Raw genomic sequence first — 57,671 nt, 5'->3', positions numbered from 1 at the left:
CACGATCCGCGCACGTTCCTCTACAGCCATTACGTCTCGCGGGGCATCCGTACTGCCACCGGCGTGATCGGCCTGACGCTGCTCGCGCTGCTGGTGATGGATCTGCAGGGCGCGATGGTGGTGTCGATCGGCGCGCTGTGCACCAGCCTCATGGATTTGCCCAGCCCGCTGCGGCACAAATTCAACGAGATGATGGCGTGCGTGCTGCTGACCACGGCCGTCACGTTCCTCGTGGCGGTCGTGACGCCATACGCGATCCTGCCGGCAGTGATCGTGGTGGTGAGCTTCCTGGCGGGGCTCATGGTGGCGTACGGCAACAAGACGATGCCGCTGCAGTTTGCGGCGCTCTTCGTCATGACGCTGACCTTTACCGAGGAATTCGCCTTCCGCGAAGCCGTGGAGCACACGCTGCAGTTCTTCCTCGGCGCGATCGGCTACATGGCGTTTGCGATGGCGGTGGCGTGGGGCCAGCGCCGCCGCATCAAAGAGCAGGTGCTGGCCGAATGCCTGTACGAACTGGCTGTGTACGTGGAACGCAAGGCCGGCTTCTACGACGCATCCAAGGATTTCGACGAGCAGTTCAATGCGCTCGTGCGCCAGCAGATTTCGGTGGCCGACAAGCAGCAGGTGGCGCGCGATTTCGTCTTCCGCGATAACCGCACCGCCAGCGATGGGCGCCTCGTGCAGATCCACATGCGGATGCTCGATATCTACGAGTACCTGCTGTCGTCCAATACCGATTACCCGCTGCTGCGCCGTGGCTGGCCGACGCCGAGGTGATGCGTCTGCTGCGGGACGTGATCGAACGCATGCGCCTGGACATCGAAGGCGTGGCCTATGCCGTTGGCCGCGACAGGCCGTCGCCCACGCCGATGTCGTATGACCAGGAGATGGCCGCCATTGAAGGCGCGTTGCACGAACTGCAGCACAACCACCATGGCGTGCCCATCGAAGCCATCGCGGCGCTGGAGGAATCGGTGGCCACGGTGCGCGGTGCAATCCGCCTGATGGCGCAGCTGCACGCCGCCACCGCCACACCGGTCGAACTGTCGCAGGTGCTGCTGCGCCCGGACATGACGCCGTTTCTCACGCGGCAGAAATACGAGCTGCGGCTGGTGCTGGAAGAGCTGACGTGGCGTTCGCCGGTGCTGCGCTTTGCGCTGCGCATCTCGATGGCCGTGGCTGCCGGTTTGTGGATTGCCGACCACCTGCCATATGCGTCGCATGGCTACTGGGTGTTGCTGACCATCGTCGTCATCCTCAAGCCGACCTTCAGCATGACGCGCCAGCGCAACTTCGACCGGGTGCTCGGCACGCTGATCGGCTGCGTGATTGCGGCGGTGATTCTGCGCTTCACCCATTCGACGTGGGTCCTGATGGGCGTGCTGTACCTGTCGACGGCGGCAAGCGCGGCCTTCGTCACCGTGCGCTACCGCTACACGGCCATCGCGGCGTGCGTGCAGGTGCTCATCCAGATCAACCTGCTGCTGCCCGGCAGCAAGGACGCCATTGGAGAACGGCTCGTCGATACGCTGATCGGCGCGGCCATCGCCACCGCGTTCAGCTATGTGCTGCCTGCCTGGGAATACCGCAACCTGCCCAAGCTGGTGGACGACGTGCTGCGCACCAACCGCCGCTTTATCGAAGCCGCGCGCGACTTGCTGCTCGGCACGCTCAAGGACGACTTCGCCTATCGCGTGCAGCGCAAGCAGTTCATGGAATCGCTGACCGGGCTCATCGCTGCCTTCGCGCGCATGCTCGACGAGCCCAAGAGCCGGCACCGCGCCGTCGACAACCTGAACCGCTTCATCGTGCAGAACTACCTCGTGGCGGCGCACGTCGCGGCGGTGCGTATTCTTGTGCGGCAACGCGCGCAGGAACTGGATGAGGCCGATACGCGGGCGCTGGTCGAGCAAACGGCAGAAGCCGCGCTCGAAAGCCTGGCGCGCGCCAAGGAGCGCTTCGACCAGGCCGTCCACGAAGGCGGGTGGGGCGTGCGCCCGCGCGACACGCAGGAGCTGGGCGCAGCCGACTTCGCCGATCAGTCGGCACGCTCGCGCATGGTCGACGCTGCGGCCGAATCGGAATCGCTGTCGGCGATGCACCTGCTGGAGCGCCGCCTGCAGGCGCTTCGGGCCGACACGTCCAAGATCGCATTGCGCTGCGGTGCGCTCGGGCGCGCGCTGCGTATTTCGAAGGGCTAGGCGGGGCCGGCGGTTGCCTGGCTTCGCACGGGCGGCGCTCTTCCCCGCGCCAGCGTCGAGCCTTGGACCTTCCACGACGGGGCTCAACGAGCCGACGTCCAGCTACAGACACTCGACTTCCAGTATCCGAGCGTCAAAGGTCAGCGTCAGAGGGCCGAGGTCGAGTCTCGGAGGGCCGACCACGGACCTTGAAGACTCAAACTGGAGTCGGAAAAAAGTCGAATTTGAGCCTCGGAGAGTCGAGCGCGACCCTCAGACAGTCAAAGACGACCTTCAGACCGTGAACGTTGGGCCTCGGAGGGTCAAAGTGTCGGACCTCAGAGAGTCGAAGTCGAATCTCGGAGGCTCGAAGTCGGTCCCCCGGGAGTCAAAGTCGAACCTTGGAGAGCCGACCTCGGCCCTTAGACATTCAACGCCGGCCCTTAGACGGTCAACGCCGGAGCTTGGCGGCTCGTCGATGGAGCTGCATGGCCCGTGCGTTTCAGGCAGCCTGCGGTTTCAGCCAGTCGATGGTCGGTTGGTGCTGCGCCGCCAGCCAATCATTGGCCGTCTTGAAATGCCCGCACCCCAAGAACCCCCGATGCGCGGACAGCGGCGAGGGGTGCGGCGCCTCCAGCACCAGGTGCCCGTCCGGCAGCAGCGCGCGCTTGGCCTGTGCGTGGCTGCCCCACAGCATGAATACGCGCTTGTGGCCGACGCGCGCGAGCTGCTCCAGCAGGCAATCGGTGATGCGTTCCCACCCGCGCTTGGCGTGGCTCGCCGCCTGCCCTTGCTCGACGGTGAGCACCGTGTTCAGCAGCAGCACGCCTTGTTGTGCCCAGCCCTCCAGATTGCCCGAGGTGCCTGGCAGCTTGCAGCCGAATTCCGCTTCGATTTCCTTGTAGATATTGCGCAGGCTTGGCGGCACGCGCACGCCGGCCGGCACCGAAAACGCCAAGCCGTGCGCCTGCGGAATCTCGCGGCCATCGACGGTGCCCGTGCCGTGATACGGATCCTGGCCGAGGATGACGACGCGCACATCGTCCACCGAGGTCAGGTGCAGGGCACGAAAAACGTCCGTCGGAAAGATCGGCTTGCCCGCGGCGCGCTCGCCATCGACAAGGCGCATAGCTCCGGCCAATTGGTCTGCGCGATACACGACGTGAGGATTGCCTTCCAGTCGGCGGGCAGGGCATCGAACTGCTGGGCCAGCGGGGTGAAACCGACGGCGGTCGTGTCCGCTGCGGGTTCGTCGAAAAGAGCGGCTTGCGCCGGATTGGCGCGTCGCGTCACGGCTGGCCCCCAGTGGCTTTCGCGCGCAGCTGGTAGCCGCGTTGCGCCTTGCTGATGTCGAGCGGCGTGAGGCCGGCCACGGCGGCGCGCAGCTTCTGCGTCCAGGCGTGCAGGCGTTCGGCAACTGCGTCTTCGGTGAGCGTGCTGCCCGCGGCGGGCTTCCACTCCAGTTCCAGTTCGTCGATCGGCTCGCGTGCCTGGGTGCCGGGGATGAGGATGGCGCCGGCATCCAGCGCGATCTCGATCTCACCGCCATCCGCTGCGACATGCCACAGGCGGCGCGTGAAGTCGGTGCGGAACAGCGGGGCGAGCGCAGCCGCATGCGGGCGGACATAGTCGGCGGCTTCGGCGGCGTTGTTGGCAGCGAAGGCATCGACGGACAGTGCGTCGTTCTGCAGCGGCACCTCCCATTCGTGGCGGGCGCTCAGACCGGACGTACTCACGGCTGCGGTTTTCAGCGTTTGCAGCCATTGGCTGCCCTGACGACGCACGCGCAACGCGGCGCGGTTGCGTGCCAGCGCCTGGTCGGGTGTGTCGTAGTAGACGTTCGCCAATTCCACCGAGCCGGCCGCCTGCGCATGGGCGTCGAGCCAGCCGACCAGTGCGTCGTGCGTGCCGGCCGAAACGGCCAGCTTCAGTTCAATCTCGCGGGCCATGGTGTGGCGCTCAGGCGAACAGGCGGGCCAGTTCGGCGCCCGGGTCGTCTGCACGCATGAAGGCTTCGCCGACGAGGAACGCGTTGACGGCGGCGGCGCGCATCTTGCGCACGTCGTCCGACGTGAGGATGCCGGATTCCGTGACGACGATGCGATCGTCCGGCATGTGCTTGAGCAGGCCGAGCGTGTTGTCGAGCGACGTCTCGAACGTGCGCAGGTTGCGGTTGTTCACGCCCACCAGCGGCGTTTGCAGACGCAGCGCGCGGTCCAGCTCATGGCCGTCGTGCACTTCCACCAGCACGTCCATGCCGAGTTCCAGCGCGCACGCTTCGAGTTCTTCCATCAAGCCCTGGTCCAGCGCGGCGACGATCAGCAGGATGCAGTCCGCGCCCCACGAGCGGGCTTCGTACACCTGGTACAGATCCACCATGAAGTCCTTGCGCAGCACCGGCAGCGCGCAGGCGGCGCGCGCCTCGCGCAGGTAATCGGCGTGGCCCTGGAAGAATTGCTCGTCGGTCAGGACGGAGAGGCAGGCGGCGCCGTGCTCCGCATAGCTGCGGGCGATGTCGGCGGGCTTGAAGTTCGGGCGCAGCACGCCCTTGGACGGTGACGCCTTTTTCACTTCGGCGATGACCGCCGCGTTGCCGGCGGCGATCTTGTCGCGCATCGCCTTGGCAAAGCCGCGGGTGCCGAGCGTGCTGTCGGTGCGGTTGGCTTCGGCTTCGGCGCGTACGCTGGCGAGGTCGCGGTGCTTGCGGGCGGCGGCCACTTCTTCGGCCTTCACGGCCAGGATTTTCTGCAGGATGTCGGACATATCAGGCTTTGAACTGGTTGGTGACGCGCACGAGTTCGTCAAGCTTGGCACGTGCCGCGCCGGAGGCGATGGCTTCGCGGGCCAGCTTCATGCCGTCGCCGATCGAGCCGGCGATGTTGGCTGCGTACAGTGCAGCACCCGCGTTGAGCGAGACGATCTCGCGCGGCGTGCCGGGCTTGTTCTCGAGGGCGTCGATCAGCATGGCTTTGGATTCGTCGGCGTCGGCCACCTTCAGGCTGCGGTTGGAGACCATCTGCAGCCCGAAGTCTTCCGGGTGGATTTCGTATTCGGTGACGACGCCGTCCTTGAGTTCCCCGACCAGCGTGGCAGCGCCGAGCGACACCTCGTCCATGCCGTCCTTGCCGTAGACGACCACCGCGTGCTTGGCGCCCAGGCGTTGCATCACGCGCACCTGAATGCCGACCAGGTCCGGATGGAACACGCCCATCAAGATGTTCGGCGCGCCGGCCGGGTTGGTCAGCGGCCCCAGGATGTTGAAGATCGTGCGCACGCCCAGTTCCTTGCGGATCGGGGCGACGTTCTTCATGGCCGGGTGGTGGTTGGGCGCGAACATGAAACCGATGCCCGCCGTCTCGATCGATTCGGCCACCTGCTCGGGCGTCAGCATGATGTTCACGCCCAGCGCTTCCAGCACATCGGCGCTGCCGGATTTGGAGCTGACGCCGCGTCCGCCATGCTTGGCGATGCGCGCGCCGGCCGCTGCCGCCACGAACATCGAGGCGGTGGAGATGTTGAAGGTGTTGGCGCCGTCGCCGCCCGTGCCGACGATGTCGACAAAGTGATCGGACACCTCAGCGGGTACATCAACCTTGGTGGCGAATTCGCGCATGACGGTGGCAGCGGCCGCGATTTCGCCGATGGTCTCTTTTTTGACGCGCAGCCCCATGGTGAGGGCGGCTGCCATGACGGGCGACATCTCGCCGCGCATGATGAGCCGCATCAGGTGCAGCATTTCGTCGTGGAAGATTTCCCGATGTTCGATACAGCGGACGAGCGCTTCTTGCGGGTGATGGACATGGTCGTTCCGTATTCAGTTGGGCGCTGCCGGAGCCGCAGCCGGGGTGACCGGCTGTGCGGCGTCGCGCAAGGCGCCGATGCGCTCACGCGAGAGATCGGCCTCGCATGCGGCTTCTGCCAGGTCGGCATCGGGCGCATTGCGGGCCAGGCGGCGTTGCAGGTCGCATTCGGCCTGCCGGTAGAGTTGGTGTGCGCGCACGGTGCGGTCGAATGCCATGGCGGCGCCAGGGTCCGTGCCTTTGTTGGCAGCCATGCGGGCGCGCAGCGCGGTGCGGCGTGTCGATTCGGCCGACGCCAGTTCCGTTTGTGCCGCCTTGCGTGCGGTCTGCACGCATTGGGCGACGTTGCCGGCCTCGGGCTGGGCCGCGCGGCAGGCGTCCAGCGTACCGGCCATCGCCGGCAGGCTCGCCATCATCGCCAGCGCGACCGTGCATGCGCGGCGCATCAGACGCGTTCCTTCAGGAAATTGCCGAGCAGCGCGTGGCCGTGTTCCGACAGGATCGATTCCGGGTGGAACTGCACGCCTTCCACCGGCAGCGTCTTGTGGCGCACGCCCATGATTTCGCCGTCTTCGGTCCAGGCGGTAATTTCCAGGCAGTCGGGCAGCGTTTCGCGCTCAATGGCAAGCGAGTGATAGCGCGTCACCTTGAAATGCCGCGGCAGGTTGGCGAACACGCCCACGCCGGTGTTTTCGATGGTGCTGACCTTGCCGTGCATCACTTTCTGCGCGCGGATCACGCGGCCGCCAAACGCATCGGCAATGGCCTGGTGCCCGAGGCACACACCGAGGATGGGCACGCGCCCCGCAAAGTGCTTGAGCGCCGGAACGAGGATGCCGGCTTCGGTGGGCGTGCATGGGCCAGGCGACAGGCAGATGCGCTCCGGGTTCAGCTTTTCGATCTCTTCGATCGTGATCTCGTCGTTGCGATAGGTGCGCACGTCCTGGCCGAGTTCACCAAAGTACTGGACGATGTTGTAGGTAAAGGAGTCGTAGTTATCGAGCATCAACAGCATGGTGGTCTCCTTAACCTCAGAAATCGGCGTCGAGGCCGTCTTGCACTTGCTCGGCCGCACGCAGGACGGCGCGCGCCTTGTGTTCGGTTTCCCTCCATTCGGCATCCGGGTCCGAATCGGCCACCACGCCGGCGGCGGCCTGCACATAGAGATTGCCGTCCTTGATGATGCCGGTGCGGATGGCAATGGCCAGATCCATCTCGCCCGAGAAGGAGAGATAGCCCACCGCGCCGCCGTAGATGCCGCGCTTGACCGGCTCCAGCTCGTCGATGATCTCCATCGCGCGCACCTTGGGCGCGCCCGACAGCGTGCCCGCCGGGAAGGTTGCGCGCAGCACGTCCATGTTCGTCATGCCCGGTTTCAGGCGGCCCTCGACGGAGCTGACGATGTGCTGCACGTGCGAATACTTCTCGATGACCATCTGGTCCGTCACCTTGACCGAGCCGATCTCGGCAATGCGGCCGATGTCGTTGCGCGCCAGGTCGATCAGCATGACGTGCTCGGCGATTTCCTTCGGGTCGTTGAGCAGCTCGGTGGCGAGTTCAGCGTCGCGCTCGGGCGTGTTGCCGCGCGGGCGCGTGCCGGCCAGCGGGCGGATCGTCACGATGCGGGCGGATTCGTCCGCGCCGTTGCTGCTGTTTTCAGCAGCCGGCACACGGCGCTCTTCCTGGCGCACCAGGATTTCCGGCGACGCCCCGACGATCTGCATGTCGCCGAAGTTGTAGAAGTACATGTACGGCGACGGGTTCAGCGAGCGCAGCGCGCGGTACAGCGACAGCGGCGCATCGCGGAACGGCTTGACCAGGCGCTGGCCGATCTGCACCTGCATCATGTCGCCGGCAGCGATGTATTCCTTGGCCTTGAGCACGGCGGTGATGTAGTCCGCCTTGTCGAACTCGCGGATGGTGTCGGTGCGCACCGACGCCGACGTCACCGGCACATCGACCGGCTGGTGCAGCTTCGTACGCAACGCGCGCAGCCGCTGCTTGGCGCGCGAATAGGCTTCGGGTTTCGACGGGTCGGCGTAGACGATGAGGTAGAGCTTGCCCGACAGGTTGTCGATCACGGCCAGCTCTTCGCAGAGCATGAGCTGGATGTCGGGCAGTTGCAGATCGTCGGGCGGGGCGGTCTCGGCCAGGCGCGGTTCGATGAAGCGCACGGCGTCGTAGCCGAAATAGCCGGCCAGGCCGCCGCAGAATCGCGGCAGGCCCGGGCGCAGCGCCACTTTCTGGCGGCGCTCGAAGGCGGCGATGAAGTCCAGCGGGTTACCTTCGTTCGTCTCCACCACCTTGCCGTCGGTCACCACTTCCGTGCGGTTGCCCTTGGCGCGCAGCAGCGTGTGCGCATGCAGGCCGATAAAGGAGTAACGCCCGAAGCGCTCGCCGCCTACCACCGATTCCAGCAGGAACGTATGCGTGCCGCGATCGTGCGATTGCGCCAGCTTCAGATACAGCGACAGCGGCGTCTCCAGGTCGGCCAGTGCCTCGGCAATCAGCGGGATGCGGTTGTAGCCCTGGTCGGCCAGCGATTTGAATTCGAGTTCGGTCATGAGCGGTCAGGTCGATTCGCCGGGCGGGACGGTTGCGCGCCCACCGGCATGCGTTCGCTCCACGGCAAACGCAAGAGCGTCAATGATGCCGTCGGAACGTTAGCAGAACATCAGGGATGGGAACGCGCGAACGTCGTAAAGCGACCGTGCGATCCCGCAAGGGTCGTCCGCAGCCGATAGCGGGCCAGTGGAAGACCGGCGGGCGGTCAGCGTTTGGGGCAGGAGATGCGAGGGTGGTTTGGGCGGCGCGTTGATGACGCGCCAGAATGCCGAAACCGGGGAAGAACGATCAGCAGCCGTGCAAACGCTTACGCCCGAGCGAGGGCGTGCCAGGGCCGCCAGGGCCAAGCCCCCGGTCACCACCAGCGTCGACGCGTTTGCGATTCAGGAACATGGATCGTCAGTTGGAAGCGGCAGAGATGGCGTTGTGGGGCTCTGCATAGGGCCGGATCAACTCGGCTGCCGCAAAAGTGTGTCGACTATAGCATCGGCTCCGGCGGCCTGTATAGGCTGGCCGTGGTTGTAGCCATACGGCACCGCCAGCACGCGCATGCCGGCCGCTCGCGCCGCTCGGGCGTCGTTTTCCGAATCGCCAATGGCCACGATTTCAGCCGGGGCGACGCCAAACGCCTCCGCCACCCGGAGCATGGGGTACGGATCGGGCTTGCGATACGGGAACGCGTCGCCTGGGTAGACAAGGTCGAAATACGTGTTCAAGCCGAGTTGCGCGAGCAGCGGCTGCGTGAAATCGTGTGGTTTGTTCGTCACGCACGCGAGCGCGAGACCCATGTCGCGCAGTGCGGCCAGCCCTTCGTGTACGCCGTTGTAAACATTGACGTGCCGGCCGTTGATGGCGATGTAGGCGCGCTGGTAAGCCTCCAGTCCCTCCGCAAAGCGGCTGTTGGCCTGCGCGGGCGGCAGGCGCGCGTCAAGCACGCGCCGCACGAGGTTTTCCGAGCCTTTGCCGACGTAGCCGACGACTTCCTCGGCCGGCATGTCAGGCGTGGCGCCAAGTGCCTCCAGCATTGCGTTGATGGCGGCGTGGAAGTCGCCCGCCGTGTCAACCATCGTCCCGTCCAAGTCGATGATGACGGCGCGGACGGGGCCGGCGGGTAGCGCGCCCGTCGTCATGCCAACGGGGCCAGCGCCTGGCGCAGCGCGCCCACGGTGCCCCGGTAGCCGCCATCCGCATCCGGCTTGCCGAACACTGCCGAACCGGCGACGAAGGTGTCGGCGCCGGCCTTGGCAATCTCGGCGATGTTGTCGGCCTTCACGCCGCCGTCGATCTCCAGCAGGATCTTGCGGCCGGTCTTGTCCTGGTATGCGTCGAGCTTCTGGCGTACGGCGCGCAGCTTGTTCAGCGCTTCCGGAATGAACGATTGGCCGCCAAAGCCCGGGTTGACCGACATGATCAGCACCATGTCGAGGCGGTCCATCACATGATCCAGGTAGTGCAGCGGCGTGGCGGGGTTGAAGACGAGGCCGGCCTTGCAGCCGTTGTCGCGGATCAGCGCCAGCGACCGGTCGATGTGCTCGGAAGCTTCCGGGTGAAAGGTGATCAGGTCGGCGCCGGCCTTGGCGAAGTCCGGAATGATGCGATCGACCGGGCTGACCATCAGGTGCACGTCGATCGGCACGGGCTTGCCATCCTTTTGCGCGTGCGGGCGGATCGCTTCGCAGACGAGCGGCCCAACGGTCAGGTTCGGCACATAGTGGTTGTCCATCACATCAAAGTGGATCCAGTCGGCGCCCGATTCGAGCACGCGGCGCACTTCTTCGCCCAGGCGGGCAAAGTCGGCGGAGAGGATGGACGGGGCGATGCGGAAACCGGACGGATCGATGGCTGCGGACATGATGGGAGACGGATAAGGCGCGCGAACTTGCACGCGAATGCGCAAAAGAAGGGCGCTATTTTAGCCGGATCGGCTGTCTGGCCGCGCCTTGCCGCTGCCACAGCCATGCCGCACAATGGGCGCCAATTCTGATTGTGGATCGACATGCCGAGCTACGAACTCACCGTCCAGGTCCGGACGCGCTATCTGCCGGAGCAATCCGAGCCGGAACACGGCAACTTCGCCTTTGCCTACACCATCACCATCCGCAACACCGGTGACGTGCCGAGCCAGCTGATCTCCCGCCACTGGGTGATTACCGACGCCGATGAGCAGGTGCAGGAAGTGAACGGCCTGGGTGTGGTCGGCCATCAGCCGCTGCTGCCGCCGGGCGAATCTTTCGAATATACGAGCTGGGCGACCATCAAGACGCCCGTGGGTACGATGCGCGGCGAATATTTCTGCGTGGCCGAAGACGGTCACCGCTTCGAGGCGCCCATCCCCGAATTTGCGCTGGTCATGCCGCGCATGCTGCACTGATCGGGAATCAGGGCGCGTCGGAATTGGCGGCTTGAGAATCTTTTGGCGCTGCGTCGGTCGATTGCGAAGGCTTGGCAGCGTCGCTGTGGCGCGACGGATGTTCGGGCGGCGCACGCAGTGGGCGTGGATGCTTCTTGGCGCCAGACATCGTCCAGATCACGATGAAAATGAGCAGGAACAGCGCCACGCCGGCCTCCAGGCCGAACAGCATCATCGGATGGTTTTCGAAGAATTCGCTCATGGTCGACGGCGGGAAGCTCGGGTGCGAGGCATTGTAGCCAACCCCGCAGCCGCATCGGACAGGATGGAACACGCATGACAGCAGCAACCTTGGACGCATTGACACCAGCCCGCAACGCTCTGCGCCGCCGATGGGCTGCCCGGTTTGGTTCCTTTGCCGCAGCCCTGGTCGCCGCAATGCTGGCAGCCTGCACGAGCGGGCCGCCGCCGCGCGTCGAAACGCCGCAAGCGCCCACAGGTACGCTCGGCGGGCATCTGGCCCCCGCTACCTGGGCCGATGTGTCGGGCTGGACCGCCGATGACCTTGCCTCCGCCTGGCCCGCCCTGCAATCGAACTGCCAGGCGATGAAGCGCCGCGCCGATTGGTCGCGTGTCTGCACCGCCGGCCTGATGGTCGATGCCGGCGACCCGATTGCCATGCGCGTGTTCTTTGAAGACAACTTCACGCCGTATCGCGTGGTGAAGGACGACGGCACCGACAGCGGCCTCATCACCGGTTATTACGAACCGCTGCTGCGCGGCTCGCGCACCCGCCACGGTGTCTATCAGACGCCGCTGTACCGCATGCCCGCCGCGTGGCGCGGCAAAACGCTGCCGGCCCGCGCGCAGTTGATCCGCAGTCCGGCGCTGCAGGGGCAGGAAATTGTCTGGGTGGATGATCCGGTCGAAGCGGCGTTCCTGCAGATTCAGGGTTCGGGCCAGGTCCAGCTGGAAGAGGGCGGCATCATGCGCTTGGGCGTGGGCGGCACGAACAACCAGCCGTTCCGTTCATTTGCGCGCTGGTTGCTCGACATGGGCGAAATTACGCCAGTGCAAGCCACCATGCAGGGCATCAAGGCCTGGGCGCGCGCCAATCCGGGCCGTGTCGAAGAGATGCTCAACATCAACCCCCGTTACGTGTTCTTTGCCGAGACGCCCGGCAACACGGGCGGCCCCATCGGCAAGCTGGGCGTGCCGCTGACGGACGAACGCTCGATCGCCGTCGACCCGACGTACATTCCGCTGGGCTCGCCGGTGTTCCTGTCGACGACCAAGCCGCTGTCGGCCGATCCGATCCAGAAGCTCGTTTTTGCGCAGGACGTGGGTTCTGCCATTCGCGGTGCCGTGCGCGCCGACTATTACTTCGGCCACGGCGATGCCGCGGGCGACCTGGCGGGCCGCATGAAGCAGACGGGCCGCCTTTGGGTGCTCGTGCCGAAGGGTGGCAGCATCGGCGTCGCCACCCGCTGAGAAACGTCGAGCCACTAACCGCGCCGCAAGTCCACCACGCGGCGCGCCTTGCCGACGGAGCGCTCGATTCCGCCGCTGGCCAGCGTCTCGATCGCGGCGGTCACGCCGATCAACGACTTGATGTCATGCGCCAGTTGGCTGCTAGCCGATTTGGCCGCGTCCGCGGAGGCGCCCAGCGCCGCCTCGATCCGCACCGTCAGCGTATCCAACGGTCCTTCCTTGCCGAGCACGCATTGGTAGTGCGGTGACAGCGCCGCGTGCTTCAGGATCAATTCCTCGATCTGCGATGGAAACACGTTCACACCGCGCACGATCATCATGTCGTCGCAGCGGCCGGTGATTTTTCCATGCGCCGGAAGCCCGGTCGCGCCGTGCCGGGCAACAGGCGCGTCAGATCGCGCGTGCGATAGCGCACCACCGGCATCGCTTCCTTGGTCAGCGACGTGAAGACCAGTTCGCCGAATTCGCCGTCGGGCAGCACCTCGCCGGTGTTCGGATCAATGATCTCCGGATAGAAGTGGTCTTCCCAGATGGTCGGGCCGTCCTTGGTTTCGGCGCATTCGCTGGCAACGCCCGGCCCCATCACCTCCGACAGGCCGTAGATATCGACTGCCGAAAGCCCCATGCGCGCTTCGATGGCGCTGCGCATTTCGGGCGTCCATGGCTCGGCGCCGAAGATGCCGATCTGCAGGCTAGACGCGGCCGGGTCCATGCCCTGGCGCTCAAATTCATCGGCAATTGCCAGCATGTAGCTGGGCGTGACCATGATGATCTGCGGCTGAAAATCGCAGATGAGCTGCACTTGCCGCTCGGTTTGCCCGCCGCCGAACGGGATGGCCGTGAGCCCCGCACGCTCCACGCCGTAATGCGCGCCCAGGCCGCCGGTGAACAGGCCGTAGCCGTAGCTCACGTGAACCTTGTCGCCGTGCCGGGCACCTGCCGCCCGGATCGAGCGCGCCACCAACCCGGCCCATGTGTCGATATCCGCCAGCGTGTAGCCGACAACCGTGGGTTTGCCCGTCGTGCCCGACGACGCGTGGATGCGCGCGATCCGATCCTGCGGCACCGCAAACATGCCGAACGGATAGTTGTCGCGCAAATCGGTCTTGGTCGTGAACGGAAACTTCGCCAGATCGGCAAGCGACTGCAAATCCGACGGATGCACGCCTGCCGCGTCGAACTTTGCCCGGTAGGCGGGCACGTTCTCATATGCGTGCGCGAGGCTGCGCTTCAGGCGTTCAAGCTGCAGAGCCTGGATGGCGTCGCGGCTGGCCGTTTCGATCGGATCGAGCGGCAGGTCGGTCGAGCGGGGGCGCATGCGGGTCTCCTCGGGGCGCCGTCGTGCGAACCTGCTCACGATCCTACTGCGCGTCCCGATCTTGGCCCTGCGATGCACACCGTACCCACGTACGGTTGCGCTTCTCGGGCCAACGTCGGGCCGCTCGCGACGGATCGTGAACAGGTTCTGAGGCGTCCTCTAATGGTGATGCGGTTTTGTGGAGGGCTTTATAAGACGTCTAGCTAGGGTTCTGGGCTGCCCGGGACCGGAATGACCTGGCCGCGAATCTGTGCAGACTTGCCGCGAAACATGGCGACCACCTCGCCGGCCTGGTTTGTCACGCGTACGTCGTAGATGCCGTGCCGGCCGGACAAGACCTGCTCGGTTGCCTCGGCGACCAGCACATCGCCGCCATGCGCCGGCCGCAGGAATTCGACGCTGCAGCCCGCCGCCACCGTATTGTGGTTGTGGCTGTTGCAGGCAAACGCGAAGGCCGAATCGGCCAGCGTGAAGATCAATCCGCCATGACAGGTGCGATGCCCGTTGAGGAATTCAGGCCGCACCGCCATGGAAAGCCGAGCAAAGCCGGGCGCGACCGCCTGCACGCGCATGCCGAGCCAGCGCGTGCAGGCATCGGCGTCGAACATGCTTTTGCAGGCGGTTTCAGCCAGCGCCTGCGCATCGTGGAGGGTCGTTTCCGTCACGCTGATGTCCTTATTCGCCGGTGAAATGCGCCACGCGCTTGTTCAGAAAGGCGTCCACGCCTTCTGCATAGTCGCGCGAATTGCCGAGTTCGCGCTGCAGGTCGCGCTCCAGGTCCAGTTGAGCGTCCAGCGACTGTGGGCGCTGCGTGCATGGCGCGCTTGATGGCGGCCAGTGCACGGGTCGGCTGCTTGGCCAGATGGTCGGCCATGCAATTCACTTCGGTCATCAGGATCTTGGCATCGTGATAAACGCCCCAGATCAGGCCCCAGGCGAGCGCCGTCTTGGCGTCGAGCTTTTCCCCAGCATCGCCAGCCCCATCGCCCGCGCCACGCCGATGCGCTGCGGCAGGAACCACGTTCCGCCCGAATCCGGCAGCAGCCCGATCTTTACAAAGGCCTGGAGGAAGCACGCATTCTCGGCGGCCATCACGATGTCGCACGCCAGCGCGAGGTTTGCGCCGGCGCCGGCGGCCACGCCGTTCACGGCGGCAATCACCGGCAGGGGCATGGCACGCAGACGGCGCACCAGCGGGTTGAATTGTTCGTCGATGAGCTGGCCCAGGTCGGTCATCTGCCCGGGCGTGACATTGAGTTCGGAGAGATCCTGCCCCGCGCAGAAGCCGCGTCCCGCTCCGGTCAGGATCAACGCGCGAGCGCGCTGGCGCTCCACCTTGTCCAGCGCGTCGCGCAGTTCGCGGTGCATGCCGGCCGTGAAACTGTTGAGCTGATCGGGCCGGTTCAGCGTGATGGTTGCCACGTGTTCATGCCAGTCAAGCAGAATGGTCGGGCTGGTCATCTTGTCTCCTCCTCGGTCATCGGTTCATTGATTAACCGACCGGTTGGTCGGCTAATATTACATCCATTCCAACTGGAGCTTCCATGTCCTACGAAAACATTCTGGTCGAAACGCGCGGTCGCGTCGGTCTTGTTACGCTCAATCGTCCGAAGGCGCTGAATGCCCTCAACGATGCGCTCATGGACGAACTTGGCGCCGCGCTGCTCGCCTTCGACGCCGATGCCAACATCGGCGCCGTCGTCCTTACCGGCAGCGAAAAGGCGTTCGCCGCCGGCGCGGATATCGGCGCCATGGCCGATTACGACTTCGCCACCGTCTATAAGAACGAATACATCACGCGCAACTGGGAAACCATCCGCCGCATCCGCAAGCCGGTGATCGCCGCGGTGGCCGGCTACGCGCTCGGGGGCGGCTGTGAACTGGCCATGATGTGCGACATCATCCTCGCCGCCGATACCGCCAAGTTCGGCCAGCCGGAAATCAAGCTCGGCACCATGCCCGGCGCCGGCGGCACGCAGCGCCTGCCGCGCGCCGTCTCCAAAGCCAAGGCCATGGACCTCTGCCTGACCGCTCGCATGATGGGCGCTGAAGAAGCCGAGCGCGCCGGCCTGGTCTCGCGTGTCATCCCGGCCGACAAGTTGATCGACGAAGCTATCCAGGCCGCAGAAACCATTGCCGGTTTCTCGCTGCCCACGGTCATGATGATCAAAGAGTCGATCAACGCGGCCTACGAGACCTCGCTCAGCGAAGGCGTGCATCTGGAGCGCCGCCTCTTCCACGCCACGTTCGCCACGGAAGACCAGAAGGAAGGCATGCGCGCGTTCGTCGAGAAGCGTGCCGCCACGTTCAAGCACCAATAAGGAAGGTCCAACCGGGTGACCTCGGGAATACCCGAGTAACGGCATCGGGTATATCGGAGCGCGTGTTGCGAGTCCTTTGCGGCCGCAATCCCATGCCTAGACTGGGCTGGCGGCTATTCTTCACGAACGCGTCATCAGCCTGTCACGACAAAGGTGTTGCCAGCTAAGGGAACCCGCCTATAGTTCGCCCCTCGCTGCAAAACACAGCGCCGAAACGCAAGTGGCGGTGGTGGTGTTGAGTGGTGGAGAAGCAGGAGTGGAGCGGGTTTGCGGTCGATTGGGTGGTTGGTGATCGGCGGTGGACTGGGTGGTGGTTGGCAGCGAGTTGGTGGATAAAAATTCTTCGACGAGTTGTTGACAGCGACGAAAAAGCTCTGCATAATCTCGTTTCTCTGCTGCAGACAACGCAGCGACGCGGTGAACAAAGTTGATCGCGAAGTTCTTTAACAAGCAAACAGCCGATAAGTGTGGGCGCTTAATACTGGATGCGGCGGATTTCGGTCCGCTAGCTAACAAGTAATGAAGTGCTCGCACAGAAGTAAGGTTTGAACGAAAGTTCAAGTCAGATTCTGAGAGTGAGCGACCGCTCGTAAAGAGCGAAAACAGCAGATTGAACTGAAGAGTTTGATCCTGGCTCAGATTGAACGCTGGCGGCATGCCTTACACATGCAAGTCGAACGGCAGCATGATCTAGCTTGCTAGATTGATGGCGAGTGGCGAACGGGTGAGTAATACATCGGAACGTGCCCTGTAGTGGGGGATAACTAGTCGAAAGATTAGCTAATACCGCATACGACCTGAGGGTGAAAGTGGGGGACCGCAAGGCCTCATGCTATAGGAGCGGCCGATGTCTGATTAGCTAGTTGGTGGGGTAAAGGCCCACCAAGGCGACGATCAGTAGCTGGTCTGAGAGGACGATCAGCCACACTGGGACTGAGACACGGCCCAGACTCCTACGGGAGGCAGCAGTGGGGAATTTTGGACAATGGGCGAAAGCCTGATCCAGCAATGCCGCGTGTGTGAAGAAGGCCTTCGGGTTGTAAAGCACTTTTGTCCGGAAAGAAATGGCTCTGGTTAATACCTGGGGTCGATGACGGTACCGGAAGAATAAGGACCGGCTAACTACGTGCCAGCAGCCGCGGTAATACGTAGGGTCCAAGCGTTAATCGGAATTACTGGGCGTAAAGCGTGCGCAGGCGGTTGTGCAAGACCGATGTGAAATCCCCGAGCTTAACTTGGGAATTGCATTGGTGACTGCACGGCTAGAGTGTGTCAGAGGGGGTAGAATTCCACGTGTAGCAGTGAAATGCGTAGAGATGTGGAGGAATACCGATGGCGAAGGCAGCCCCTGGGATAACACTGACGCTCATGCACGAAAGCGTGGGGAGCAAACAGGATTAGATACCCTGGTAGTCCACGCCCTAAACGATGTCAACTAGTTGTTGGGGATTCATTTCCTTAGTAACGTAGCTAACGCGTGAAGTTGACCGCCTGGGGAGTACGGTCGCAAGATTAAAACTCAAAGGAATTGACGGGGACCCGCACAAGCGGTGGATGATGTGGATTAATTCGATGCAACGCGAAAAACCTTACCTACCCTTGACATGCCACTAACGAAGCAGAGATGCATTAGGTGCTCGAAAGAGAAAGTGGACACAGGTGCTGCATGGCTGTCGTCAGCTCGTGTCGTGAGATGTTGGGTTAAGTCCCGCAACGAGCGCAACCCTTGTCTCTAGTTGCTACGAAAGGGCACTCTAGAGAGACTGCCGGTGACAAACCGGAGGAAGGTGGGGATGACGTCAAGTCCTCATGGCCCTTATGGGTAGGGCTTCACACGTCATACAATGGTGCATACAGAGGGTTGCCAAGCCGCGAGGTGGAGCTAATCCCAGAAAATGCATCGTAGTCCGGATCGTAGTCTGCAACTCGACTACGTGAAGCTGGAATCGCTAGTAATCGCGGATCAGCATGCCGCGGTGAATACGTTCCCGGGTCTTGTACACACCGCCCGTCACACCATGGGAGTGGGCTTTACCAGAAGTAGTTAGCCTAACCGCAAGGAGGGCGATTACCACGGTAGGGTTCATGACTGGGGTGAAGTCGTAACAAGGTAGCCGTATCGGAAGGTGCGGCTGGATCACCTCCTTTAAGAGCGTGCATCCGACGTTAGGCGTCCACACTTATCGGTTTGTTTGATGTTACAGCCAAGGGTCTGTAGCTCAGGTGGTTAGAGCACCGTCTTGATAAGGCGGGGGTCGTAGGTTCAAGTCCTACCAGACCCACCAAGTTACGGACGGTGGAAGTTGTTCTCTGCCGTGACTGGGGGATTAGCTCAGCTGGGAGAGCACCTGCTTTGCAAGCAGGGGGTCGTCGGTTCGATCCCGTCATCCTCCACCATTACCTGTTGGTTACCAAACGCAAGCATCGACGCTGAGTCGATGGTGTTTGCGTTTGGCCTAGCCAAGACGAGCGTAAAAGTTCGGCTGTTCTTTAACAATATGGAATGTAGTAAAGGTGTCGCGGTGCGTTGATGAGGCGCACATTTAAAACGCGACACTGGGTTGTGATTGTATCAACCAGTATTACCAGAGCAATCGAAAGATTGTCTTGGAATACGGCACAACGCGAGAACTCAGCCTATAGCGAGACATACTCGTTATAGGGTCAAGCGAATAAGTGCATGTGGTGGATGCCTTGGCGATTACAGGCGATGAAGGACGTAGTAGCCTGCGAAAAGCTGCGGGGAGCTGGCAAACGAGCTTTGATCCGCAGATATCCGAATGGGGAAACCCGGCCCGCATGGGTCATCTGTTACTGAATACATAGGTAACAGAAGCGAACGCAGTGAACTGAAACATCTAAGTAGCTGCAGGAACAGAAATCAACCGAGATTCCCAAAGTAGTGGCGAGCGAAATGGGATCAGCCTTGTACTCTTTAGCAGTATTGTTAGCAAAGCGGAATGGAAAGTCCGGCCATAGTGGGTGATAGCCCCGTATGCGAAAACAGTATTGTGGAACTAGGTGTACGACAAGTAGGGCGGGACACGTGAAATCCTGTCTGAAGATGGGGGGACCATCCTCCAAGGCTAAATACTCGTAATCGACCGATAGTGAACCAGTACCGTGAGGGAAAGGCGAAAAGAACCCCGGGAGGGGAGTGAAATAGATCCTGAAACCGCATGCATACAAACAGTCGGAGCCTGGAAACGGGTGACGGCGTACCTTTTGTATAATGGGTCAGCGACTTACATTCAGTGGCAAGCTTAACCGATTAGGGAAGGCGTAGCGAAAGCGAGTCCGAATAGGGCGTTCAGTCGCTGGGTGTAGACCCGAAACCAAGTGATCTATCCATGGCCAGGTTGAAGGTGCGGTAACACGTACTGGAGGACCGAACCCACTAACGTTGAAAAGTTAGGGGATGAGCTGTGGATAGGGGTGAAAGGCTAAACAAACTTGGAAATAGCTGGTTCTCTCCGAAAACTATTTAGGTAGTGCCTCGTGTCTCACCTTCGGGGGTAGAGCACTGTCATGGTTGGGGGGTCTATTGCTGATTACCCCGCCATAGCAAACTCCGAATACCGAAGAGTGCAATCACGGGAGACAGACATCGGGTGCTAACGTCCGGTGTCAAGAGGGAAACAACCCAGACCGCCAGCTAAGGTCCCTAAATATTGCTAAGTGGGAAACGAAGTGGGAAGGCTAAAACAGTCAGGAGGTTGGCTTAGAAGCAGCCACCCTTTAAAGAAAGCGTAATAGCTCACTGATCGAGTCGTCCTGCGCGGAAGATGTAACGGGGCTAAGCAATATACCGAAGCTGCGGATGCACGTAAGTGCATGGTAGGAGAGCGTTCTGTAAGCCTGTGAAGGTGTCTTGTAAAGGATGCTGGAGGTATCAGAAGTGCGAATGCTGACATGAGTAGCGATAAAGGGGTGAAAGGCCCCCTCGCCGTAAGCCCAAGGTTTCCTACGCAACGTTCATCGGCGTAGGGTGAGTCGGCCCCTAAGGCGAGGCAGAGATGCGTAGCTGATGGGAAGCAGGTTAATATTCCTGCACCGTCGTATGATGCGATGGGGGGACGGATCGCGGAAGGTTGTCCGGGTGTTGGATGTCCCGGTCCCTGCATTGGAGATGGCACTTAGGCAAATCCGGGTGCGTGATTCAAGGGTGTGGGGCGAGCGACTTTAGGTCGCGAAGCAATTGGAAGTGGTTCCAAGAAAAGCCTCTAAGCTTCAGTCATACGAGACCGTACCGCAAACCGACACAGGTGGGCGAGATGAGTATTCTAAGGCGCTTGAGAGAACTCGGGAGAAGGAACTCGGCAAATTGGTACCGTAACTTCGGGATAAGGTACGCCCTTGTAGTTTGACTGGCTCGCGCCAGAAGGACGAAGGGGTTGCAATAAAATGGTGGCTGCGACTGTTTAATAAAAACACAGCACTCTGCAAACACGAAAGTGGACGTATAGGGTGTGACGCCTGCCCGGTGCCGGAAGATTAAATGATGGGGTGCAAGCTCTTGATTGAAGTCCCGGTAAACGGCGGCCGTAACTATAACGGTCCTAAGGTAGCGAAATTCCTTGTCGGGTAAGTTCCGACCTGCACGAATGGCGTAACGATGGCCACACTGTCTCCTCCCGAGACTCAGCGAAGTTGAAGTGTTTGTGATGATGCAATCTCCCCGCGGCTAGACGGAAAGACCCCATGAACCTTTACTGTAGCTTTGCATTGGACTTTGAACCGATCTGTGTAGGATAGGTGGGAGGCTTTGAAACCGGGACGCTAGTTTCGGTGGAGCCGTCCTTGAAATACCACCCTGGTTTGTTTGAGGTTCTAACCTTGGCCCGTGAATCCGGGTCGGGGACAGTGCATGGTAGGCAGTTTGACTGGGGCGGTCTCCTCCCAAAGTGTAACGGAGGAGTTCGAAGGTACGCTTGGTACGGTCGGACATCGTACCTAAAGTGCAATGGCAAAAGCGTGCTTAACTGCGAGACCGACAAGTCGAGCAGGTGCGAAAGCAGGACATAGTGATCCGGTGGTTCTGTATGGAAGGGCCATCGCTCAACGGATAAAAGGTACTCTGGGGATAACAGGCTGATACCGCCCAAGAGTTCATATCGACGGCGGTGTTTGGCACCTCGATGTCGGCTCATCTCATCCTGGGGCTGTAGCCGGTCCCAAGGGTATGGCTGTTCGCCATTTAAAGAGGTACGTGAGCTGGGTTTAAAACGTCGTGAGACAGTTTGGTCCCTATCTGCCGTGGGCGTTGGAATCTTGACGGGGGCTGCTCCTAGTACGAGAGGACCGGAGTGGACGTACCGCTGGTGTACCTGTTGTCTCGCCAGAGGCATCGCAGGGTAGCTATGTACGGAAGAGATAACCGCTGAAAGCATCTAAGCGGGAAACTTGCCTGAAGATGAGGATTCCCTGGAGACTTGATCTCCCTGAAGGGTCGTTCGAGACCAGGACGTTGATAGGCTGGGTGTGGAAGCGCAGTAATGCGTTCAGCTAACCAGTACTAATTGCCCGTGCGGCTTGATCCTATAACCGGTATGTTTCCGGCTGGGTCTGCCTTGTGCCTGATACAAACTAAGCACAACCCCTACTACATTCCCATATTGGCGCCGTTGACACCAAGTCAGCGACGCAACAAGTCATAGCCTGGTGACCATAGCGAGTCGGTACCACCCCTTCCCATCCCGAACAGGACCGTGAAACGACTCCGCGCCGATGATAGTGCGGATTCCCGTGTGAAAGTAGGTCATCGCCAGGCTCTCCCCATACAACACCCCAGCTCTACTACTGAGCTGGGGTGTTTGTCTTTGGATCCCACCGTTCCCATACGCCATCCCAAATACATTCACACCCGTCGAGCTCGGCGCAGCAGCAATGCCCCCTGTGGCCGGCCTCGTCAAAACAAAAAAAGCCTCCATTCGGAGGCTTTTGCGCTGATGCGAGCGACTGACTAGCTACGTGCCAAGAATTTCTCGGCGAGGCGAACCCAGTATGTTGCGCCCAGCGGCAGCAACTCGTCATTGAAATCGTAGCTTGGATTGTGCAGCATGCATGGCCCCAGACCGTGGCCTTGCTCGCGGTGATCACCATCGCCATTGCCGATGAAGGCGAAGCAGCCCGGTCTCTCGATCAGCATGAACGAGAAATCTTCGGCGCCCATGGTCGGATCGATATTGGCTTCCACGTTATCCGCCCCGACGAGCTCACGCATGACTGCTGCCGCGAACTGCGTTTCAGTTTCCGTGTTCACGGTCGGCGGATAGTTGCGGTGGAAGACGAAGTCGACCGTGCAATCGTATGCGGCGGCGATGCCCTTAGAGACTTCTTCCATGCGGCGCTCGATCAGGTCGAGGACTTCTGTGGAGAAGGTGCGTACCGTGCCGCCGATCCAGGCTTCGTTCGGGATGATGTTGGTCGCATCGCCGGCATGGAACTGAGTGACGGAGAGGACCGCGGTGTCGATCGGGCGTTTGTTGCGCGTGATGATGCCTTGCAGCGCCGAGACCACCTGAGCGCCGACAAACACCGGGTCGTTGCCGTTGTGCGGTAGCGCTGCGTGCGCCCCTTGCCTTTGATCGTGATGCGGAATTCGTTGCTCGACGCCATCAATGCGCCGGCCCGCGTCCCGAATGCGCCGACCGGAACGCCCGGCCAGTTGTGCAGGCCGAAGACGGCGTCGCATGGGAATCGATCGAACAGGCCGTCCTTGATCATCTCGCGTGCGCCGCCGCCGCCTTCTTCGGCGGGCTGGAAGATCAGGTTCACGGTACCGCTGAAATTGCGGTGCTTGGACAAGTAATGCGCCGCGCCGAGCAGCATTGCCGTGTGGCCGTCATGGCCGCACGCGTGCATCTTGCCGTCGTGCTTGGAGCGATGCTCGAACTGGTTGGCCTCGGCGAGCGGTAACGCATCCATATCGGCGCGCAGGCCGATGCTCTTGCCCTCACCGTTACGGATAACGCCGACCAGCCCGGTCTTACCCAGGCCGCGATGTACTTCGATGCCCCATTCGGCAAGCTTGGCGGCGACCAGATCGGAGGTGCGTTGCTCTTCGAAGCAGAGTTCGGGATGCGCGTGGATGTCGCGTCGCAGCGCCTGGATCTCGGGCTGCGCGGCTTGGATTTCTGGGATCAGCTTCATGGGATGCTCGCGTTCTGGCTGAAAGTTCGGAACCACGTTCGATGATACGCCGAAGGGCGATTTCCGGCCCGCCATCAACCAATTGCTCGATCCGTCCATGCAGTCTTGTATGGATTCTTCACGCCATGGCCTGTGCGGTTTCGCTTACAGCAGGAGCCGAACCGCCGAAACGCCTACACTGGAGCTTCGCCAGTCGACCGCGCCACCTTCCCAGCTTCCCGTCGCGGTTCTCTAAGCACCACGTGACCGAACAGAGCCCATCATGTCCGCTGACGTTATCGCTGCCGCATCGCAACCTTCCGACGAAGTTCTGCAATTGATTCGCACGCTGGTGGCGTTCGATACAGTCAGCCGCAATTCGAACCTCGGATTGATCGAATGGGTGCGCGATCGCTTGCGCGCACAGGGGGCGGAATGCCGGCTCACGTATGACGCGACGGGGGGTAAGGCGAATCTGTTTGCGACGCTGTCGCCGGGCCGAAAACCGGGGCTCGTGCTGTCGGGGCATACCGATGTGGTGCCCGTCGATGGCCAACCGTGGGATACGAACCCGTTCGACGCGCAGATCCGCGACGGCCGCCTATACGGGCGCGGCACGGCCGACATGAAGAGCTTCATTGCCGTGGCGCTCGCCAACGTGCCCGCGTTCATGGCGGCGGAGGGCGACGCCAGCTTCCATCTCTCGCTGTCGTACGACGAAGAGATCGGCTGTGTGGGCGTGCGCAGCCTGCTGCGTGATCTGGAGGCCAGCGGCATTCGGCCGGCCGGTTGCATTGTCGGAGAGCCTACGTCGATGCGCGCCATCATTGCGCACAAGGGCAAGCGCGAATATCGATGCTGCGTGCGCGGCAAGGAAGCGCATTCGGCACTGACACCGCAGGGCGTGAATGCGATCGAGTTTTCGGCACTGCTGATCGCGCATATCCGATCGCTGGCCGCGCGTCTGGCGGCAGAAGAGGCGCGCGATGTCGCCTTTGTCGTGCCGCATACGACGTTGAACACGGGCACGATCAAGGGCGGTATTGCTACCAACGTGGTGCCGCGCGATTGCGAGTTCACCTTCGATTTCCGCTATCTGCCGGGCACCGATCCGGATTGGCTCTTCGGCGAAGTCGAACGCTATGCGCGGCAGACGCTGCTGCCGCAAATGCGTGAAGTTTCCGCCGACGCTGACATCAGCTTCGCCATGAAGGCCAACACGCCCGGCCTGTCGATTGCGCCGTCGCACCAGCTGGTGTCGCTGGCGCAAGCGTTGGCCGATAGCCGGGGCATGGTCGGCAAGGTCGACTATGGGACGGAAGCGGGATTGTTCTCGCGCGCTGGCATTCCGACCGTGGTGTGCGGTCCGGGCAATATCGAGCAGGCGCACAAGCCGAACGAGTACATCGAACTCGCGCAGATCGCGCAGTGCGAAGCCTTCATGCGGCGGCTCGCGCAACGGCAGCCGCAGTTGCAGCCGGCGTGAACGAAAAAACCGGGCACTTGGCCCGGCTTTCTTTGCGGCGATGTGAGATCAGCGGATCACTTGGCCGTTCGAGTTGATGATCGTCATCTCAACGAACTTGGAGCCCACGTGGTTGGACGGCGAGAAGTTCACGTTGAAGCCGCCCACGTCGTAGTTGCCCATCGACTCCAGCGCCCCGATGAACTTCTCGCGCGTCAGGTCGCGGCCGGCGCGCTTGAGACCTTCGACAAAGACGCGCGCAGCGACGTAGCCCTCGATGCTGCCGTAGTCGAAATCGGTAATGCCATCCGATTTGAGCAGCTTTTGGTAATCGCGCACGACGGGCGATGCACCGCTATACGGATACGGCATCACTTGAGAGATGATCACGCCGCCACCAGCCTTGCCGAGTGCATTGGCCAGCGCCTTGGTGCCGACAAACGACACGTTGTAGAACTGGCCCGCATAGCCCTGGTCTTGCGCGCCCTTCACGAGGGCGGCCACGGTCTGGTACGCGCTGATGACGACAACCGCGTCCGGCTTTTGCGCCAGCACGGTGGCAATCGAACTCTTCACGTCGGTCGTATTCCGGACGACGCTGGCTTGCGCCACGAGCGTCACTCCCTGGTTTGCCGGCAATTTGAGTGCGCGCTGAATACCGTCGAGGCCCGCCTTGCCGTAGGCGTCGTCGTTATAGACCACGGCAATGCGCTTGAGGCCCGTGGTGTGGATCTGCTGGACGATGGCGGCGGTTTCATCGTTGTAGCTGGCGCGCACGTGGAACACATTGCGCGCGAACGGCTCGCGCAGCGCCGAGGCGCCGGAGTACGGCGCAAAGAAAGGCACGCCCGCCGGATTGGCGATCTTCAGCGCCGCCAGGCTGGTCGGCGTACCGACGTAGCCGAACAGCGCGAACACCTTGGTGTCTTCGATGAGCGTCTTGGTGTTGCGGGCTGTGGCATCGGGTTCGTAGAAATCGTCGAGCACCTTCAGCTCGATCTTGCGACCGTTGACGCCGCCTGCTGCATTGACGGCGTTGAAGTAAAGCTGGGCGCCGCGGTTCATCTGCTGACCGAGCTGTGCCGCCGGGCCACTCATCGGCGCGGATTGGCCGACGATGATTGCGTCGTTGGTTACGCCCGTCTCGGCGTGCGCGCCGCCGGAAGCCATGCCGACGATGCCCGCTGCGAACATGGCCAGCAGCCCGGTGATTCTGCGAGATTGCATTGCTCTCCCCGAGAGTTGATTTGCCCGGCATCATAGCTAAACGGGCAGGGGAGGCAAACAGAATCGGGCGGGTTGCGTCGCTTTTGAGCCTTTTTGAGACAGAGAAGGCGCGCGATGTGCTCGCTTTCCTTCACATGGGGGCATTTCAGGCGCCTTCGGCCACCCGTCGCTTCATCACCGCCAGCAGCACGGCGGTGACGACGGTGCCGGCAACCAGCGCCGCCACGTAGCCGCCCAGGTGCGTCACCGCATTCGGGATCGGCAGCACGAAGGCCCCGCCGTGCGGCACGCGCAGTTCCACCCCGAACAGCATCGACATGGCACCCGCGCACGCTGAGCCCGCCACGAGCGCGGGAATTACGCGGAACGGGTCGCGCGCGGCATACGGGATCGCCCCCTCGCTGATGAAGGCGAGGCCGAGCACGGCGGTGGCGCGGGCCGCCTGGCGTTCGTCTGGCGTGAACCGCGACGGGAACAGCCATGCCGCCAGCGCGATGCCCAGCGGCGGCGTCATGCCCGCGGCCATCGTGGCTGCCATGGGCGTGTAGACCTGCGCGCCGATCAGCCCGGTGCTGAAGGCATACGCCGCCTTGTTGATGGGGCCGCCCATGTCGAACGCCATCATGCCGCCCAGCAGAGCGCCCAGCGGGACCGCATTGGCGCCTTGCATGCCACGCAGCCACGTCGTGAGCGACGCGAGCAGCGCGGCAACCGGCGCGCCGACCACATACAGCATCACCAGGCCCGTCAGCAGGCAGCCGAGCACGGGGAGGATCAGCACCGGTTTCAGCCCTTCCAGGTTGCGCGGCAGCTTCAGCCAACGGTTGAGCGCCTCGGTGCCATAGCCAGCGACGAACCCGGCGACGATGCCGCCAAGAAACCCGGCCCCCAGGCTCGCGGCCAGCATGCCTCCGACCATCCCCGGTGCGATGCCCGGCCGGCTGGCGATCGAATACGCGATGTATCCGGCGAGCACGGGCACCATCAAGGCAAACGCCGACTTGGCCCCGATCTGGAACAGCGCGCCGCCCAGCGTGTGACTGGCCGAGGCGTCCGTCACGTAGATGCCGCCGAGGGCAAACGCCAGCGCAATCAGGATGCCCCCCGCCACCACGAAGGGCAGCATGAATGACACGCCGGTCATCAGGTGCTTGTACGGGCCGGTGCGTTGTTGTTCTGCAGCGGCGGCCGCGGTGAGCGTCGATTGCGCCGCCCCGGAGCTTTCTACGGAGGCCTCGTCGAAGGCGCGGCGGATCAGCGCCTGCCCGTCATGGATGGCAGCTTTGGTGCCGGCGCGGAAGACGCGCTTGCCGGCAAAGCGCGACAGGTCCACCTGCGTATCTGCGGCGATCAGCACGAGATCCGCACTTGCAATGGCGTCGGCCGACAGCGTGTTCTGTGCGCCAACCGAGCCCTGCGTCTCCACGTGGATCGTGTGACCGAGCGCGCCGGCGGCCTGCGTGAGCGCCTCGGCGGCCATGAAGGTGTGCGCGATGCCGGTCGGGCACGACGTGATGGCGACAATGCGCCGAGCTTGCACACCCGATTCCGGCGCGGGTGAGGTGTTCTGCATCACGCGGGCCAGCACCGCCTGCGCGTCGGCCAACACCTCGTCGAGCGTGACTTCCAGCGTGCGCGGATTGGCGTGACGAGCGGCCGCATCGGGCGACAGGCCCGCCCAGACGACGGCCTCGGCGGTGGCCAGCGCCGCCGTGTCGACGACCGAGGCCGTCTCCGGGCCGCGCACGTCGACGTCGAGCTTGCAGCCGGATTCGCGCGCCGCGTGGCGCAGGGCCGCGCCGGCGAGCATCGCGCGGGTGGTGCGGCCGTCCGCACCGAGAATTGCCAGCAGGTTTGCCATGATCGGCTCCTTGAATGCGTTGAGCGTGTGGCGATGCGATGGTCGGGGCGTCAGGCCACGCGCTGCATCTGGACGGCGGCGGCGCATTCGCGCACTTCGCCAGGGGCGGGGAGGTGCGGCCCCAGACGCTGCAGCTTGCATGCGGCAAAGGCCACCGAAAGGCGCACGGTCTCTTCCATGCCGGCACCGGCATGCCAACCGGCCAGCACGCCGGCCACCATGGCGTCACCCGCGCCGACGGTACTGGCGGCGCGCACCGGTGGCAGGCTCGCTTGCCACGTGCCGTCTGCCGTGACGAACAGCGCGCCGTCCTCGCCGAGCGAGACGATGACCTGCTTCACGCCACGCGCGTGGATGGCGCGTGCCAGGTCCACCGTTTCAGCCAGCGTCGGCAGCGATGTCCCCGCCCACAGTTCCAGTTCGTGCCGATTGGGCTTGATGGCCGTCGGCAGCGCGTCGCGTGGTGCAGCCAGGACCTGGGCGAGCGGGGCGCCGCTCGTGTCGACCAAGGTCGGTACGCCGCGGCGGTTAAGCCGCGCCAGCAATGTCACGTAGGCATCCGGCGGCAAGCCACCGGCCAGACTGCCGCACAGCGCCGCGCCCGCAATGTCGGAGAGCGCGTCAATGCGTTCGCACAGCGCGTCGAAGTCTGCGGGCGTGGCGTCAATGCCGGGCAGATTGATGTCGGTGGTCTGCCCGTCTGCCTGGTCGCTGATCTTGATGTTGGTGCGATTGGTGCCGGGCACGCGGCAGAAGCCGTCGACCACGCCCTTGCGCGCAAACAGCGCCTCGAACAGTTCGGCATTGGCGTCGCCGAGGAGCCCCGTGGCGATTACGGGCACCTGCCAGTCGGCGAGGCAGGCAGCGACGTTGACGCCCTTGCCGCCGGCTTGTTGCGTGACGCTGCGGCCGATGTTGACGCGGCCGCGTTCGAGGCGCTCCAGCCCGACGGTCATGTCGATGGCCGGGTTGAGCGTGACGGTGACGATGCGCGACGGGCGGCTCATGCGGCCTTCTCCTCACCACCGGCCTGCATCGGGAAGCCGGTTTCCAGGGCGCGCACCTCCTGGGCGGAAGCGCAGGCCAGCGCGCGTTCTGCGAGCTGCGAAAGCGCGCGGAGGTGCGCCTCGCGCAACCGCGCCTTGACCGGCGCAATATCGCGCGGGCTCATCGACAACTCGTGCACGCCAAGCCCTGTCAGCAGCAGCGCGCCGAACGGGTCTCCGGCCAGCCCGCCGCATACGCCGACCCAGCGCCCGTGGCGCGCGGCGCCTTGCACCGTCTGCTGAATCAGACGCAGCACGCTCGGGTGCAGGCTGTCGGCCTCGGCGGCGAGGTCGGGATGCTGGCGGTCGATCGCCAGCGTGTATTGCGTGAGGTCGTTGGTCCCGATGGAGAAGAAGTCGACGTGCTCGGCCAGGCGGTCAGCCAACAGTGCGGCGGCCGGCACCTCCACCATGATGCCCAGCGGCAGCGACGGCGCGTCGAGTTCTGCGCGGATGCGTTCGCAGGCGGCGCGCAGGGCGGTCACCTCCTCCAATGACGTGATCATCGGGAACATGATCGACAGCGCCGCGCTATCGCCGGTATTTCCGGCATCGCGGGCGGCCCGATAGAGCGCGCGCAGTTGCGGCTCCATGAGGTCGGGGCGGCGCAACAGCAGGCGCGCACCGCGCACGCCCAGGAACGGGTTCTCTTCCGTGGGCAGGTTCAGATGCGGGACCTGCTTGTCGCCGCCGATGTCCAGTGTGCGCACGATCAACGGGCGGCCGCCAAGGGCTTTGAGCATGTCGGCGTAGACGGCGTATTGCGTGTCTTCGTCGGGCGTGTGGTCGCGTTCGAGGAACAGGAATTCGGTGCGCATCAGGCCCACGCCTTCCGCGCCGAGCGTGAGCGCTTCGACCGCCTGGGCGGGCAGGTTGACGTTGGCGGCGATCTCTACCGTGTGGCCGTCACGCGTGCGCGCGGGCAGGCCTCGCTCGGCCTCCTCACGCTGCGTGCGCGCGGCGTCTTCCTGCAGCCACGCGCGGGCGCTCGCGATGCTGGCGTCATCGGGATCGAGCACCAGACGGCCGCCCGTGCCGTCGATGATGGCCTGGGTGCCCGTCGCCACATCGAGCACGGCCGGGCCGGCGGCCACGACGGCCGGGATGCCCAGCGTGCGCGTCAGGATGGCCGTGTGCGAGGTCGGACCGCCTTGCGCCGTGACGATGCCGATGATGCGTCGCGTATCCAGCGCCGCCGTATCCGAAGGCGACAGGTCCGCCGCCACCAGGATGCAGGGCGTGTCGGGCAGCGTTTGCGCCGCACTGCGCAGCGACGGATCGATATGGCCGAGCACGCGTCGTCCCACGTCGCGCAGGTCGGCCGCGCGCGCGGCCAGCAGCGGATTACCGAGCGCGCCCAGCCGCTCGGCCAAGCGCTCGACGGCCTGATGCCACGACCACGCCACGCCGTGGCCTTCGACCATCGCCTGGCACGTCAGCGTCATGAGATCGGTGTCGCCCAGCAGTTCGGCCTGCGCCTTGAAGATGCCCGCTTCGGCTTCGCCCAGACGGGCGGCGGTGTCGCGTGCCAGCGCTTGCAGGTCGGCGCGCGTGCTGGCCAGCGCCTCGTCCAGCAGATCGCCGCCGGTGGTCAGTGCGACGGGGTGATCGGGCACGGTCGACGCGCCGTGCTGCAAAACGTGGATGGGGCCGATCGCCAAGCCGGGGCTCGCCGCAATGCCGCCGATGGCGGGCAGCGCCGTGTCGGCTTGCCAGCCGTGCGCGGTCTGGCGCGTGCGGGCCGCCTGCGTGTCGCGCGCCGCCTGGGCGCGTTCCTGCGCCGTCAGGCCGCGGATGGTTCGTTGCAGGGCGTCCAGCGCCATGCCGGCGTCCGGGCCTTCCGCAGAAACGATGAGCTTGGCGCCGGCCGCCAGCCCCAATTGCAGCAACGCCACGAGATTCTTTGCATCGGCGGTTTCGTCGCCATGGCGGACTTGCACCCGCGCGGCAAAGCGACGCGCGGTTTCCACCCACTGCGCGGCCGGACGGGCGTGCAGGCCGCTCGGGTATTCCAGCGTCAAGTTGCGTTGCTCGGCGAGGTCGGTGCCTGGTGTGCCGGCGGCGGGCGCGGGCGCGTCGCTGGAGAGGGCGGCAACAAGCTCTTCAGCATTCTGCGTAGTGAAGAGCTGCCGCAGGCGCGTGTCGTCATTCAGCAGCCGCGTCAGCCGGCGCAGCAGCGTGATGTGCTCGTCCGACTGCGCGGCGATGGCAAACACGAGGTGCGTCGTCTGGCCCGGGTGCCATTCCAGTCCATCCGGAAACTGCAGAACCGCAATGCCGGTCTGGCGGATCAGGTGACGGTCCTCGCCCATGCCGTGCGGAATGGCGACGCCGTGGCCGAGAAACGTGTTGGCCACGGTCTCGCGGCGCAGAAGGCTGTCGATATAGGCCGGGTCGATGCAGCCGGCGTCGGCCAGCAATTGGCCGGCGGCGCGGATGGCGCTTTCCTTGTCGGTGGCGTGTTGCTGCAGACGGATGCGTTCGGCGCAGATCAGGGCGGTGGCCATGCGGCGGGGTCTCCTGCGGCTGCCGTGCTCCAAGGCCCGGCATGCGTGTCGTCGATGATCGCGAATTGAAATCGATTACAGTTGGAGTGTCAATGTGCGATGCCACACAAAGTGACGTCTATTCCGGTATTTACGGGGTTTTCCCTAGGCGACCGAGGCGTTGGTGACGATGCGGTCATTGGATATGATGACGATTTCAATGGAAACGATTTCAGCATGACGGTTCGAATCAAGGACGTGGCAGCGGCGGCGGGGGTGTCGGTGGCAACCGTGTCGCGCGCGCTCGCCGGCGGCCCCGTGAGCGCGGAACTGCGCCGGCGCGTCGATGCGGCGGTGGCGGCGTCCGGGTATCGGCCGAACCTGTCGGCGCGGCGGCTGCGCTCGCAGCAGGCCCAGACCGTCGGGCTGATCGTCTCCGACATCCGCAATCCGTTCTTCACCAGCGTCAGCCGGGCGGTGGAAGACGCGGCCTACGCGGCTGGCCTGCGCGTCATCCTCTGCAATTCCGACGAAGACCCGGAGAAGGAGGCGATGTACCTGCGCCTGATGGAAGAGGAGCGCGTGACTGGCGTGATCCTCTCGCCGACGCGCGGCATTGCCGAAGCGCAGCAACCCGTGGACCTTGGCTACCCGGTCGTGCTGATCGACCGTGCCGGCCCGACATGCGGCACCGATGCCGTCGTGCTCGACAACCAGCAGGCGGCGCAAGCGCTGGCCGAGCACCTCGCCGCGCAGGGGTACCGGCGTATCGGCGGCCTGTTCGGGCGGACGAGCAGCACGGGCGCTGAGCGTCAGGCCGGATTCGCGACGGCGCTGGCACGCCACGGCATCACCGCCGAGGCACGCTTCATCCTGCCGACCGCCGAGGCCGCGGAGGCCGAGACGCTGGCGTGGCTGTCCGGCGCGGAACCTGATCGCCCCGACGCGCTGGTCGCGAGTAACGCGCAATCGCTGCTCGGCGTGCTGCGTGCGTTGCGGCGGCTGTCGCTCGACGTACCGCGTGACATCGCTGTGGCGGGCTTCGACAACGAGCCCTGGACGGAACTCGCCGGCCCGGGCATCACCGTGATTGAGCAGCCGGTGTACGACATCGGCCGGATGGCGATGGCGATGCTGCAGGAGCGCCTCGCGCAACCCACCTTGCCGACGCGCCGCGTGCTGTTGACGGGGCGGCTCGTGACGCGTGGTTCCACGCCGCTGCGAAGCCCCTAGCGGGCGATTACAATTTCCGGATACTCGCGGCGGTGCGACGACACCGACATGCACCCGCCGCCACCCACTCCGGAGCCCCCTGATGTCCACCCAAGTCATCCGTGCCGCCTGCCCGCACGACTGCCCCGACACCTGCGCCTTGCTCGTCACTGTCGAGGACGGCCGCGCCACCCGCGTACAGGGCGACCCGGACCACCCGACCACCGCCGGCGTGCTGTGCACCAAGGTCAATCGGTATGCCGAGCGCACGTACCACCCCAACCGCCTGTTGACGCCGATGAAGCGTGTGGGCGCCAAGGGCGAGGGCAAGTTCGAACCGATTTCGTGGGACGAGGCCATCGACACCATCGCCACGCGCCTGGGCGACATTGCTGCGCGCAACCCGGAGGCCATCCTTCCGTACAGCTACGCCGGGACGATGGGCCTGGTGCAGGGCGAAAGCATGGCCGCGCGCTTCTTCCACAAGCTGGGAGCGTCGCTGCTGGATCGCACGATCTGCGCATCGGCCGGCGCGACTGCGCTGCGCTACACGTACGGCGCGAGCCTCGGCATGGACATCGAGCACGTGCAGGACGCCAAGCTGATCCTGATCTGGGGCGCCAATCCGATCGCGTCGAACCTGCATTTCTGGACGCGTGCACAGGAAGCCAAACGGCGCGGCGCCACGCTCGTCGCTATCGATCCGTATCGCTCGCTGACGGCCGAGAAGTGCCATCGCCATCTGGCGGTGCGCCCCGGTACCGATGCGGCGCTGGCGCTGGCGATGATCCACGTGTTGATCCGCGACGATTTGCTCGACCGCGATTACATCGCCAGTCACACGCTCGGTTTCGAGGCGCTGCGTGAGCGCGCGCAGCAATACACGCCGGAATACGCGGCGACACTGTGCGGGGTGGACGCGGCGGATATCGAGTGGCTCGCCAAGCTGTACGGCACGACCGTCGTGCGCGACAAGCAGCCCGCGGCCATTCGCCTGAACTACGGCATGCAGCGCGCGCATGGCGGCGGGCAGGGCGTGCGGGCGGTCGCATGCCTGCCGTCGCTGGTGGGCGCGTGGCGCGATGCAGCGGGCGGGCTGCAGCTGTCGACGTCCGGTTTCTTCCCCATCGACAATGCCAAGTTGCAGCGTCCTGACCTGCTGCCGAGCTGGCCTGCGCTGCCGCGCACGATCAACATGAGCACCATCGGCGATGCGCTGCTGCATGCCGGCGATGCGACGTTCGGCCCCAAGGTCGAGGCGGTGGTCGTCTACAACAGCAACCCCGTGGCGGTGGCGCCGGACTCGCGCAAGGTCGCCGCCGGCTTTGCGCGCGAAGACCTCTTCACCGTGGTGCTGGAGCACTTCCAGACCGACACCGCCGACTACGCCGACATCCTCCTGCCCGCCACCACGCAGCTCGAACATGTCGATGTGCACAAGGCGTACGGCCACACTTACGTGCTGGCCAACAACGCTGCCATCGCGCCCATGGGGCAGTCGCTGCCGAACACGGAGATCTTCCGTCGCATCGCCAAGCGCATGGGCTTTAACGACGCCTGCTTTGCCGACTCGGACGACGACATCGCCAGCCAGGCCGTGCGCCGTGACGACCCGGCCGCCGCGCACATCGACTGGGCCACGCTCAAGCGCGAGGGCTGGCAGAAGCTGGCGCACCCCGCCGCGCCGCTGGCTCGTGGCGGCTATCGCACGCCGTCCGGCCGCTGCGAGTTCTATTCCGAGCAGATGGCCAAGGACGGTCTTGACCCGCTGCCCGGCTATGTGCCGCCGCATGAGTCGGCGATCAGCACGCCTGAGCTGGCCAAGCGTTATCCGCTGTCGATGATCTCGCCGCCGGCGCGCAACTTCCTGAACTCCACCTTCGTCAACGTCGACAGCCTGCGCAACACCGAAGGCGAGCCGCACCTCGACATCCATCCCGACGATGCGAATGCGCGCGGCGTCATCGATGGCGAGCTTGTCCGCATCTTCAACGATCGCGGCACCATGCAGGCGCGTGCCCGCGTGACGGACCGTGCGCGGCGCGGCGTGGTCGTTGGCCTGTCGATCTGGTGGAAGAAGCTCGCGCCCGACGGCACCAACGCCAACGAGCTGACCAGCCAGCGCCTGACCGACATGGGCCGCGCGCCCACTTTCTACGATTGCCTGGTCGAGGTCGCGCCGTTGGCACAGGCCGCCTGACGGGGCGATCATGCGGGCCGCACGCGCGCTGTGTCTTGCGCTGTCGCTTGCCGGTTCGGCGTTGCTGGCCGGCTGCGACACCGTCGGTTATTACTACCAGTCCGTCAGCGGACATCTCTCGCTGATGGCGCAGCGCGAGTCGATCGACCAAGCCATCGACGACGCCCGGCAGGCTCACAACGACAAGCTCGCCAAACGCCTGGAGGATGCGCGCAGCATCCGCATCTATGCGTCGCGCGAGCTGGGCCTGCCCGACAACGGCAGCTATCGCGTCTACGCCAATCTCAAGCGTCCGTTCGCGGTGTGGAACGTGTTTGCGGCGCCGGAGCTGTCGGTCAAGCTCAAGGAATGGTGTTTCCTCGTCGTCGGCTGCGTGACGTATCGCGGCTATTACGACCGCAACGCCGCCATGGCCTACGCCGACACCCTGCGCGCCCAAGGCCTGGACGTGGATGTGGCCGGCATTCCTGCGTATTCCACACTGGGTTATTTTGACGACCCGCTGCTCAATACCTTCGTCGGCCTGCCGGAAGGCGAGCTGGCGCGGCTGATTTTTCATGAGCTGGCGCATCAGGTCGTCTACGCCAAGGGCGATACCGCGTTCAACGAATCGTTTGCCACTGCCGTGGAAACCATTGGCGTCGAACGCTGGCTGGCGGATGCCGCTACGCCGGAAATTCGCGCGGAATACGCCACGTACGACGCCCGCCGCGTACAATTCCGCGCCCTGCTGCTCGAGTACCGCAACCGGCTGGAGACGCTGTATGCCAGCCCCGTGTCGGACGACGAGAAGCGCGCCGGAAAACGCGCCATCTTCGCGAGCCTGCAGGCCGATTACGCCAAGCTCAAGGCAAGCTGGGGCGGTTATACCGGTTACGACCGTTGGTTCGCGCAGCCGCTGTCGAACGCGCATCTGGGCGCTGTCGCAAGCTACCTGGAATGGGTGCCGGCGTTCACGGCGCTGTATCACCGTGATGGCGGCGACTGGGCGCGCTTCTATGCCGACGTCAAAGCGATGGCGCGCGAGCCCAAACCGCAACGCGAAGCCGCCCTGCGATTGTTGGCGCCGCCCGCGATGGCGACGTCTGCCGGCATCACGCAAAAGTGATGCCAACAGCGGTTTCTGCACCAGTTTCAAGCGAGGCCGGCCGGCTGAGGGAACCGTCTAAGTTATTGTTTTGACACAGACATCCGCGTAGGATGCCGAAAAAAACGAACGACCATTCGAAAAAAATCGACAATCGCCAGGAGACACGCCCATGGATAAGCCGTGGCTGAAGCAGTATCCCGCCGGGGTACCGGCCGAGATCGATGCGTCGCAGTATCGATCGCTGGCCCATCTGCTTGAGGATTCTTTCCAGAAGAACCGCAACCGCCGTGCATTTGAATGCATGGGCAAGGTGCTGACCTACGGCGAGCTGGATACGCTCTCGCGCCAACTGGCGGCGTGGCTGCAATCGCGCGGTCTGGCGCCCGGCGCCCGCGTCGCGTTGATGATGCCGAACGTGCTGCAGTACCCCGTGGCGTTGGCCGCCGTGCTGCGTGCCGGCTATGTGGTCGTCAACGTCAACCCGCTTTACACCCCGCGCGAGCTGGAGCACCAGCTCAAGGACAGCGGTGCCGAAGCCATCATCATCCTGGAGAACTTCGCGACGACGCTGCAGCAGGTGCTGCCGAATACGCCGGTCAAGCACATCGTGGTGGCCAGCATGGGCGATATGCTCGGCGGCCTCAAGGGCATGCTGGTCAATTTCGTGGTGCGCAGCGTCAAGAAGATGGTGCCGGCGTGGGAACTGCCCAACTGCATCCGCTTCAACACCGCGCTGGAAGAGGGCGCCAAGCAGACGCTCAAGCCGACTTCCGTCGGCCCCGACGACGTGGCCTTCCTGCAATACACGGGCGGCACGACCGGCGTGTCGAAGGGTGCGACGCTGCTGCATCGGAACATCGTTGCCAACGTGCTGCAATCGGAAGCCTGGATGAACCCTGCGCTCACCAAGCCCGGTCGCGATGGCCGCATGCTGGCCGCCGACGAAGAGATCGTCACCATCACCGCGCTGCCGCTGTATCACATCTTCGCGCTGACGGTGTGCTGCCTGCTGTCGATGCGCAAGGGCGGGCTGGCCGTGCTGATCCCGAATCCGCGTGACATCCCGGGCTTCATCAAGGTGCTCAAGCAGTACCGCTTCCACATGTTCCCGGCCGTGAACACGCTGTACAACGCGCTGCTGAACCATCCTGAATTCAAGGATGTCGACTGCTCGAACCTGCGCGTGGCCAACGGTGGCGGCATGGCGGTGCAGGAAGCCGTGGCCAAGAAGTGGCTCGAGGTGACGGGGTGCCCGATCATCGAAGGCTATGGTCTGTCGGAAACCTCGCCGTCGGCCATCTGCAACCCGACGGATACCGACAAGTTTTCGGGCACCGTGGGTTTGCCGATTCCTGGCACGGAAATCGCCATTCGCGACGACGAAGGCCGCGACCTACCGATCGGCCAGGCGGGCGAAATCTGCATCCGCGGCCCGCAGGTCATGGCGGGTTACTGGAAGCGCCCCGACGAGACCGCCAAGGTCATGTATGCCGACGGTTTCTTCAAGACGGGCGACGTGGGCGTGATGGACGAGCGTGGCTACACCAAGATCGTCGATCGCAAGAAGGACATGATCCTGGTGTCGGGCTTCAACGTGTATCCGAACGAGATCGAAGGCGTGGTGGCGATGTGCCCGGGCGTGCTGGAAGTGGCCGCCGTGGGCGTGCCCGACGTGCATTCGGGCGAGGTGGTGAAGCTGTTCGTGGTGCGTCGCGATCCGTCGCTGACCGAACAGAAGCTGCAGGAATTCTGCAAGGACCAGCTCACCGGTTACAAACGCCCGAAGTTCATCGAGTTCCGCAACGAGCTGCCGAAGACCAACGTCGGCAAGATCTTGCGCCGCGAACTGCGGGACGAGGCGATGAAGAAGCGAGCCTGAGTCTGCGTAGTTGCAATAAAAAAGCCGCGAGGAATCGCGGCTTTTTTCATGGCGGTCAGCCGACGTACAGCAGGATGCTGACGAACTGGCACGCGCTGCCCGCCAGCACGAACAAATGCCAGATGCCGTGGAAGTGCCGCACCTTCTCGTCAAAGAGGAAGAAGCCGATGCCGGCCGTGTAAAGCGCACCTCCGGCCACCAGCCACCACAGGCCCGGCGCAGGCAGGGCGGCCGCCAGCGGCCCCATGGCGATCAGCACCAGCCAGCCCATCACCACGTAGATCAGCAGCGAGAACAAGCGTGCGGCGGCCGATCCAGAGTTCCTGCGCAATGCCGATGGCCGCCAGCGCCCAGTTGATGCCGAACAGCGCCCAGCCCCAGGGCCGCGCAACGTAACGAGCGCAAAAGGGGTATAGCTACCGGCGATCAACAGATAGATGGCGCAATAGTCGAGGCGCTGGAAGATGCTTTTGGCCGGCCCGCGCACGCTGTGATACAGCGTGGAGATGGTGTAGAGCAGGACGAGCGTCGTGCCGTAGACGACGGAACTGATGACCTTCCACGCGTCGTGGTGCAGGGCGGACGACGTTACCAGAACGGCCATGCCAGCGGCGGCAAGGATGGCCCCGGCCAGGTGGCTGAAGCCGTTGAAACGTTCTCCCCGATACATACGCTGATCTCCAGAAAAACGGGTTCTCCCTACAATGCCCCAATGCCTGGCACCGATCTCAAAATCACCCCCCAATTGTCTATTCCGGAGTCCGAACTGGTCGAGCGCTTTGTGCGCGCAAGCGGGGCGGGTGGGCAAAACATCAACAAGGTATCGACGGCGGTGGAGTTGCGCTTTGACATCGCCCAATCGCCGTCGTTGCCGGAGGCATTGCGGGCTCGCCTGTTGGGAAAGCGCGACCGCCGCTTGGCCGATCAGGGCGTGATTGTGATTGATGCACAACGGTTTCGCACGCAGGACCGCAACCGCCAGGATGCGCGTGAACGTCTGATCGCGTTCATCGCGACGGGGCTTTCGGTGCCGAAGTCGCGGATCGCCACCAAGCCCACGCGCGCTTCCAAGACGCGCCGTCTGGAAGGCAAGCGCGCGCGTGGCGACGTCAAGCGTGGTCGCTCGGGCCGCCACTCGTGGGATTAAGCGCGTCGCTATGCGCGGTCCTTACATCAGCCGGGTATCACGCGTTTCGCGCATGCACAGCACGCCGATCAGGCTGACCACCGCGGCTGCCGACACATACATGCCGACCCAGCTCAGGCCGCCTTGCTCAGCCAGCTTCTGCGCGATGTACGGCGCAATCGACGCGCCCAGAATACCGCCCAGGTTGTACGACACGCCGGCGCCCGTGTAGCGCACGTTGGTCGGGAACAGCTCTGGCAGCAGCGCGCCCATCGGTGCGAAGGTCACGCCCATCAGGAACAGCTCGATGATGAGGAACAGCGCCACCAGCGGCGTCTGCCCACTCCCCAGCAGCGGCGCCATCGTGAAGCCCGACAAAATGGCTGCGACGATGCCGACGATCAGCACCGGCTTGCGGCCAAAGCGATCCGACGCCCACGCTGACAGCGGCGTCGCCAGCCCCATGAACACCACGGCCAGGCACAGCAGCCCCAGGAAGCTCGGGCGCGAGAAGTGCAGCGTACCCACGCCGTACGACAGCGAAAACACCGTCGAGATATAGAACAGCGTGTAGCAGACGACCATGGCGAGCGCGCCCAGGAGCGTCGGCCACCAGTGGCGCGCCAGCAGTTCGGCGACGGGCACCTTCACGCGTTCGTGCCGATCGATGGCCGCCTGGAAGGCTGGCGTCTCGGCGATCTTCAATCGCACATACAGGCCCAGCGCTACGAGCACTGCGCTCACCAGGAAAGGCACGCGCCAGCCCCAGCTGCGGAACTGCTCGTCCGATAGCGCGATCGCCAGGCCAAAGAACAGCCCGTTCGATGCCAGGAAGCCCACCGACGGTCCCAACTGCGGAAACATGCCAAACCAGCCGCGCTTGCCCGCTGGCGCGTTCTCGGTCGCCAGCAGCGCTGCGCCGCCCCATTCGCCGCCCAACCCGATGCCCTGGCCGAAACGCAGGATGCACAGCAGGATCGGTGCGAGCGTGCCGATGCTGTCGTAGCCCGGCACCAGCCCGATCAGCGTGGTCGAAATGCCCATCACCAGCAACGATGCCACCAGCGTCGATTTGCGCCCGATGCGATCGCCAAAGTGGCCGAACAGGAACGAGCCGATCGGCCGCGCGATAAACGCGATACCGAACGTGACGAATGCCGACAGCGCCTGCGCCGTGGCAGACCCGTGCGGAAAGAATACGGGTCCGATCACCAGCGCCGCGGCGGTCGCATAGACATAGAAATCGTAGAACTCGATGGCCGTGCCGATGAAGCTCGCAAAGACGATGCGCGAGCGGCTCGCGTCGGTGGCCGCGTCCGAGGCGGACGACGCCAGGGTCGGGGAAGTCGAAGAGGACATGCAGGTCTCCCGGGGACGTTGCGTTGTTGTCGTTATGAAGGCCGCCCATTGTGCGCGCGGCGTGCGGCGTGCTCAATGGCTGCGCGGTCAATCCACCTTTGCGCCCGAGGCCTTCACGACCGCGGCCCACTTCGCCGTCTCGGCGCGGATGTGCGCGGCGAACTGCTCGGGCGTGTCGCCCACGGGCTCGGCGCCTTGCGCTTCGAGCTTCTCCTTGACGGCGGGGCTTGCCAGCGATTTCGCCACCGTCTGCTGGATGCGCGACACGATGGCCGGCGGCGTGCCGGCTGGCGCCAGCAGCCCGAACCACGAGCTCGCCTCGTATTGAGGCAGGCCGGCGGCTTGCGCGACGGTTGGCACACCGGGCAGCGCCGGCGAGGGTTTGGCGCTCGTGACGGCCAGCGCCTTCAGCTTGCCGCCCTTGATCTGCGGCATGGCCGAGGGCAGGTTGTCGAACATCAGGTCCATCGTGCCGCCGATCAGATCGGTCAGCGCTGGACCGCTGCCCTTGTAAGGCACGTGGACCATGCTCGTGCCCGTCTGCGTCTTGAACAGCTCGCCGGCCAGATGGATCGACGTGCCGTTACCCGACGACGCCATGTTCAGCTTGCCCGGATTGGCCTTCGCGTAGTCGATGAGGTCCTTCACCGAGTTGATCTTGTTCTTCTGCGCAAAGGCCGGGTTGACCACGAGCACGTTCGGCACGGAGGCCACCAGCGTGATCGGCGCAAAGTCCTTGATCGGATCGAAACCCAGTCGCACGCCGTTCTGCGAGTACAGGGTCTGGTTGATGGCGTGCGTGCCGACCGTGCCCATCAGCAGCGTGTAGCCGTCGGGCGCGGCCTTGGCCACGAGCGTCGAGCCGATGTTGCCGCCCGCACCAGGCCGGTTGTCGACGATGACGTTCCAGCCGGCGCCGCGCGTGAGCTCGGCGGCGACGGCGCGCGCCAGGATGTCGGTCGTGCCGCCCGGCGTGAACGGCACGACGATGGTGATCGGCTTGGCTGGATACGGCGGGGTTTGCGCCGCCGCAGGCAACGCGATGACGCCGGCAGCAGCGCCGGCAAGGGCTGCGCGCAGCAAGGTGCGGCGCAGCGTGCAAGGCACGGTCATGTCTCCTCCGATGATGTTTTTGGGTCGGCACAGCATAGCGCGCAGCCATGCAAAAAGGCACCCGAAGGTGCCTTCCTGCGCCCGCCAAGGAGAGGGGCGGCGGGCAAAAACAATGCGTGCGTCAGAACTTGTGGCGCACGCCGATCGCCACACCGACCTGGTTATCCGAGTTCGGCGTGATGAAGTACGTCTGCGATGCAGCCGGCAGGTAGCCCACCGACGTCTGCGCGCCCGTTGCCGGGTTCGTCACATAGCCGATCGAATCCCAGTTCAGCGACGCATTGCGCGCATACGCGGCGCTCAGGTACACGTCGGTGCGCTTGGAGAAGTTGTAGTCGGCGATGAACTGCCACTGCTGCGGGTTACGCGGGTTGACCGTGGCGCCGCCGATGGTCGCTTCCTTGATGTTGTCGTAGTAGTACGCCAGCGTCAGGCCCAGGGCCGGCGTCACCTGGTAGTTCACGCCCGCCCAGTAATAGTCGTCGCGGTGCGGCAGCAGCGCCAGCGTGGCGCCAGACGAAGCCGTGTCGGTCTTGCCGTAGCGATAGCCGCCCATGACCTTGACCGGGCCCACCGTGTAGCTCGCGGCAATGGCGGCGCGCTTGTCCTTGGCGTACTCGTTGCCGGGGCCGCCCAGGGCTTCGGCTGCCGTCAGGACCTTCACTTCGTCATAGGCGATACCCAGGCCGAACGGGCCGCCAAAGTAGTTTGCGCCCACGCCGTACGCCGAGTTGGCGGTCTGGCTGCCGGCGCGCTCGCCGAACGACCAGTGGCCTTCCACGGTCAGCGGGCCGAATGCGCCGGTGTACTTGATGACGTTGTCTTCGCGGAAGTTCGGGCCGAGCTGGCCCACCACCGGCTCATACTGCGTGGCGTAACCGGTCGGCGAGAAGTTCGCCATCATGTCGAAGATCGTGGTGTATTGCCGGCCCAGCGTGATCTTGCCCCAGTTGCCCTGCAAGCCGACAAACGCCTGGCGGCCGAACAGGCGTCCGCCCTGCTGCAGCGTGCCGGTGTCCATGCCGTAGCCCGACTCCAGCACGAACAGGCCCTTGAGACCGCCGCCGATGTCTTCAACGCCGCGCAAGCCCCAGCGATTGGAAGACAGGCCGCCGGCCTGCATCGCCAGGCGCGAACCGCTGCTGCCCGGGATGACCACCCCCGCAGCCGTTACGGCTTGCGCGTGGTTGACGTACTCAACGTTGGCGTCGACCACGCCATACAGCGTCACACTCGACTGAGCCTGCGCAACACCCGCAAACGTGCCCAGCACTGCCAATGCCAGCAGCGATTTCTTCATCGGTCGGTCTCCAGATCTTTATTTATTGAATTCAGCGGCAGGCAGACCCTCCGTTCTTGTCTTCCCGCCCCATGACTTTCAAACGAAGTCGCTGACTAATGTAGCAACGCGGTACTGGGCCCGGTCGAAATTTGCGAACGAATGTTCGTAAACGCCCGTTTGCTGTCTGATCCCGGCAACAGGCTGTTTCCGAATTTGAAATAGATTGGCGATGGGCGGCGTTGATTCGTTGCGGTTTTAGATGCGATCCGCGCGCCAACAGGGTTATCCCGTACAGTAGTGTTTGGTCAGCGACGTCCTGATCGGACGCAAGGTCCCGCCCGATGCCGGCCTTACAATGACGATCGCGCCGCACGCCATTGCCGGCGGTGCCCGTACATATGCTCGACCGCTTCATCCCTGAATTCGACCGCGCCTTGCGCGCTGTGGCAGGCGTCACCCGCGCCAGCCGACCGAACCCTGCCGATGCCGTTATCGCGTCCACCTCCCCGGACAGGACCGAGAACGCCACCAAACTTTCCGAGGCCGAGCGCCGCCATGCCGCCGGCCTGATGCGCGTGAACCATGTCGGCGAGGTCTGCGCCCAGGCCCTGTACCAGGGGCAAGCGCTGTTCGCCCGGGATCCCGCCATCCGAGCCCAGCTCGACGAAGCGGCACGCGAAGAAGAGGATCACCTCGCCTGGTGCGCGCAACGCCTGCAGGAATTGAATGACCGCCCGAGCCTGCTGAATCCGCTGTGGTATGCCGGCGCTTTCGCCATCGGCGCGGTCGCCGGACGCCTCGGAGACAAGATCAGCCTCGGCTTCGTCGCAGAGACCGAGCGCCAGGTCGAACACCACCTCGACGGCCATCTCGACACATTGCCCGACCAGGACACCCGCTCGCGCGCCATCGTCGCCCAGATGCGCGACGACGAAATCCGCCACGGCGACAACGCGCGCCAAGCTGGCGGCATTGATCTTCCCGCGCCCATCCGCCAAGCGATGCGCGTCGCGTCGCGCATCATGACGACCGCCGCCTACCGCATCTGAAGCGCGTGTCGCGGGTCGACAGCCCGACGACACGGCGTTCGCTCCTCCATTCGCCCGAGCTTTACTGTCGGTGCTCCGCGCCCTCCCTCTGGCGGGTCGTCGCTCGCCGTTCTCTCACGTGGTTTCTGCATAAACCACGCTATCTCCTTCATTTGATTGGGAAAAGTGGCTGAGCACCTCCGGGTAGGTGCGCTAAGTCATTGTTCTGATTGCAAATTTTCCGTCTCGCAAGCCTGCGCAAGCCTTGACCGCCCAAAGTCGTTCCTCTAAAGTGGGAAACAGTGTCAGAAAGTGTAGTTTTGTGGTTTAAAGCGGCCGTTTGCGGACCAGTTGACGGCAAGGTGAGTGGCGATCGGGTCGCCACACGGAGAGAGAAACCAACGTGTTCCAGGGTGCGTCGGCGCTGACGCTGGATGCCAAGGGCGGATGTCCATTCCGTCGCGGCACCGCGAAGCGCTCCAGCTGCAGGCCGAGGGCCGGGTGACTGTGACCAAGCACCCGGACGGTTGCCTCATGCTGTTTCCGCGCCCGGAGTGGGAACGCTTCCGCGAGCGCATCGCCGCGCTGCCGATGGAGGCCCACTGGTGGAAACGGATCTTCCTGGGCAGCGCCGCCGATGTCGAACTCGATACCGCCGGCCGCGTCCTCATCACCCCGGAACTGCGCACGGCCGCCTCCTTGAACGTGACGTGATGCTGCTTGGCATGGGCAGCCACTTCGAAGTCTGGGACGCCGCCACGTACACCGCGAAGGAGCAGGCCGCCATGGCGCAAGGCATGCCCGACGCCCTCAAGAATTTCTCCTTTGATGACGCGCGATGACAACCCAAGCCAGTACGGGACTGCGCCATCAGACGGTGCTCTTAGACGAAGCGGTCGACGCGCTCATCTGGCGCGACGACGGCATCTATATCGATGGAACCTTCGGGAGGGGCGGGCACAGCCGGCGCATCCTAGAACGGCTGGGGCCCGGCGGCAGACTTGTCGCCTTCGACAAGGACCCAGCAGCAATCACCGAAGCGGGCACCGTAGAGGATGCCCGCTTCGCTATTGAGCATGACAGCTTCGCGCAGATGGCCCAGTGCCTGGACGCGCGCGGCGTGGAGCGGGTGGCCGGCGTGCTGCTCGATCTCGGCATCAGCTCGCCGCAGATCGACGAAGGCGCACGTGGCTTCTCGTTCCGGATGGATGGCCCGCTCGACATGCGGATGGACACCACGCGCGGCATCACCGCAGCCCAATGGCTGGCCGAGACTGATGAGCGCGACATTGCGAGGGTGATACGGGACTATGGGGAAGAACGGTTTGCTGTACAGATTGCAAAGGCGATTGTTGCTCGCCGGGGCCAATCCGGGGATCGAGGTCCTCTCGATCGCACATCCGAGCTTGCCGCGCTCGTGGCGCAAGCCGTCAAAACACGCGAGAAGGGTCAAGACCCTGCGACCCGCACCTTTCAAGCTTTACGGATTCACGTCAATCAAGAGCTTGCGGACCTCGAAACCGGTCTGAAGGCCGCCTTTGAACGCTTGGAACAGGGGGACGTCTCGTCGTGATCAGCTTCCATTCGCTGGAAGACCGCATCGTCAAGCGCTTCATGCAGGCCCTGGCGCGCCCGGAGCAATCCGCCGCGCCGGAACTGCGTCGGGCGCCGCTGCGTGCGCATGAGCTGCCGGCGCCGCAGTTGCGCCTGCTCGGCCGCGTGAAGCCGTCGGAGGCCGAGGTGTCGGCCAATCCGCGTGCGCGTTCGGCCATCATGCGCGTGGCCGAGCGTTGCTGACAGCTGCTGATTCGCGGAGACCCACGCCATGAACCGCCTGAACATGTTCCTGCTGACCGCGCTGGTGCTGTGTGCGCTGTCGCTGGTCAACGCACAGCATCAGGCGCGGCAACTGTTTGTCGCGCTGGATCGTGCGCAGGCGGAAGAGAAGCAACTGAACACCGACTGGTCGCGTCTGCAATATGAGCAGAGCGCGCTGGGCAAGAGCGCTCGCATTGCCGATATCGCGAGCAGGCAATTGAAGATGTCGCCCGCGCAGGCGGGCCGCACGCAGTATCTGCAGGGGTTTGCCGATTTGCCGGCCGCTGGGACGTCCTCGATGGCGTCCTCGGTGGCGGGCAGCGCGCCCACGGCTTCCGGAGTCCAGCCATGAGCGGCGCACGCAAATCCAACGGCACCACGGCACGCGCGCGCCTGGGCCAGTTTTCCGCCAGCCCCGTTTTGGGCTTGCGCCTGCCGATGTGGCGCTCGAAGCTGGTCGTCTTCCTGATGTTCGCGGCGTTCCTGGCGCTGATCGGCCGCGCGCTGTGGATTCAAGGTCCTGGCAATCGCTTCTATGAAGCCGAGGGCAAGAAGCGCTTCCAGCGCACGCTGGAGCTGCCGGCCACGCGCGGCAAGATTCTCGATCGCAATGGTCTGGTGCTGGCCACCAGCCTGCCGGTGAAGGCCATCTGGGCCGTGCCCGAAGACGTGCCCAACAACGTGCCCGGCGAAGACATGAAGAAGCTCGCCAAGCTCCTCGGCATGAATAACAAGGAGCTGTCGGGCAAGCTGGGCGAAGACAAGGGCTTCGTCTACCTCAAGCGCCAGGTGCTGCCCGAGGTGGCCGATCAGATCGCCGCGCTGAAGATCGAAGGTATCTATCAGACGCGTGAATACAAGCGCTTCTATCCGGAAGGCGAGGCGATGGCGCACATCGTCGGCTTCACCAACGTCGAGGACAAGGGCCAGGAAGGCATGGAGCTGGCGCGCGAGTCCGACCTCGCCGGTGCCGCCGGCCAGCGCCAGGTGATCAAGGATCGACTGGGCCGCGTGGTGGAAGACGTGGGCGTGCTCAAGGCCCCGCGGGATGGGCATGACCAGACCCTGTCGATCGACGCCAAGATCCAGTACCTGACCTTCAACGAGCTGAAGGCCGCGATCGAGCGTACCCACGCCAAGGCTGCCAGCGCGATCGTGCTGGATGCTCAGACCGGCGAGGTGCTGGCACTCGCCAACTACCCGACCTACAACCCGAACGACCGCACGCGCCTGTCGGGCGAACAGCTGCGCAACCGCGTGCTGACCGACACCTTCGAGCCCGGCTCGATGATGAAGCCGATCACCATCAGCCTGGCACTGCAGCTCAAGCGCGTGACGCCCAACACGCTGGTGCAGACCAACGGCAAGTACAGCTTTGAAGGCGCGACCATTTCCGACACCGGCAACTACGGCACGCTGACGGTCGCGCAGGTCATCCAGCATTCGAGCAACATCGGCACGACGAAGATCGCGATGATGCTCAAGCCGCAGGAAATGTGGGACATGTTCACGAGCGTGGGCCTGGGGCAGGCGCCGAAGATCGGCTTCCCGGGCGCGGTGGCGGGGCGGCTGCGCCCGGCAAACAAATGGCGCCGCATCGAGCAGGCGACCATGTCGTACGGCTACGGCCTGTCGGTGTCGCTGTTCCAGATTGCTCATGCGTACACCATCTTCGCGCACGATGGCGAGCTGATCCCGATCACCATGTACCGCACCGATGGGCAGCCGCCGCAGGGCGAACGTGTGATTTCGCCGGAGGTGGCGCGCCAGGTTCGCCAGATGCTGGAGACGGTGACGGCGCCGGGCGGCACCGCTCCGCAAGCCCAGGTGATGGGCTATCGCGTCGGCGGCAAGACCGGTACGGCCTGGAAGCACACCGGACGCGGCTATGACCGCTCGAAGTATCGCGCCTCCTTCATTGGCCTGGCGCCGATGTCGAACCCGCGGATCATCGTGGCGGTGAGCGTGGACGAGCCCACGGTGGGCAACCGCTACGGCGGTGGCGCGGCCGGCCCGGTGTTCTCGCAGATCGTCGGTGGCACCCTGCGCGCACTCAATGTGCCGCCGGATTCGCCGGTGCGCCAGCTCGTGATGACGCCGGACGTGCCGGAAGAGCCGGTGGGAGGCCTGCAATGACAGCCAAGCCCACCTCCGACCGTCCGACGATCGCCGCTCGTCTTGCGCCGGTTGTCGATTGGCTGCGCGCCCAGGCGCCGGCTGGTGCCGACCTCACCAGCGATACGCGCAAGCTCAAGACCGGCGATGTGTTCGTCGCGTACGTGCTCGGCAATGTGCGCCAACGTGGCGATGGCCGTCCGCATATTCCGCAGGCCATCGAGGCTGGCGCTTCCGCCGTGCTGGCCGAAGCCCACGGTTACGCGATGCCCGCCGATGCGCCCGTGCGCATCCTGCCGGTGGATGGCTTGGCCGAATTGGCCGGGCCGCTGGCCGCGCAGTGGTACGGCGTGCCGGGCCCCGAGGCGCTGCGCGTCATTGGCGTGACGGGCACCAACGGCAAGACTTCGTGTTCGCAATGGATTGCGCAGGCGCTGACCAAACACGGCGAGCGTTGCGCAGTGGTGGGTACGCTCGGCACGGGGTTTGTCGATGCGCTGGCCGCGACCGGCTTCACCACGCCGGACGCCATCCAGCTCCAGCGCAGCCTCGCCGATCTGCATCGCGCGGGCGCCCGCGCCATCGCCATGGAAGTGTCCTCGCATGGCCTGGAGCAAGGTCGCGTGGATGGCACCTGCTTCGACATCGCAGTGTTCACCAACCTGACGCAGGATCACCTCGACTACCACGGCACGATGGCCGAGTACGAACTGGCCAAGGCGCGCCTGTTCAGCTGGCTCGGCCTGCGCGCGGCGGTCATCAACCGTGACGATGCGGCCGGTGTGCGCCTGCTGCAGAACGCCCGCGCCGAAGTCGAAACCATCGAATACGGCATCGACGGCGAAGCCGCTGCGCAGCACGGCGCCACGCAATGGCTGCGCGCCAGCAACGTGCGTGCGCATCGCACCGGCACGTCGTTCGACGTGGATGGCAGCTTTGGCCACGCAACCGTGCATGCCCCCACCGTCGGCCTGTTCAACGTATCGAATCTGTTGGGTGTGCTGGGCGCACTGCTTGCGGCTGGCGTGCCGTGGCAGGACGCCATCGCGCGCTTGGAAAAGCTGCAGCCCGTGAGCGGCCGCATGGAGCGTTTCGGCGGTGAAGACGGCCCCCTCGTGGTGGTCGACTACGCCCATACGCCCGACGCGCTGGAGCAGACGCTGCGCGCGCTTGCGCCGATTACCGAAGCGCGGGGCGGCAAGCTCTGGGCCGTGTTCGGCTGCGGTGGCGACCGCGACCCCGGCAAGCGTCCGCAGATGGGCGCCATCGCCGAGCGCCTGGCGCCGCACGTGGTGCTGACCTCCGACAACCCGCGCAGCGAAGATCCGCAGCACATCCTCGACGAGATCGCCGACGGCATGGACAACCCGCGCGCCGCCACCCAGATCGAAGACCGCGCGGCCGCCATCCTGCACGCCGTGCGCCACGCCGATGCGCATGACGTGATCGTCGTGGCCGGCAAGGGACATGAATCGACCCAGGAGATTGCCGGTCGCAAGCGGCCGTTCTCCGATCAGGAACATGTGCGTCTGGCGCTCGCCGCCCGCGGGGTGAATGCATGAGCGCCGCGACCGTCATGATGCATGCCACCGACGCCGCTGCCTGGATGGCCGGTGCCTATCTTGCCGGCCCCGACGCAGCGATCCTGCGCGTGACGACCGACAGCCGCGCCGTGCAACCCGGCGATCTGTTCGTCGCGCTGATCGGCGAGCGTTTCGATGCGCACGACTTCCTGCCCGAAGTGGTGGCGCGTGGCGCTGCTGCCGTGCTGGTGTCGCGCGCACCGGCCGCCACGCTCGATGTCACCAACGTCGCCGTGCTGACCGTCGCCGATACGCGCATCGGGCTCGGCCAGCTTGCCGCCGGCTGGCGCCGCCAGTTCCCGATTCCCGTCGTTGCCGTGACGGGCAGCAACGGCAAGACCACGGTCAAGGAGATGATCTCCGCGATCTTCGCGCAGGCCGTTGGTGAAGACGCCCGCCTGGCGACTGCCGGCAATTTCAACAACGACATCGGCCTGCCGCTCACGCTGTTCCGACTGAACGCGCAACACAAGCTGGCCGTGCTCGAACTTGGCATGAACCATCCGGGCGAGACGGCCGTATTGGCTGCCATTGCCCAGCCGACCGTCGCGATGATCAACAACGCCCAGCGCGAGCACCAGGAATTCATGGTCAGCGTGGAAGCGGTGGCTGAAGAACACGCCGCTGTGCTGGCCGCGTTGCCGGCCGATGGCGTAGCGGTGTATCCGCGCGATGCGGCCAACGGTGGCGAATACGCGCCGGTGTGGCAAGCCGCGGCGGGTTCGCGCCGCGTGCTCGACTTCGGTATCGATGCCGGGGCTGTGACGGGCACGGTGTTGGACTCCGTCGCCGGGCAACGCATCGATGTGCAGGCGCCGGGCCAGCGCTTCGTCATCACCTTGCCGCTGCTCGGCTTGCACAACGCGCGCAATGCGCTGGCCGCCACGGCATGCGCGCTGGCGGCCGGTGTAGCTCCCGAGGTCATTGCACAAGCGCTCGGCAACTTCGCGCCGGTCAAGGGGCGGTTGCAGCGCAAGCAGGGCACGCACGGCGGCCTTGTCATCGACGACACGTACAACGCGAACCCCGATTCGATGCGCGCGGCGATCGACGCGCTCGTCACGCCGCCCGCGCCGCGCTGCCTGGTGCTGGGCGACATGGGTGAAGTGGGCTCGCAGGGCCCGGCATTCCACGAAGAGATCGGCGCGTATGCGCGCGCGCACGGCATCGACGCGGTGCTCGCAACCGGCGAGCTTGCGCGTCACACAGTCGATGCATTCGGCGCGGGCGCGCAGCATTTTGCGTCGGCGGAAGACTTGATCGAACACGGCCTGGCCGCCATTGCGCCAGGCGCGACGGTATTGGTGAAGGGCTCGCGCTTCATGCGGATGGAACGCATTGTGGAAGCGCTGGTCTTGAAAGACCCGGTCGCGGATTTGCCGACCGGTTCCAACACACAACAGCAGCATTAAGGGAAGCAAGAACCCATGTTATTGGCATTGGCGCAATGGTTGCAGAACGACTACGGCTTCCTGCGCGTCTTCAACTATCTGACGTTCCGCGCCGTGATGGCATCGCTCACGGCGCTGGTGATCGGCCTCGGGTTCGGGCCATGGGTGATCCGTCGCCTGACGGAACTGAAAGTCGGCCAGGCCGTGCGCAGCTACGGTCCGCAGACGCACCTGGTCAAGGCCGGCACGCCCACCATGGGCGGCGTGCTGGTGCTCATCGGCATTGCCGTGTCGACGCTGCTGTGGGCCGATTGGGGCAACCGCTTCATCTGGATCGTGCTGCTGGTCACGCTGGGCTACGGCACGGTTGGCTGGGTCGATGACTACCGCAAGGTCGTGCACCGTGATCCGAAGGGCATGTCTTCGCGTGAGAAGTTCTTCTGGCAGACCGTGATCGGCCTGTTCGCGGCGGCGTATCTGGCGTTTTCGGTGTCCGAGACGAGCAACATGCGCGTGCTCGAGCTGTTCATGGAGTGGGTGCGCAGCGGCCTGTCATTGAACCTGCCGGCCAAGTCGCACCTGATCGTGCCGTTCTTCAAAGAGATCAGCTATCCGCTCGGCGTGTTCGGTTTCATCATCCTGACGTACCTCGTGATCGTCGGCTCCAGCAACGCGGTGAACTTGACCGACGGCCTCGATGGCCTCGTCATCATGCCGGTCGTGCTGGTGGGTAGCGCGCTGGGCGTGTTCGCCTACGTGATGGGCAGTGCTGTCTATAGCAAATACCTGCTGTTCCCGCACATTCCGGGCGCGGGCGAGTTGTTGATCTTCTGCTCGGCGATGGCAGGTGCAGGGCTGGCCTTCCTGTGGTTCAACGCGCATCCGGCACAGGTGTTCATGGGTGACGTGGGCGCGCTGGCGCTGGGCGGGGCGCTGGGCACCATCGCCGTGATCGTGCGTCAGGAAATCGTGCTCTTCATCATGGGCGGCATCTTTGTCGCCGAGACCGTCTCCGTAATGCTGCAGGTGACGTGGTTCAAGTTCACCAAGAAGCGTTATGGCGAGGGCAGGCGCCTGTTCCGCATGGCGCCGCTGCATCACCATTTCGAGCTGTCCGGCTGGAAGGAAACGCAAGTGGTCGTGCGCTTCTGGGTCATCACCATGATGCTGGTGCTGATCGGCCTGTCGACCCTGAAGCTGCGGTGAGCACGGACATGACCGACATGACCGACGCCCCCATCACTCCGGACGACGACATGGCCGCCACCCAGCCGGATGCCGCCGTGGACGCCGTTGTCGCGACGCTCGATTCCTCCGAGCCGATGCCCGCCGCTGAAACCGCACAAGAGCCGCGCATGTTCGGCCAGTTCGACGTGCCGGTGGTGTTGGTGCTCGGCCTCGGGGAATCCGGCCTCGCCATGGCGCGCTGGTGCGCACGTCATGGCGCCCGCGTGCGCGTGGCCGACACGCGCGAGGCACCGGCCAACCTGCCGGCGCTGCGTGCGCATGTGCCGGACGCCGAATTCGTGAGCGGCCCGTTCGCCGTGTCGCTGCTGGACGGTGTGACGTTGGTGGCGATCAGCCCGGGCCTGTCACCGCTCGATGCCAACGTCGCTGCGCTGCTGAGCGCCGCCAATGCGAACAGCGTGCCGGTGTGGGGCGAAATCGAATTGTTTGCCCGCGCGTTGGCGGGTCTCAAGGCCGCGCAAGGCTACGCGCCGCGCGTGCTGGCCATCACCGGGACGAACGGCAAGACGACCACCACGGCGCTCGCGGGCGCCTTGGTCGAGCGCGCCGGCAAGACCGTCGGCGTGGCGGGCAACATCAGCCCGTCGGCGCTGGACAAGCTGAGCGAATGCGTTGATGCAGGGACGCTGCCTGACGTGGGTGCTGGAGCTTTCCAGCTTCCAGCTCGAAACCACGCATACGCTGGACGCCGACGCGGCCACCGTCCTGAACATCACGCAGGATCACCTTGACTGGCACGGCACGATGGACGCCTATGCCGCAGCCAAGGGCCGCATCTTCGGTGCCAACACCGTGCGCGTGCTGAACCGTCAAGACGCCGGCGTGATGGCATTCGCCAGCAAGAACGGCGGCGATATCACCTTCGGCATCGACGAGCCCGGCACGCCCGATGCGCTCGGCCTGCTGCGCGATGGCGGCATGCCGTGGATCGTCCTGGCCGAAGCCGACGAGGAAGATCTGCCCAAGCCCACGCGCCGCAAGAAGGGCGACAACGCGCCCGCCGCGCCGGTGCCGGTCCGCCTCAAGCGCCTGATGCCCGCCGATGCGTTGCGCATCCGCGGCTTGCACAACGCCACCAATGCGATGGCCGCGCTGGCGCTGTGCCGCGCGATTGGCCTGCCCGTGAGCGCGCTGCTGCACGGCCTGCGCGACTACGCCGGCGAGCCGCACCGCGTCGAACTGATCGCCGCGTTTGACGACATCGAATTCTTCGACGACAGCAAGGGCACCAACGTCGGCGCGACGGTGGCTGCGCTGTCGGGCCTGTCCAAGCACGTCGTGCTGATCGCGGGTGGCGATGGCAAAGGCCAGGACTTCTCGCCGCTGGCCGAGCCGGTCGCGCAGTACGCGCGCGCCGTGATCCTTATCGGCCGCGATGCGCCGCTGATTCGCGAGGCGCTGGCCAATACCGGTGTCGAGCTGGTCGACGCCCCGACGATGGAAGCCGCCGTGCAGGAAGCCGCCGCACACGCGCAACCGGGCGACGCCGTGCTGTTGTCGCCGGCGTGTGCAAGCTTCGACATGTTCCGGAATTACGAACACCGCGCCCAGGTGTTTCACGAGGCCGTGGCAGCGCTGGCGGCAGACCGAGGAGTCCTCCTATGAGCGACACCCAGATCAAGCGCAGCGGCTTCATCGGCGCGACCATCGGTAATGCGTGGGGTGGCCTGCGCGACGCCGTTTCAGGCGTCAAGCCCACGCGCTCCAAGATGATGGAGTACGACCAGCCGCTGATGTGGGTGGCGATCGTGCTGCTGGGCCTCGGGTTGGTGATGGTGTATTCGGCGTCGATCGCGTTGCCGGATTCGCCCAAGTACGCCAACTACAGCAACGGGCATTTCCTAATCCGGCACATCTTCTCGCTGGTAATCGGCCTGATCGGTGCGATCGTCGCCTTCCAGATTCCGGTCAAGTTCTGGGACAAATACGCACCGAAGCTTTTCATCATCGCGCTGGTCATGCTGGTGATCGTGCTCGTGCCGCACGTGGGCAAGGGCGTGAACGGCGCACGGCGCTGGCTGCCGCTGGGCGTCATGAACTTCCAGCCGTCCGAACTGATGAAGCTGGCCGTGGTCCTGTACGCCGCCAACTACACCGTGCGCAAGCAGGACTGGATGCAAAGCGTGCGCAAGGGCTTCCTGCCGATGGGCGTGGCCGTGGCGTTTGTCGGTTCGCTCCTGCTGTTGGAGCCCGACATGGGCGCGTTCCTGGTCATTGCGGCCGTGGCCATGGGCATCCTGTTCCTGGGCGGCGTGAACGGCAAGCTGTTCGGCGGTCTCGTGCTGACCGCGGTTTCCACCTTCTCGCTGCTGATCGTGGCGTCGCCGTGGCGGCGAGAGCGGATCTTCGCGTACCTGAACCCGTGGCAAGAGGAATACGCACAGGGCAAGGCGTACCAGCTCACGCACTCGCTCATCGCCTTCGGCCGCGGCGAATGGACTGGCGTCGGCCTGGGCGGCAGCATCGAGAAGCTGCACTACCTGCCTGAAGCGCATACCGACTTCATCCTCGCCGTGATCGGTGAGGAACTGGGCTTTGTCGGCGTGCTGATCGTGATCCTGCTGTTCTACTGGATGGTGCGTCGCGCCTTCGAGATCGGCCGCACTGCGCTGCAGCTCGACCGCACGTTCGCCGGCCTGGTTGCCAAGGGGCTGGGGATCTGGATCGGCTGGCAGGCCTTCATCAACATGGGTGTGAACCTCGGCCTGCTGCCGACCAAGGGTCTGACGCTGCCGATGGTCAGCTACGGGGGCTCCGGCATCCTGATGAACTGTGTGGCGCTCGCGCTTTTGCTGCGTATCGACTACGAAAACCGCGTGCTGATGCGTGGAGGCAAGGTATGACGGCAGGCATGTCGGCCGGTCTGGCGCCCCGCACGCTCCTCGTCATGGCCGGCGGTACGGGCGGTCACATCTTCCCTGCGCTGTCGGTGGCCAAGCTGTTGGCCGCGCGTGGCTGGAAGGTGGTGTGGCTCGGCAATGCAAACGGCATGGAAGGCCAGCTCGTCCCCAAGCACGGTTTTCCGCTGGAGTCGGTGCAGTTCGGTGGTTTGCGCGGCAAGGGCCTCGTCACCAAGTTTCTGCTGCCGCTCAATCTGCTGCGCGCCTTCTGGCAGAGCCTTGGCGTGGTGCGCCGCGTGCGTCCCAACGTGGTGCTGGGCATGGGCGGCTATATCACGTTCCCGGGCGGCATGATGAGCGTGCTGCTGGGTCGTCCACTGGTGCTGCACGAACAGAATTCCATTGCAGGTCTGGCCAACCGCGTGCTCGCGCGCGTGGCTGATCGTGTGCTTTGCGCGTTTCCGAATGCGCTGCCCGGCGCCGAGTGGGTCGGCAATCCGATCCGCGCCGATCTGGCCAACCTGGCTTCGCCGCGGGCGCGCTACGCCGAGCGAACCGGCCCGCTGCGCGTGCTGGTCGTCGGCGGCAGCCTCGGCGCGGCGGCGCTCAACGACGTGGTGCCCAAGGCGCTGGCGTTGCTGCCGGCCGATACGCGCCCGATCGTCATCCATCAGGCGGGCGCCAAGCAGATCGACACGCTGCGCGCCAACTATGCCGCCGCCGGCATCGACGATGCCCACGCGCAGCCCGTGCCCTTCATCGACGACATGGCGGCTGCGTATGCACACGCCGATCTCGTGATCTGCCGCGCGGGCGCCATGACCGTTTCAGAAGTGGCCGCGGCGGGTGTCGCGGCGCTGTTCGTGCCGTTCCCGCACGCCGTGGACGATCACCAGACCACCAACGCGCGCTTCCTCTCCGAACGCGGTGCAGCGCTGTTGGTGCCACAGCAGGAGCTGGGCCCGGCATCGCTGGCAGATACACTCGCGTCCCTGACGCGTGCGCAATTGGCCGATATGGCGGCTAAAGCACGTGAGCAGGCACGGCCCGAAGCGGCCGAGCGTGTCGCCGACGTGTGTAGCGGTGGCACGGGCATAGGGAACGAATCGATATGAAGCACATCGTCAAGAATATCCATTTTGTAGGCATCGGCGGCGCGGGCATGAGCGGCATCGCCGAGGTGCTGCTGAATCTGGGCTACCGCGTGACGGGCTCGGATCTGGGCAGCAGCGCGACCACGCAGCGTCTGGCAACGCTGGGCGCGACGATCATGCAGGGCCACGCGCCGGAACATGTGATCGGCGCCAATGCCGTGGTGGTCTCCACCGCCGTGCGCGGTGACAACCCGGAAGTGCTGGCCGCGCGCGCCAAGCGCATTCCCATCGTGCCGCGTGCGGTGATGCTGGCTGAGCTGATGCGCCTGAAGCAGGGCATCGCTATCGCGGGCACGCACGGCAAGACGACCACCACCAGCCTCGTCGCGTCCGTGCTGGCCGAAGGCGGGCTGGACCCGACGTTCGTCATCGGCGGCCGTCTCAACTCTGCGGGCGCGAACGCGCGCCTCGGCACGGGCGACTTCATCGTCGCCGAGGCTGACGAATCCGACGCGTCGTTCCTCAACCTGTTCCCCGTGATCGAAGTCATCACCAATATCGACGCCGATCACATGGACACCTACGGGCACGACTTCGCGCGCCTGAAGCAGGCGTTCATCGAGTTCACGCAGCGTCTGCCGTTCTACGGCATTGCCGTGCTGTGCGTGGATGATCCCAACGTCCGAGAAATCCTGCCGTTCGTCTCCAAGCCCGTCGTGCGCTACGGTTTTGCCGAAGACGCGCAGGTGCGTGCCGTCAATGCGCGTGCCGTCGATGGCCGCATGGAATTCACCGTGATCCGCCAGCTCAACGGCCATGCCGAGCCGCCGCTGTCGATCACGCTCAACCTGCCGGGCCTGCACAACGTGCAGAACGCGCTGGCCGCCATCGCCATCGCCACCGAACTGGAAGTGCCTGACGAGGCGATCGTCAAGGCGCTGGCCGAGTTCAACGGCGTGGGCCGCCGTTTCCAGCGCTACGGTGAAGTGCCGACCGCTGACGGCAAGGGCCAGTTCACGCTCATCGACGACTACGGCCACCACCCCGTCGAGATGGCCGCCACGCTGGCCGCCGCGCGCGGTGCGTTCCCCGGTCGCCGCCTCGTGCTGTCGTTCCAGCCGCACCGCTTCACGCGCACGCGCGATTGTTTTGAAGATTTCATCAAGGTGCTTGGCACTGTCGATGCGCTGCTGCTGGCCGAGGTCTACGCCGCCGGCGAGCCGCCCATCGTCGCCGCCGACGGCCGCTCGCTGACGCGTGCGCTGCGCGTGGCCAACAAGATCGAGCCGGTATTCGTGGAACAGATTGAAGACATGCCGCAAGCGATTCTGGATGCAGCGCAGGACGGCGACGTGGTCATCACCATGGGCGCAGGGTCGATCGGGCAGGTGCCCGGTCAAGTGGTTGCGTTGCAGGCGCAGGCGCGCACCGCCAACGTCGTGGATCTGAACGGAGGCGCCGCAGCATGACGACCGGTCCGTTTGTTCCACATCCGACGATTGATCCGAAGTCCCTCGGCAAGGTGGGCGTGCTCATGGGCGGTCGTTCCGCCGAGCGCGAAATCTCGCTGATGTCCGGCAACGGCGTGCTGGCTGCGCTGCGCGCGCGCGGCGTCGATGCACATCCGTTCGACCCGGGCCTGCAGGCCGTGGCCGACTTGGCCAAGCAAGGATTCGACCGCGTGGTGATCTCGCTGCACGGCCGCTTTGGCGAAGACGGCACGGTCCAAGGCCTGCTCGAGCAATTCGGTATTCCGTACACGGGCAGCGGCGTACTCGCGTCTGCGCTGGCGATGGACAAGGAGGCCACCAAGCGCCAATGGCAGACGCACGGCCTGCCGACGCCCGATTTCGTGATGTTGCACGCCGGCGCCGACTGGCAAGCCGTGGCCGATCGCCTTGGCCTGCCGCTGATCGTCAAGCCGGCGCGCGAAGGTTCGTCGATCGGGCTGACGAAGGTCACGAGCGTCGCCGAGCTGCCCACCGCCTACGAAAAGGCCGCGCGCCTGGACCGCGATGTGATGGCCGAGCAGTTCATCGAAGGCGACGA

Annotated in this window: 37 protein-coding genes, 2 tRNA genes, 3 rRNA genes and 8 pseudogenes (1 of these 50 running past the window's edge); 28 read left to right on the top strand and 22 right to left on the bottom strand. The window is 64.6% G+C overall.

What is annotated here, in order from left to right; genetic code table 11:
- Positions 1-2,204, top strand: a pseudogene (locus OWR21_RS08440) (FUSC family protein) (it extends 12 nt beyond the left edge of the window).
- Between the two features lie 481 nt (positions 2,205-2,685).
- On the opposite strand, the pseudogene OWR21_RS08435 reads toward OWR21_RS08440, so the two are convergent.
- From OWR21_RS08435 to rpe, 9 genes and pseudogenes are all read right to left on the bottom strand, one after another.
- Positions 2,686-3,476: pseudogene (locus OWR21_RS08435) on the bottom strand (uracil-DNA glycosylase).
- The gene (locus OWR21_RS08430; protein WP_332394991.1) at positions 3,473-4,132 is read right to left on the bottom strand and encodes a CYTH domain-containing protein; all 660 of its coding nucleotides are present in this window, start codon (positions 4,130-4,132) and stop codon (positions 3,473-3,475) included. Before OWR21_RS08430 ends, OWR21_RS08435 begins: the two are co-directional and overlap by 4 nt.
- A 10-nt stretch (positions 4,133-4,142) precedes the next feature.
- Positions 4,143-4,946: an indole-3-glycerol phosphate synthase TrpC gene (trpC, locus tag OWR21_RS08425; protein WP_332394990.1), complete on the bottom strand. Its 804-nt coding sequence runs from the start codon at positions 4,944-4,946 to the stop codon at positions 4,143-4,145.
- Between the two features lies 1 nt (position 4,947).
- Positions 4,948-5,997, bottom strand: coding sequence for an anthranilate phosphoribosyltransferase (gene trpD, locus OWR21_RS08420; RefSeq protein ID WP_332395001.1), 1,050 nt, complete (start codon positions 5,995-5,997; stop codon positions 4,948-4,950).
- Positions 5,998-6,432, bottom strand: coding sequence for a lysozyme inhibitor LprI family protein (locus OWR21_RS08415; protein WP_428984297.1), 435 nt, complete (start codon positions 6,430-6,432; stop codon positions 5,998-6,000).
- On the bottom strand, positions 6,429-6,998 hold the full coding sequence (locus tag OWR21_RS08410; protein ID WP_232041114.1) for an aminodeoxychorismate/anthranilate synthase component II: 570 nt from the start codon (positions 6,996-6,998) through the stop codon (positions 6,429-6,431). Before OWR21_RS08410 ends, OWR21_RS08415 begins: the two co-directional genes overlap by 4 nt.
- Positions 6,999-7,014: 16 nt before the next feature.
- Complete coding sequence (gene trpE, locus OWR21_RS08405) at positions 7,015-8,547, bottom strand: anthranilate synthase component I (RefSeq protein WP_316902166.1); 1,533 nt, start codon at positions 8,545-8,547, stop codon at positions 7,015-7,017.
- Positions 8,548-8,997: 450 nt separating this feature from the next.
- Positions 8,998-9,615 (bottom strand): phosphoglycolate phosphatase, encoded by a 618-nt coding sequence (gene gph, locus OWR21_RS08400; protein ID WP_332394989.1) that lies wholly within the window; start codon positions 9,613-9,615, stop codon positions 8,998-9,000.
- Between the two features lie 59 nt (positions 9,616-9,674).
- Positions 9,675-10,400, bottom strand: a complete 726-nt coding sequence (gene rpe / locus OWR21_RS08395) for a ribulose-phosphate 3-epimerase (RefSeq protein ID WP_004636669.1) — start codon at positions 10,398-10,400, stop codon at positions 9,675-9,677.
- Between the two features lie 144 nt (positions 10,401-10,544).
- Between rpe and apaG the strand changes: the two genes are divergently transcribed.
- Positions 10,545-10,919 carry a Co2+/Mg2+ efflux protein ApaG gene (gene apaG / locus OWR21_RS08390; RefSeq protein ID WP_147219188.1) on the top strand — a complete coding sequence of 125 codons (375 nt, stop codon included), beginning with the start codon at positions 10,545-10,547 and terminating at the stop codon, positions 10,917-10,919.
- Positions 10,920-10,926: 7 nt separating this feature from the next.
- Here apaG and OWR21_RS08385 read toward each other — a convergent pair whose 3' ends face one another.
- On the bottom strand, positions 10,927-11,160 hold the full coding sequence (locus OWR21_RS08385) for a hypothetical protein (protein ID WP_147219190.1): 234 nt from the start codon (positions 11,158-11,160) through the stop codon (positions 10,927-10,929).
- Positions 11,161-11,234: 74 nt separating this feature from the next.
- Here OWR21_RS08385 and mltA point away from each other — a divergent pair, with 74 nt between their 5' ends.
- A complete protein-coding gene (gene mltA, locus OWR21_RS08380) occupies positions 11,235-12,389 on the top strand; it encodes a murein transglycosylase A (protein WP_332394988.1) in 1,155 nt (384 codons plus the stop codon).
- A 14-nt stretch (positions 12,390-12,403) separates the two neighbouring features.
- Here mltA and paaK read toward each other — a convergent pair.
- The 3 genes and pseudogenes from paaK to paaG form a co-directional block, all read right to left on the bottom strand.
- Positions 12,404-13,707 (bottom strand): annotated as a pseudogene (paaK, locus tag OWR21_RS08375) (phenylacetate--CoA ligase PaaK).
- Between the two features lie 203 nt (positions 13,708-13,910).
- Entirely contained in the window at positions 13,911-14,378 is a 468-nt protein-coding gene (gene paaI / locus OWR21_RS08370) for a hydroxyphenylacetyl-CoA thioesterase PaaI (protein WP_332395000.1), read from the bottom strand.
- Between the two features lie 4 nt (positions 14,379-14,382).
- Positions 14,383-15,168, bottom strand: a pseudogene (gene paaG, locus OWR21_RS08365) (2-(1,2-epoxy-1,2-dihydrophenyl)acetyl-CoA isomerase PaaG).
- A gap of 83 nt (positions 15,169-15,251) precedes the next feature.
- On the opposite strand from paaG, the gene OWR21_RS08360 reads away from it, so the two are divergent.
- From OWR21_RS08360 to rrf, 6 genes are all read left to right on the top strand, one after another.
- A complete protein-coding gene (locus tag OWR21_RS08360) occupies positions 15,252-16,028 on the top strand; it encodes an enoyl-CoA hydratase (RefSeq protein ID WP_316891630.1) in 777 nt (258 codons plus the stop codon).
- Positions 16,029-16,640: 612 nt separating this feature from the next.
- Positions 16,641-18,176 (top strand): 16S ribosomal RNA (locus OWR21_RS08355).
- Between the two features lie 60 nt (positions 18,177-18,236).
- Positions 18,237-18,313: transfer RNA gene (locus OWR21_RS08350), tRNA-Ile, on the top strand.
- Positions 18,314-18,349: 36 nt separating this feature from the next.
- Positions 18,350-18,425, top strand: a tRNA-Ala gene (locus OWR21_RS08345).
- A 265-nt stretch (positions 18,426-18,690) separates the two neighbouring features.
- Positions 18,691-21,568: ribosomal RNA gene (locus tag OWR21_RS08340) — 23S ribosomal RNA — on the top strand.
- Between the two features lie 117 nt (positions 21,569-21,685).
- Positions 21,686-21,798, top strand: a 5S ribosomal RNA gene (gene rrf / locus OWR21_RS08335).
- The 16S, 23S and 5S rRNA genes sit together here with 2 tRNA genes alongside, the layout of an rRNA operon.
- 192 nt (positions 21,799-21,990) lie before the next feature.
- On the opposite strand, the pseudogene OWR21_RS08330 reads toward rrf, so the two are convergent.
- A pseudogene (locus tag OWR21_RS08330) lies at positions 21,991-23,180 on the bottom strand (M20 aminoacylase family protein).
- A 262-nt stretch (positions 23,181-23,442) separates the two neighbouring features.
- Between OWR21_RS08330 and argE the strand changes: the two are divergent.
- On the top strand, positions 23,443-24,645 hold the full coding sequence (gene argE / locus OWR21_RS08325) for an acetylornithine deacetylase (protein WP_332394987.1): 1,203 nt from the start codon (positions 23,443-23,445) through the stop codon (positions 24,643-24,645).
- Between the two features lie 48 nt (positions 24,646-24,693).
- Here the strand turns inward: argE and OWR21_RS08320 are convergent, their stop codons facing one another.
- The 4 genes from OWR21_RS08320 to ptsP all read right to left on the bottom strand — a co-directional run bounded on the left by OWR21_RS08320 (position 24,694) and on the right by ptsP (position 31,265).
- Entirely contained in the window at positions 24,694-25,851 is a 1,158-nt protein-coding gene (locus OWR21_RS08320) for an ABC transporter substrate-binding protein (protein WP_147213829.1), read from the bottom strand.
- Positions 25,852-25,996: 145 nt separating this feature from the next.
- On the bottom strand, positions 25,997-27,712 hold the full coding sequence (locus OWR21_RS08315; RefSeq protein WP_332394986.1) for a PTS fructose transporter subunit IIC: 1,716 nt from the start codon (positions 27,710-27,712) through the stop codon (positions 25,997-25,999).
- Between the two features lie 50 nt (positions 27,713-27,762).
- A complete protein-coding gene (gene pfkB, locus OWR21_RS08310) occupies positions 27,763-28,719 on the bottom strand; it encodes a 1-phosphofructokinase (RefSeq protein WP_332394985.1) in 957 nt (318 codons plus the stop codon).
- Positions 28,716-31,265: a phosphoenolpyruvate--protein phosphotransferase gene (ptsP, locus tag OWR21_RS08305; RefSeq protein WP_332394984.1), complete on the bottom strand. Its 2,550-nt coding sequence runs from the start codon at positions 31,263-31,265 to the stop codon at positions 28,716-28,718. Before ptsP ends, pfkB begins: the two co-directional genes overlap by 4 nt.
- Before the next feature lie 216 nt (positions 31,266-31,481).
- On the opposite strand from ptsP, the gene OWR21_RS08300 reads away from it, so the two are divergent.
- The 4 genes from OWR21_RS08300 (at position 31,482) to OWR21_RS08285 (ending at position 37,625) form a co-directional block, all read left to right on the top strand.
- Positions 31,482-32,477, top strand: coding sequence for a LacI family DNA-binding transcriptional regulator (locus tag OWR21_RS08300; RefSeq protein ID WP_147213826.1), 996 nt, complete (start codon positions 31,482-31,484; stop codon positions 32,475-32,477).
- Between the two features lie 82 nt (positions 32,478-32,559).
- Positions 32,560-34,656, top strand: coding sequence for a molybdopterin-containing oxidoreductase family protein (locus tag OWR21_RS08295; protein WP_332394983.1), 2,097 nt, complete (start codon positions 32,560-32,562; stop codon positions 34,654-34,656).
- A gap of 10 nt (positions 34,657-34,666) precedes the next feature.
- Positions 34,667-35,764: an aminopeptidase gene (locus OWR21_RS08290; RefSeq protein WP_332394982.1), complete on the top strand. Its 1,098-nt coding sequence runs from the start codon at positions 34,667-34,669 to the stop codon at positions 35,762-35,764.
- 151 nt (positions 35,765-35,915) lie between these two features.
- Positions 35,916-37,625: a long-chain fatty acid--CoA ligase gene (locus OWR21_RS08285; protein WP_027680297.1), complete on the top strand. Its 1,710-nt coding sequence runs from the start codon at positions 35,916-35,918 to the stop codon at positions 37,623-37,625.
- A gap of 55 nt (positions 37,626-37,680) precedes the next feature.
- Here the strand turns inward: OWR21_RS08285 and trhA are convergent, their stop codons facing one another.
- Entirely contained in the window at positions 37,681-38,229 is a 549-nt protein-coding gene (gene trhA / locus OWR21_RS08280) for a PAQR family membrane homeostasis protein TrhA (RefSeq protein ID WP_332394981.1), read from the bottom strand.
- A 108-nt stretch (positions 38,230-38,337) separates the two neighbouring features.
- Between trhA and arfB the strand changes: the two genes are divergently transcribed.
- Positions 38,338-38,772 carry an alternative ribosome rescue aminoacyl-tRNA hydrolase ArfB gene (arfB, locus tag OWR21_RS08275; RefSeq protein ID WP_332394999.1) on the top strand — a complete coding sequence of 145 codons (435 nt, stop codon included), beginning with the start codon at positions 38,338-38,340 and terminating at the stop codon, positions 38,770-38,772.
- A gap of 21 nt (positions 38,773-38,793) precedes the next feature.
- Here arfB and OWR21_RS08270 read toward each other — a convergent pair whose 3' ends face one another.
- The 3 genes from OWR21_RS08270 to OWR21_RS08260 all read right to left on the bottom strand — a co-directional run bounded on the left by OWR21_RS08270 (position 38,794) and on the right by OWR21_RS08260 (position 42,523).
- A complete protein-coding gene (locus OWR21_RS08270) occupies positions 38,794-40,110 on the bottom strand; it encodes an MFS transporter (protein WP_316872637.1) in 1,317 nt (438 codons plus the stop codon).
- Positions 40,111-40,197: 87 nt separating this feature from the next.
- Positions 40,198-41,217, bottom strand: a complete 1,020-nt coding sequence (locus tag OWR21_RS08265; protein ID WP_428984300.1) for a Bug family tripartite tricarboxylate transporter substrate binding protein — start codon at positions 41,215-41,217, stop codon at positions 40,198-40,200.
- 127 nt (positions 41,218-41,344) lie between these two features.
- Positions 41,345-42,523, bottom strand: a complete 1,179-nt coding sequence (locus tag OWR21_RS08260) for a porin (RefSeq protein WP_027680302.1) — start codon at positions 42,521-42,523, stop codon at positions 41,345-41,347.
- A gap of 380 nt (positions 42,524-42,903) precedes the next feature.
- Between OWR21_RS08260 and coq7 the strand changes: the two genes are divergently transcribed.
- The 13 genes and pseudogenes from coq7 to OWR21_RS08195 all read left to right on the top strand — a co-directional run.
- Entirely contained in the window at positions 42,904-43,554 is a 651-nt protein-coding gene (coq7, locus tag OWR21_RS08255) for a 2-polyprenyl-3-methyl-6-methoxy-1,4-benzoquinone monooxygenase (RefSeq protein WP_332394980.1), read from the top strand.
- A gap of 382 nt (positions 43,555-43,936) precedes the next feature.
- A pseudogene (gene mraZ / locus OWR21_RS08250) lies at positions 43,937-44,375 on the top strand (division/cell wall cluster transcriptional repressor MraZ).
- Positions 44,372-45,330, top strand: a pseudogene (gene rsmH / locus OWR21_RS08245) (16S rRNA (cytosine(1402)-N(4))-methyltransferase RsmH). Before mraZ ends, rsmH begins: the two co-directional pseudogenes overlap by 4 nt.
- 28 nt (positions 45,331-45,358) lie before the next feature.
- A complete protein-coding gene (ftsL, locus tag OWR21_RS08240; RefSeq protein WP_147213817.1) occupies positions 45,359-45,703 on the top strand; it encodes a cell division protein FtsL in 345 nt (114 codons plus the stop codon).
- Entirely contained in the window at positions 45,700-47,487 is a 1,788-nt protein-coding gene (locus OWR21_RS08235) for a peptidoglycan D,D-transpeptidase FtsI family protein (RefSeq protein ID WP_147213816.1), read from the top strand. The genes ftsL and OWR21_RS08235 overlap by 4 nt, the downstream gene beginning before the upstream one ends.
- Entirely contained in the window at positions 47,484-49,028 is a 1,545-nt protein-coding gene (locus OWR21_RS08230) for a UDP-N-acetylmuramoyl-L-alanyl-D-glutamate--2,6-diaminopimelate ligase (protein ID WP_332394979.1), read from the top strand. Before OWR21_RS08235 ends, OWR21_RS08230 begins: the two co-directional genes overlap by 4 nt.
- The gene (locus OWR21_RS08225; protein WP_332394978.1) at positions 49,025-50,461 is read left to right on the top strand and encodes a UDP-N-acetylmuramoyl-tripeptide--D-alanyl-D-alanine ligase; all 1,437 of its coding nucleotides are present in this window, start codon (positions 49,025-49,027) and stop codon (positions 50,459-50,461) included. The genes OWR21_RS08230 and OWR21_RS08225 overlap by 4 nt, the downstream gene beginning before the upstream one ends.
- Positions 50,462-50,476: 15 nt before the next feature.
- On the top strand, positions 50,477-51,646 hold the full coding sequence (gene mraY, locus OWR21_RS08220) for a phospho-N-acetylmuramoyl-pentapeptide-transferase (protein WP_332394977.1): 1,170 nt from the start codon (positions 50,477-50,479) through the stop codon (positions 51,644-51,646).
- Positions 51,647-51,795: 149 nt separating this feature from the next.
- Positions 51,796-53,293, top strand: a pseudogene (gene murD, locus OWR21_RS08215) (UDP-N-acetylmuramoyl-L-alanine--D-glutamate ligase).
- Positions 53,290-54,531 carry a putative lipid II flippase FtsW gene (gene ftsW, locus OWR21_RS08210; RefSeq protein ID WP_316872655.1) on the top strand — a complete coding sequence of 414 codons (1,242 nt, stop codon included), beginning with the start codon at positions 53,290-53,292 and terminating at the stop codon, positions 54,529-54,531. Before murD ends, ftsW begins: the two are co-directional and overlap by 4 nt.
- Positions 54,528-55,643, top strand: a complete 1,116-nt coding sequence (gene murG, locus OWR21_RS08205) for an undecaprenyldiphospho-muramoylpentapeptide beta-N-acetylglucosaminyltransferase (protein WP_332394976.1) — start codon at positions 54,528-54,530, stop codon at positions 55,641-55,643. The genes ftsW and murG overlap by 4 nt, the downstream gene beginning before the upstream one ends.
- Positions 55,640-57,091 carry a UDP-N-acetylmuramate--L-alanine ligase gene (murC, locus tag OWR21_RS08200; RefSeq protein WP_332394975.1) on the top strand — a complete coding sequence of 484 codons (1,452 nt, stop codon included), beginning with the start codon at positions 55,640-55,642 and terminating at the stop codon, positions 57,089-57,091. The genes murG and murC overlap by 4 nt, the downstream gene beginning before the upstream one ends.
- Positions 57,088-57,671, top strand: a 584-nt coding sequence (locus tag OWR21_RS08195; protein ID WP_332394974.1) for a D-alanine--D-alanine ligase, incomplete at its 3' end; no start/stop codon positions are given. The genes murC and OWR21_RS08195, both read left to right, overlap by 4 nt.

The sequence above is a fragment of the Ralstonia sp. 1B3 genome (assembly GCF_036631435.1).
Note: the sequence above shows the minus strand (reverse complement) of the source record. Positions and strands in the feature narration are given on the sequence as shown.

What these genes read in the sequence shown, in the direction of transcription:
- OWR21_RS08430 (WP_332394991.1), bottom strand. Translation starts at nt 4,132, where the DNA reads ATGGCCCGCGAGATTGAACTGAAGCTGGCCGTTTCGGCCGGCACGCAC.
- trpC (WP_332394990.1), bottom strand. Translation starts at nt 4,946, where the DNA reads ATGTCCGACATCCTGCAGAAAATCCTGGCCGTGAAGGCCGAAGAAGTG.
- OWR21_RS08410 (WP_232041114.1), bottom strand. Translation starts at nt 6,998, where the DNA reads ATGCTGTTGATGCTCGATAACTACGACTCCTTTACCTACAACATCGTC.
- trpE (WP_316902166.1), bottom strand. Translation starts at nt 8,547, where the DNA reads ATGACCGAACTCGAATTCAAATCGCTGGCCGACCAGGGCTACAACCGC.
- gph (WP_332394989.1), bottom strand. Translation starts at nt 9,615, where the DNA reads ATGGTTGACACGGCGGGCGACTTCCACGCCGCCATCAACGCAATGCTG.
- rpe (WP_004636669.1), bottom strand. Translation starts at nt 10,400, where the DNA reads ATGTCCGCAGCCATCGATCCGTCCGGTTTCCGCATCGCCCCGTCCATC.
- apaG (WP_147219188.1), top strand. Translation starts at nt 10,545, where the DNA reads ATGCCGAGCTACGAACTCACCGTCCAGGTCCGGACGCGCTATCTGCCG.
- OWR21_RS08385 (WP_147219190.1), bottom strand. Translation starts at nt 11,160, where the DNA reads ATGAGCGAATTCTTCGAAAACCATCCGATGATGCTGTTCGGCCTGGAG.
- mltA (WP_332394988.1), top strand. Translation starts at nt 11,235, where the DNA reads ATGACAGCAGCAACCTTGGACGCATTGACACCAGCCCGCAACGCTCTG.
- OWR21_RS08360 (WP_316891630.1), top strand. Translation starts at nt 15,252, where the DNA reads ATGTCCTACGAAAACATTCTGGTCGAAACGCGCGGTCGCGTCGGTCTT.
- argE (WP_332394987.1), top strand. Translation starts at nt 23,443, where the DNA reads ATGTCCGCTGACGTTATCGCTGCCGCATCGCAACCTTCCGACGAAGTT.
- OWR21_RS08320 (WP_147213829.1), bottom strand. Translation starts at nt 25,851, where the DNA reads ATGCAATCTCGCAGAATCACCGGGCTGCTGGCCATGTTCGCAGCGGGC.
- OWR21_RS08315 (WP_332394986.1), bottom strand. Translation starts at nt 27,712, where the DNA reads ATGGCAAACCTGCTGGCAATTCTCGGTGCGGACGGCCGCACCACCCGC.
- pfkB (WP_332394985.1), bottom strand. Translation starts at nt 28,719, where the DNA reads ATGAGCCGCCCGTCGCGCATCGTCACCGTCACGCTCAACCCGGCCATC.
- ptsP (WP_332394984.1), bottom strand. Translation starts at nt 31,265, where the DNA reads ATGGCCACCGCCCTGATCTGCGCCGAACGCATCCGTCTGCAGCAACAC.
- OWR21_RS08300 (WP_147213826.1), top strand. Translation starts at nt 31,482, where the DNA reads ATGACGGTTCGAATCAAGGACGTGGCAGCGGCGGCGGGGGTGTCGGTG.
- OWR21_RS08295 (WP_332394983.1), top strand. Translation starts at nt 32,560, where the DNA reads ATGTCCACCCAAGTCATCCGTGCCGCCTGCCCGCACGACTGCCCCGAC.
- OWR21_RS08290 (WP_332394982.1), top strand. Translation starts at nt 34,667, where the DNA reads ATGCGGGCCGCACGCGCGCTGTGTCTTGCGCTGTCGCTTGCCGGTTCG.
- OWR21_RS08285 (WP_027680297.1), top strand. Translation starts at nt 35,916, where the DNA reads ATGGATAAGCCGTGGCTGAAGCAGTATCCCGCCGGGGTACCGGCCGAG.
- trhA (WP_332394981.1), bottom strand. Translation starts at nt 38,229, where the DNA reads ATGGCCGTTCTGGTAACGTCGTCCGCCCTGCACCACGACGCGTGGAAG.
- arfB (WP_332394999.1), top strand. Translation starts at nt 38,338, where the DNA reads ATGCCTGGCACCGATCTCAAAATCACCCCCCAATTGTCTATTCCGGAG.
- OWR21_RS08270 (WP_316872637.1), bottom strand. Translation starts at nt 40,110, where the DNA reads ATGTCCTCTTCGACTTCCCCGACCCTGGCGTCGTCCGCCTCGGACGCG.
- OWR21_RS08260 (WP_027680302.1), bottom strand. Translation starts at nt 42,523, where the DNA reads ATGAAGAAATCGCTGCTGGCATTGGCAGTGCTGGGCACGTTTGCGGGT.
- coq7 (WP_332394980.1), top strand. Translation starts at nt 42,904, where the DNA reads ATGCTCGACCGCTTCATCCCTGAATTCGACCGCGCCTTGCGCGCTGTG.
- ftsL (WP_147213817.1), top strand. Translation starts at nt 45,359, where the DNA reads ATGAACCGCCTGAACATGTTCCTGCTGACCGCGCTGGTGCTGTGTGCG.
- OWR21_RS08235 (WP_147213816.1), top strand. Translation starts at nt 45,700, where the DNA reads ATGAGCGGCGCACGCAAATCCAACGGCACCACGGCACGCGCGCGCCTG.
- OWR21_RS08230 (WP_332394979.1), top strand. Translation starts at nt 47,484, where the DNA reads ATGACAGCCAAGCCCACCTCCGACCGTCCGACGATCGCCGCTCGTCTT.
- OWR21_RS08225 (WP_332394978.1), top strand. Translation starts at nt 49,025, where the DNA reads ATGAGCGCCGCGACCGTCATGATGCATGCCACCGACGCCGCTGCCTGG.
- mraY (WP_332394977.1), top strand. Translation starts at nt 50,477, where the DNA reads ATGTTATTGGCATTGGCGCAATGGTTGCAGAACGACTACGGCTTCCTG.
- ftsW (WP_316872655.1), top strand. Translation starts at nt 53,290, where the DNA reads ATGAGCGACACCCAGATCAAGCGCAGCGGCTTCATCGGCGCGACCATC.
- murG (WP_332394976.1), top strand. Translation starts at nt 54,528, where the DNA reads ATGACGGCAGGCATGTCGGCCGGTCTGGCGCCCCGCACGCTCCTCGTC.
- murC (WP_332394975.1), top strand. Translation starts at nt 55,640, where the DNA reads ATGAAGCACATCGTCAAGAATATCCATTTTGTAGGCATCGGCGGCGCG.